The sequence below is a fragment of the Bifidobacterium commune genome (assembly GCF_900094885.1).
GTDB classification, from domain to species: domain Bacteria; phylum Actinomycetota; class Actinomycetes; order Actinomycetales; family Bifidobacteriaceae; genus Bifidobacterium; species Bifidobacterium commune.
In genome coordinates this window covers 1-57,671 of the sequence record NZ_FMBL01000003.1, presented here as the reverse complement: position 1 = coordinate 57,671, position 57,671 = coordinate 1, and the positions used below count along the sequence as shown (strand labels likewise).

Annotated in this window: 37 protein-coding genes, 1 tRNA gene and 3 rRNA genes (1 of these 41 running past the window's edge); 18 read left to right on the top strand and 23 right to left on the bottom strand. The window is 55.3% G+C overall.

From position 1 onward, the window contains the following. Positions 1-242, top strand: the final stretch of a protein-coding gene (locus GA0061077_RS05630) for a threonine/serine exporter family protein (protein ID WP_375773990.1). The gene continues 1,588 nt to the left of window position 1, outside the view; 242 of the gene's 1,830 nt are visible here — the last part of the coding sequence; its start codon lies off the left edge, out of view; the stop codon is at positions 240-242. Positions 243-422: 180 nt separating this feature from the next. Here GA0061077_RS05630 and trpS read toward each other — a convergent pair whose 3' ends face one another. Continuing rightward, positions 423-1,532: a tryptophan--tRNA ligase gene (trpS, locus tag GA0061077_RS05625; RefSeq protein WP_091847983.1), complete on the bottom strand. Its 1,110-nt coding sequence runs from the start codon at positions 1,530-1,532 to the stop codon at positions 423-425. Positions 1,533-1,675: 143 nt separating this feature from the next. Between trpS and GA0061077_RS05620 the strand changes: the two genes are divergently transcribed. After that, on the top strand, positions 1,676-2,083 hold the full coding sequence (locus GA0061077_RS05620; RefSeq protein WP_091847982.1) for a DUF3073 domain-containing protein: 408 nt from the start codon (positions 1,676-1,678) through the stop codon (positions 2,081-2,083). A gap of 40 nt (positions 2,084-2,123) precedes the next feature. Here the strand turns inward: GA0061077_RS05620 and GA0061077_RS05615 are convergent, their stop codons facing one another. Then, complete coding sequence (locus GA0061077_RS05615; protein WP_091847981.1) at positions 2,124-2,540, bottom strand: sterol carrier family protein; 417 nt, start codon at positions 2,538-2,540, stop codon at positions 2,124-2,126. A gap of 152 nt (positions 2,541-2,692) precedes the next feature. After that, complete coding sequence (locus GA0061077_RS05610; protein ID WP_091847980.1) at positions 2,693-2,908, bottom strand: hypothetical protein; 216 nt, start codon at positions 2,906-2,908, stop codon at positions 2,693-2,695. Between the two features lie 208 nt (positions 2,909-3,116). Here GA0061077_RS05610 and GA0061077_RS05605 point away from each other — a divergent pair, with 208 nt between their 5' ends. Beyond that, positions 3,117-3,854, top strand: coding sequence for a rhomboid family intramembrane serine protease (locus tag GA0061077_RS05605; protein WP_091847979.1), 738 nt, complete (start codon positions 3,117-3,119; stop codon positions 3,852-3,854). A gap of 167 nt (positions 3,855-4,021) precedes the next feature. Here the strand turns inward: GA0061077_RS05605 and GA0061077_RS05600 are convergent, their stop codons facing one another. The 6 genes from GA0061077_RS05600 to GA0061077_RS05575 all read right to left on the bottom strand — a co-directional run bounded on the left by GA0061077_RS05600 (position 4,022) and on the right by GA0061077_RS05575 (position 13,888). Then, positions 4,022-5,038, bottom strand: a complete 1,017-nt coding sequence (locus GA0061077_RS05600) for a D-alanine--D-alanine ligase family protein (protein ID WP_183193199.1) — start codon at positions 5,036-5,038, stop codon at positions 4,022-4,024. 31 nt (positions 5,039-5,069) lie between these two features. Next, positions 5,070-6,455 carry an aminotransferase-like domain-containing protein gene (locus tag GA0061077_RS05595; RefSeq protein WP_091847977.1) on the bottom strand — a complete coding sequence of 462 codons (1,386 nt, stop codon included), beginning with the start codon at positions 6,453-6,455 and terminating at the stop codon, positions 5,070-5,072. 209 nt (positions 6,456-6,664) lie between these two features. Next, positions 6,665-8,932, bottom strand: coding sequence for a protein kinase family protein (locus GA0061077_RS05590; RefSeq protein ID WP_091847976.1), 2,268 nt, complete (start codon positions 8,930-8,932; stop codon positions 6,665-6,667). A 164-nt stretch (positions 8,933-9,096) separates the two neighbouring features. Beyond that, on the bottom strand, positions 9,097-10,815 hold the full coding sequence (murJ, locus tag GA0061077_RS05585; protein ID WP_091847975.1) for a murein biosynthesis integral membrane protein MurJ: 1,719 nt from the start codon (positions 10,813-10,815) through the stop codon (positions 9,097-9,099). Continuing rightward, the gene (locus GA0061077_RS05580; protein WP_143249621.1) at positions 10,812-13,112 is read right to left on the bottom strand and encodes a DUF6049 family protein; all 2,301 of its coding nucleotides are present in this window, start codon (positions 13,110-13,112) and stop codon (positions 10,812-10,814) included. The genes murJ and GA0061077_RS05580 overlap by 4 nt, the downstream gene beginning before the upstream one ends. Positions 13,113-13,231: 119 nt before the next feature. Continuing rightward, positions 13,232-13,888, bottom strand: a complete 657-nt coding sequence (locus GA0061077_RS05575) for an NUDIX hydrolase (protein ID WP_091847973.1) — start codon at positions 13,886-13,888, stop codon at positions 13,232-13,234. Between the two features lie 181 nt (positions 13,889-14,069). On the opposite strand from GA0061077_RS05575, the gene GA0061077_RS05570 reads away from it, so the two are divergent. Further along, complete coding sequence (locus GA0061077_RS05570) at positions 14,070-15,497, top strand: CCA tRNA nucleotidyltransferase (RefSeq protein ID WP_091848150.1); 1,428 nt, start codon at positions 14,070-14,072, stop codon at positions 15,495-15,497. A gap of 131 nt (positions 15,498-15,628) precedes the next feature. Here GA0061077_RS05570 and GA0061077_RS05565 read toward each other — a convergent pair whose 3' ends face one another. From GA0061077_RS05565 to GA0061077_RS05540, 6 genes are all read right to left on the bottom strand, one after another. Continuing rightward, the gene (locus tag GA0061077_RS05565) at positions 15,629-16,258 is read right to left on the bottom strand and encodes a LytR C-terminal domain-containing protein (protein WP_091847972.1); all 630 of its coding nucleotides are present in this window, start codon (positions 16,256-16,258) and stop codon (positions 15,629-15,631) included. A gap of 139 nt (positions 16,259-16,397) precedes the next feature. Then, a complete protein-coding gene (gene rsmA / locus GA0061077_RS05560) occupies positions 16,398-17,399 on the bottom strand; it encodes a 16S rRNA (adenine(1518)-N(6)/adenine(1519)-N(6))-dimethyltransferase RsmA (protein ID WP_091848149.1) in 1,002 nt (333 codons plus the stop codon). 72 nt (positions 17,400-17,471) lie between these two features. Then, the gene (locus GA0061077_RS05555) at positions 17,472-18,947 is read right to left on the bottom strand and encodes an aggregation-promoting factor C-terminal-like domain-containing protein (RefSeq protein WP_091847971.1); all 1,476 of its coding nucleotides are present in this window, start codon (positions 18,945-18,947) and stop codon (positions 17,472-17,474) included. Positions 18,948-19,156: 209 nt separating this feature from the next. Further along, positions 19,157-19,233: transfer RNA gene (locus GA0061077_RS05550), tRNA-Thr, on the bottom strand. 159 nt (positions 19,234-19,392) lie between these two features. Then, entirely contained in the window at positions 19,393-20,364 is a 972-nt protein-coding gene (locus GA0061077_RS05545; RefSeq protein WP_091847970.1) for a DsbA family protein, read from the bottom strand. Positions 20,365-20,528: 164 nt separating this feature from the next. Then, entirely contained in the window at positions 20,529-22,829 is a 2,301-nt protein-coding gene (locus GA0061077_RS05540; protein WP_091848148.1) for a serine/threonine-protein kinase, read from the bottom strand. A gap of 300 nt (positions 22,830-23,129) precedes the next feature. Between GA0061077_RS05540 and GA0061077_RS05535 the strand changes: the two genes are divergently transcribed. The 3 genes from GA0061077_RS05535 (at position 23,130) to GA0061077_RS05525 (ending at position 29,507) form a co-directional block, all read left to right on the top strand. Next, entirely contained in the window at positions 23,130-26,126 is a 2,997-nt protein-coding gene (locus GA0061077_RS05535) for a beta-glucosidase (protein ID WP_091848147.1), read from the top strand. A 343-nt stretch (positions 26,127-26,469) separates the two neighbouring features. Continuing rightward, a complete protein-coding gene (locus tag GA0061077_RS05530) occupies positions 26,470-28,917 on the top strand; it encodes a glycoside hydrolase family 3 C-terminal domain-containing protein (RefSeq protein ID WP_091847969.1) in 2,448 nt (815 codons plus the stop codon). A 71-nt stretch (positions 28,918-28,988) separates the two neighbouring features. Next, positions 28,989-29,507, top strand: coding sequence for a GtrA family protein (locus GA0061077_RS05525; protein WP_091848146.1), 519 nt, complete (start codon positions 28,989-28,991; stop codon positions 29,505-29,507). A gap of 106 nt (positions 29,508-29,613) precedes the next feature. On the opposite strand, the gene GA0061077_RS05520 is transcribed toward GA0061077_RS05525, so the two are convergent. Next, positions 29,614-30,957, bottom strand: coding sequence for a sensor histidine kinase (locus GA0061077_RS05520; protein ID WP_091847968.1), 1,344 nt, complete (start codon positions 30,955-30,957; stop codon positions 29,614-29,616). Beyond that, positions 30,954-31,673 carry a LytR/AlgR family response regulator transcription factor gene (locus GA0061077_RS05515; RefSeq protein ID WP_091847967.1) on the bottom strand — a complete coding sequence of 240 codons (720 nt, stop codon included), beginning with the start codon at positions 31,671-31,673 and terminating at the stop codon, positions 30,954-30,956. Before GA0061077_RS05515 ends, GA0061077_RS05520 begins: the two co-directional genes overlap by 4 nt. Before the next feature lie 560 nt (positions 31,674-32,233). Here GA0061077_RS05515 and GA0061077_RS05505 point away from each other — a divergent pair. Continuing rightward, complete coding sequence (locus tag GA0061077_RS05505) at positions 32,234-33,691, top strand: amidohydrolase (protein ID WP_091847965.1); 1,458 nt, start codon at positions 32,234-32,236, stop codon at positions 33,689-33,691. Between the two features lie 114 nt (positions 33,692-33,805). Here GA0061077_RS05505 and GA0061077_RS05500 read toward each other — a convergent pair whose 3' ends face one another. Together GA0061077_RS05500 and GA0061077_RS05490 are read right to left on the bottom strand one after the other, a co-directional pair. Continuing rightward, positions 33,806-35,380 (bottom strand): dicarboxylate/amino acid:cation symporter, encoded by a 1,575-nt coding sequence (locus GA0061077_RS05500; RefSeq protein ID WP_091847964.1) that lies wholly within the window; start codon positions 35,378-35,380, stop codon positions 33,806-33,808. 723 nt (positions 35,381-36,103) lie between these two features. Further along, a complete protein-coding gene (locus GA0061077_RS05490; protein ID WP_091847962.1) occupies positions 36,104-36,451 on the bottom strand; it encodes a hypothetical protein in 348 nt (115 codons plus the stop codon). 694 nt (positions 36,452-37,145) lie between these two features. Between GA0061077_RS05490 and GA0061077_RS05485 the strand changes: the two genes are divergently transcribed. Both GA0061077_RS05485 and GA0061077_RS05480 read left to right on the top strand, forming a co-directional pair. Further along, positions 37,146-38,273: an ABC transporter ATP-binding protein gene (locus GA0061077_RS05485; protein ID WP_091847961.1), complete on the top strand. Its 1,128-nt coding sequence runs from the start codon at positions 37,146-37,148 to the stop codon at positions 38,271-38,273. A 185-nt stretch (positions 38,274-38,458) separates the two neighbouring features. After that, on the top strand, positions 38,459-40,123 hold the full coding sequence (locus GA0061077_RS05480) for a DUF4032 domain-containing protein (protein WP_407640891.1): 1,665 nt from the start codon (positions 38,459-38,461) through the stop codon (positions 40,121-40,123). A gap of 121 nt (positions 40,124-40,244) precedes the next feature. On the opposite strand, the gene rlmB is transcribed toward GA0061077_RS05480, so the two are convergent. Together rlmB and dcd are read right to left on the bottom strand one after the other, a co-directional pair. Then, the gene (gene rlmB, locus GA0061077_RS05475; protein WP_091847960.1) at positions 40,245-41,240 is read right to left on the bottom strand and encodes a 23S rRNA (guanosine(2251)-2'-O)-methyltransferase RlmB; all 996 of its coding nucleotides are present in this window, start codon (positions 41,238-41,240) and stop codon (positions 40,245-40,247) included. 62 nt (positions 41,241-41,302) lie between these two features. After that, on the bottom strand, positions 41,303-41,884 hold the full coding sequence (gene dcd, locus GA0061077_RS05470) for a dCTP deaminase (protein ID WP_091847959.1): 582 nt from the start codon (positions 41,882-41,884) through the stop codon (positions 41,303-41,305). Between the two features lie 630 nt (positions 41,885-42,514). Here dcd and GA0061077_RS05465 point away from each other — a divergent pair. After that, positions 42,515-43,306 carry an alpha/beta hydrolase gene (locus GA0061077_RS05465; protein ID WP_091848145.1) on the top strand — a complete coding sequence of 264 codons (792 nt, stop codon included), beginning with the start codon at positions 42,515-42,517 and terminating at the stop codon, positions 43,304-43,306. Between the two features lie 127 nt (positions 43,307-43,433). On the opposite strand, the gene GA0061077_RS05460 is transcribed toward GA0061077_RS05465, so the two are convergent. Continuing rightward, positions 43,434-45,512 carry a cation:proton antiporter gene (locus GA0061077_RS05460; RefSeq protein WP_091847958.1) on the bottom strand — a complete coding sequence of 693 codons (2,079 nt, stop codon included), beginning with the start codon at positions 45,510-45,512 and terminating at the stop codon, positions 43,434-43,436. Between the two features lie 142 nt (positions 45,513-45,654). On the opposite strand from GA0061077_RS05460, the gene GA0061077_RS05455 reads away from it, so the two are divergent. From GA0061077_RS05455 to ilvA, 3 genes are all read left to right on the top strand, one after another. After that, positions 45,655-46,119 (top strand): nucleoside deaminase, encoded by a 465-nt coding sequence (locus GA0061077_RS05455; RefSeq protein ID WP_234696537.1) that lies wholly within the window; start codon positions 45,655-45,657, stop codon positions 46,117-46,119. 212 nt (positions 46,120-46,331) lie between these two features. After that, entirely contained in the window at positions 46,332-48,914 is a 2,583-nt protein-coding gene (locus GA0061077_RS05450) for a bifunctional alpha,alpha-trehalose-phosphate synthase (UDP-forming)/trehalose-phosphatase (protein ID WP_159426923.1), read from the top strand. A 58-nt stretch (positions 48,915-48,972) separates the two neighbouring features. Then, positions 48,973-50,238 carry a threonine ammonia-lyase gene (gene ilvA / locus GA0061077_RS05445; protein WP_091847956.1) on the top strand — a complete coding sequence of 422 codons (1,266 nt, stop codon included), beginning with the start codon at positions 48,973-48,975 and terminating at the stop codon, positions 50,236-50,238. 481 nt (positions 50,239-50,719) lie between these two features. On the opposite strand, the gene GA0061077_RS05440 is transcribed toward ilvA, so the two are convergent. Then, on the bottom strand, positions 50,720-51,478 hold the full coding sequence (locus GA0061077_RS05440; protein ID WP_091847955.1) for an SIR2 family NAD-dependent protein deacylase: 759 nt from the start codon (positions 51,476-51,478) through the stop codon (positions 50,720-50,722). A 632-nt stretch (positions 51,479-52,110) separates the two neighbouring features. Between GA0061077_RS05440 and GA0061077_RS05435 the strand changes: the two genes are divergently transcribed. From GA0061077_RS05435 to rrf, 4 genes are all read left to right on the top strand, one after another. Continuing rightward, positions 52,111-53,633 (top strand): 16S ribosomal RNA (locus GA0061077_RS05435). Positions 53,634-53,656: 23 nt separating this feature from the next. After that, positions 53,657-53,821 (top strand): hypothetical protein, encoded by a 165-nt coding sequence (locus GA0061077_RS06895; protein ID WP_159426922.1) that lies wholly within the window; start codon positions 53,657-53,659, stop codon positions 53,819-53,821. A gap of 229 nt (positions 53,822-54,050) precedes the next feature. After that, positions 54,051-57,118: ribosomal RNA gene (locus GA0061077_RS05425) — 23S ribosomal RNA — on the top strand. Between the two features lie 166 nt (positions 57,119-57,284). Beyond that, a 5S ribosomal RNA gene (gene rrf, locus GA0061077_RS05420) occupies positions 57,285-57,401 on the top strand. Together the 16S, 23S and 5S rRNA genes form the textbook arrangement of a ribosomal RNA operon. Positions 57,402-57,671 lie beyond the last annotated feature (270 nt).

The window sequence follows — 57,671 nt, the reverse complement described above, 5'->3', positions numbered from 1 at the left end:
CCGTACAGCACGGTTTCTTGCCGCCTTATCTCGGTTACCCGCGCATCTGCTTGACTGTCCCGGCAATCGTCATCATGGTCCCTGGCTTGTATATGTACCGCGCGATGTTCTACCTCGGCCAGTTCGACACGCTCAATGCCCTCGACTGGGCCATCCGTGCTTTCATGGTCATACTCTGTCTGCCGATAGGCCTTGCCATGGCCCGCGTAATCACCGACAAATCCTGGCGCTACGACATTTGAGGCGTCATCACCGTATTTGTGGTTTTGTCATTTTTTGTGTGACAAGAAAAGAAAATCGGTAAATATACGAAGTTTACGGTTTGCCTTAATAACAAAGGTCGGCCGATGCGGGTTCGGGGAATGTTGTATTTTCAGCGTTTCTGACGCTGTATCGGCCGACCTTTTGGGGTGAAAAGGTGTTTAGTAGCGCATGCCCATAGCATCGCGTACCTGGTCGAGGGTTTCCTCGGCGATGGCGTTGGCGCGTTTGTTGCCGTCGTTGAGGATGTCACGAATCGAGTCCATGTCCTTTGCAAGCTCGGCACGACGCTCGCGGTGCGGGGCAAGGAATTCGTTGACGGATTCGATGACGTACTGCTTGAGTGCGCCTGCTCCCGAGTCACCGATCTCTTCGGCAATCTCTTTGGGATCGCGGTCCGTAACGAGTCCGGCAGTGGTCAGCAGCGCCGAAACTTGCGGACGGTTGCTCGGGTCGAAGGTGATACGGCGTTCGGAATCGGTCGGACTCTTCTTGATGAGTTTGGCGGTTTCCTCCGCGGTTGCGCTGAGCATGATGGAATTGCCATGGGACTTGCTCATCTTGCGGCCGTCGAGCCCTGGAATTTCGGGCGCTTCCGACAGAATTGCCGTCGGCTCGGGGAAGATTGGGTCCTTCTTCGCGTAACGTTCGTTGAAGCGACGTGCGATGGTGCGCGTGAGTTCGACGTGCGGCAGGTTATCCTTGCCGATCGGCACGACGTTTGCCTTGCAGAAGAGGATATCGCAGGCCTGATGAACCGGATAAGTCAGCAGCAAGCCGGTGAGTGCGTGTCCGCTTGCCTCGGCTTCGGCCTTCACGGTTGGATTGCGCAGCAGCTCTGCCTCGGTAACGAGTGAAAGGAAAGGCAGCATGAGCTGATTCTCGGCTGGAATCGCCGAATGTGCGAAAATCATAGTCCTGTTTGGATCGATGCCAGCAGCGAGATAATCAAGCACGAGGTTCAAGGTGTTGTCCTGAATATGCTCGGTGGTGTCGCGATCGGTGATGACCTGATAGTCGGCGATGAGCACGTTGGTGTGCACACCTTTGTTCTGCATCGCGACTCGTTCGCGAATCGAACCGAAATAGTGACCCAAATGCAGGCGTCCGGTCGGGCGATCGCCGCTGAGCATGGTGAACTTGTTTGGGTCTTTCTCAAGTTTTGCCGAGACTGCCTCCGAACGTTTTTTTGCAGCAGCGAAGCTGGCGCTTATCTCATTGCCAGCCGCCGTCATTTGTTCCGTGTTTGCGCCGTTTTGTGCGTCCGCCATGACCTGCCCTCAATTGCTGCTTGGATGCCTGAAAAATCTTGTTTTTATCGTAAAAGTCTGAGCCGACAATGAAAGATGGCGAATTGGGTGGTATCCTATCATATTGATGAATACATGCGACTGAGAATAATTCGGGGGGTCAAATGGGCCGGGGACGTCAAAAGGCTAAACAAAAGAAGATGGCCCGTAAGCTGAAGTATTTGACAACCAACACCAATTATGATGAGCTCGCCAAAGAGCTCGGCGCACAAGACTCGGGAAGCGAATCAACGGACTCGTTCGTTGAAGTTGAGCAGGAATATTCGTCCGATCACAATGAGACGGTTGCCGACGTGAGTACGAACACCGCAGACCGGCACCATGATTCGCCGGTCGTCGATGACGATTTGGACGATTACGCCAAGTGGGCCGCTGAAGCTGCAGCAAAGGCTTCCGGCGATGATAAGTCCAGTGCCAAGAAGGTTGCCATGCCCAAGCCGCGCAAGCCGATTCGCATGCCTGTTCCCAGCATTCTGCACAAGCCGAAATCCGAAGAAAGCGCTGAAGCATAAGTTTGTGCCGGTTACCGGCCGTTGTGGGCGGTAGGGCGTTTCACTCCAACGGCAGCAGTGCGGCCAGATTGTCGCGTTCACCGATTGCACTGATATGACCGGCGGCTTTTTCCTCATCCCACGTTGTTAGGCCGCAGCTCAACCTCAGCCACACATCCGGCTCCAATTCGATGACATCGGGCGGGGTCAGATTATGCGGATCCGAGTCCGGGCCTTCGAGAATTTTCACGGCTCCCCAAGGGGCCACGCGCACTTCGACACCTGGGCCCGGCGCTTTGTTTTCCAAGAGATAGAGCGAATATCGCACTGCCATGGCCCATGTGTTGCGCTGCAAGTCGTTCGGGCAAAACTCGAGCCGCTGTTCGGCTGGTTCACCCCGATGCCCGTCTGTTGCTTTGCGCCATTGGTTGAGTGCGGCCATGCCCTTTGAAATATCCTGTTCTCGTATTGCTGCCATGGCGCCATCGTCTCTCTTCTCATGGACGCAGGATCGATGCGGGTGATGTGCGTTCACATCGATATCGACGTTATTGGCAAAGGATGGAAAAGCAAAACCGCCGCACTGTCAAAAAGCGATGCGACGGTTTTGATACGTAAATGAACGACTGGTCAGGCGATGGAAGTGTCCGAGCCCTCACCGAGCTGCGGATCGTCTTCCCTCTCAAGACCCAAGTCGATCGGAGAAGAGCTGTTTTCCCAGGGCTCCTCCCACGGATCATAGTCGGGGTTCTGCTGCTTGTACAGGTACCAACCGGTGGCTGCGGCAAGCAGTCCGCCGAAGAGCAGCGCAAAGAACTTCCAACCGTTAGAAGACTTGTTCTCCATGACGGCTCCTTTCGTAAGTGCCGGCTTGTGTGCATCCAAGCCAACGTCACCCCCATCTTAGCCGATACTTTGTGACAATTGGGTGCAAAACCGTGAAAAATACAATGTTCAAGATTTCTTGATATCCAGATCTAGGTTTTCGCTCATTGTCCGAATTTCGGCATTATTTGGCAAATGACTTGTACTTGTTCGCGGATAAAATAAAGAAATGACTAATAAAGGCGGAACCATCGGGCAGTGGTATCAGCGACTGAGGTATCAGTGGAGGTCCGGCGGGCCCGTGATAACGGGTGCGATCGTCGTCATCTGTGTGGTGATGTGGTTGATCGAGATATTCTGCAAATATGCCGCTCCCATGAAGTTCGCTTTTCTTGTGTACAATGGGGCGTTTATGCCTGCGCTGGCTTTCGGTAAGCCGTGGACGTGGTTGACGTCGATGTTTTTGCATGATCCCAACGTGTTTCACGTCTTATTCAACATGCTTACGTTGATTGCCATCGGACCTTACCTTGAAAAATTGCTTGATCATTGGAATTTCCTGGCATTCTACCTGATTTGCGGGCTCGGAGGAGCCGAGGGGTTGTTGGTTTACAGTGCCGTTACCCACGATTGGGGTATTTCCGCGTACGGTGCTTCCGATGCGTTGTTCGGTCTTTTTGCGGCGTTACTGATGGTGTTCCGCACCACAAAGACGGATATCCGTGGAATGCTGATGTGCCTCGCCGTCAACTTTGCGATGCCTTTGTTTATGCCGGAAGTGGCCTGGCAGTCCCATCTCGGTGGATTCATTGTCGGGCTGGTGCTGACATGGCTGTTGCTTAAAGGCACCCGCGCTTTGCGTTATCGGCCGCTGTGGCAGCGGATGCTGGTCTATGATGCAATCGTGGTTGTGGTGCTAATTGTTCTTGCCGCGCTGCTGATGCCGGCGCAAATACCGTACAGCTGAGCGCAAGACCACTAATCTGGCCGCCTGTAAATGATGAGGCAAGGCCGTTAACCGCGCGTTCCCGATGGACCGTTAAAAGATGTGAAGCATCAGTGTGCTTCGTTGGTTCATCGGGAACGCGTGTTTTTGTCGTGTGCCGGTAGGGCTGTCGGGTCGGATGCTTCGGCTTACTTATCTGCGCGATGCTGGTGCAGAACCGACTCGACCAGTTGTGAATAAAGGTCGGGAAGGTTGTAACCGGCAGCGACGGCCGCCTGTGGCAACTGTGAGGTCGCGGTCATGCCGGGGGCTACGTTCGACTCGAGGAACTGTGGGGTGCCGCTCTCGTTGACAATAAAATCGGTGCGGGAGATGTCTCGCAGGCTCAGTGTGTTGTGTGCTACTAGTGCTGCGTCCTGAGCCGCTTTCAGCACGGTTTCAGGCAGACGTGCGGGGACATAGAAATCCGTGGGACCGGGAGTTATGCGGGCCTCGTAGTCGTAATCGCCATCGGGTGTGGCCACCTCAAGAGGCGGCAGAACCAGAGGCACACCGTCGATATCCAGTATGGAGACCGATATCTCGGTGCCGGTGACGGCCTGCTCAACCAGCGCGACATTGCCGTAGGCGAAGCTGTTGACCATCGCCTGAGGCAGTTCCTCTGCCTTGTCGACGCGTGTGCACCCCATTGCCGAACCGCCTTGTGTGGGCTTGACGAACAGCGGCAAGTTGAGTGAATCGACCAGTAGGTCCACCACTTTTCTTGCACCCAGCTCACGGAACATTGATTCGGGCAATGCGACCGAAATTGGTGTGGAAAGCCCTCCGAGCTTGCGAACCACGTTCTTGGCGATAGGTTTGCTCCATGCCGTGCGCGAGGCTTTTGCTCGCGATCCGATATACGGCAGCCCTTCCACCTCCAGAATGTCACGAATCGAGCCGTCCTCGCCATTGGCACCGTGCAACAGTGGCCAGACGATGTCGGGTCGAGTCTTCGGGTCACTCAGGTATGGCAGCAGATCGCTGTCCATATCGTGCATGGTCACGTTCCAGCCGGCTTTTTGAAGATAGCCGCTTACGCGGTGTCCGCTGGCCAGTGAAACGTCACGTTCGTGGCTGATGCCGCCACAGATGACGAGAACTGTGGTTGCTGGCCGATCGATGGGGGTGTGATTGTGGGAGTCAACCGGTGTGTTGATCTTCATGTGCTTTGCCATAATATGCTCTCTCGGTCTTTCATCTGTCCGAGACGGACTTTGTCGTGCCAAATAGTTCCGCCGTCTTAAGTTCGTTGTTCATTACGCCTGCTAGACGCTGGATGCCGAGCGCGATCTGGTCCGGTGTAGGATAGCAGAACGAAAGGCGCATGTGGTGCGTGCCGCTGCCGTCGAGATAGAAGCCGGTGCCGGCGACGTAGGCGACCTTTGCGGTGATGGCACGAGGCATCATTTCTTTGGAATTCAGACCTTCGGGAATCTTGAGCCAGATGTAGAAGCCGCCCTTGGGCTTGTTCCACGAGCAATACGGCAGGTATTCGTGCAGGGCTGCGTCCATTGCATCGCAGCGTTCCTTGTACATGACGCGGTACTGTGCGATCTGCTGTTTCCAGTCGAAGTTGTCGAGGTACGTGCTGATGGTCATCTGGCTCATGTTCGGCGGGCACAGAATCGAGGCCTCGTTGGCCAACACCAGCTTTTTACGGATTCCCGGAGGTGCCACGATCCATGCGATGCGCATGCCCGGCGCGATGATCTTGGAGAAGCTGGACAGATAAACCACGTTCTCCGCATCCATCGAACGCAGCGCGGGATAGGTCTGCCCGTCGAAACCGAGCAGGCCGTAAGGGTTGTCTTCGACCACAAGAACATGGTATTTACGGGCGATTTCAAGGATGCGCGGACGGCGCTCGACGCTCATCGTCACACCGGCGGGATTGTGGAAATTAGGGACGGTGTAAAGGAACTTGACCTTCTTGCCGGCACTGAGCTGGGCTTTGATGTTCTCCTCGAACGATTCTGGAATAAGCCCGTCCTCATCGGTTTGCGCGTTGACGACATCGACCTGGAAAGACTGGAAAACCCCCAGCGCACCGACGTAGTTCGGCTCTTCGGCAATCACTACATCGCCCGGATCGCACATGATACGAGTGATGAGGTCGATCGCGTTTTGGGAGCCGTTGGAAATAACCACATCATCGGGCTGTACGTCTTTGATGCCCTCAAGCGCCATGATCTGCAGCACATCCTCGCGTAGGTGCGGATCGCCCTGTGCCGAGCCATACTGCCAAGCTACATCGCCCTTGTCGACGAGCATTTTGCCGATCAGCTCCGAAAGCTCTCTGAAGGGCATGTATTCGAGGTACGGCATTCCGCCTGCCAACGAGACGACGTCGGGGCGCGAGGCGACGGAGAAGAGGGCACGAATCTCGGAGGCACGCATGTTGTCGGCGCGCGCCGCGTATGAGTCGTACCATGGATCGCTGCTGATGACCTTCGATTCCGTGGCTGCCCGTTGCTCTGTGGCCTTTGAATCTGGCCGATGGTGTTCAGAAATCTCGGTGTTGACGGCACCAGAAGCAGTCAAACCACCTTGTAGTTCGGAAACGTTATTGGATTCAGACATCGATGCCATGCCTTTCTTCGATTGGTGCTTCCGGCAGGCCGGGAGCTGTACCAATCAGTTACTTCGCGCGATTAGGAACGTAAAAGAAAATTCTAGCCATCACACTGTTATATATGCAATTGCTGTTTTGGAACGCGCACGCCACCCACACGCTTCCCTGGTTTGATAACTCGTCTGTTCGCGCCGCCACCGAAGAACATCCGAGCAACTTAGTAGAGCTGAACCTGCTCGATATAGAGGGAGCGATTAGGCAGTGAATCCATCGGTACCCAGAGCAGGAAGTCCTGTGATTGCGTGGGTTTCTCGAGTTTGACGTCAGTGGTACCGCTCTGGTCGAAGGTGAATTGTGCCACCTGCTGACCCGCATTCGGGTCCTGGGATGTGTTGGCGAGCAGATAGCCGGTTCCGCCCGATGTGCGGATGCGCACCACGAAGCGCGTGACGTTCGCAGGAGCGCTCAGATGCATGTAATATGCGAGGCCCTGCTGTCCTGTAGGGCTGTGATAGAACTCCTGCTTGTCGATGGTCAGCGGTGTGTTGTTTACCGGAATTGAGGGTGCAGGAACGGCATTGGCGATCTTGTTGTCTTTGTTCGTCTTCGTGGAATCATTCTTTTCGGAAGCGTCGTTCCCCTGCTTGTTTGAGCTGTTTTCGTTTCCGTCGGTGGCCTCGGCGCCGAATGGCACTTTATTGAGATTCATTTCGGGCCAAGGATCGGCTCTGGATTGCTGGTAAGAGCCGCCGTTTTTGCTGCCGTGGCCAATCAGCTTGTATGCAGCGATGCCTGCAGCCGCAATAATCAGCACAACGACAGTGACGATGGCGACCACTTTGGTGGTCAGTCTGCCCAACAGTGGGGTGTTGGCGATGTCGTCGCCGGTGGCATCTGTTTGGTGCACTTTCTGCTGCGGTGTGAAGCTGGGCGGAAGAATGACGGGATTGGCCTCAGCGATTGCTTCCTGTTCCTCTTGAAGGGCTCGTGCGGATTCATGTCCAGGTGCGACATAATTTCCCTCGGCGTCAAGCACTGGAATGCGGTCGGTCGCTTCGGTCCGGCTGCCGGGATTTTCGTCAGGCATGTCAACGGAATCACTTTCAACCGCAAAGTCAAACTGCACCGTCGGGTTGCTGGTTCGTGCTGCGTGCTGATTGAATTCAGGGAAGATGGAATCGTCGGCTGTTGAATCGAACGATTTGAAAGCGTCGGCCATTTCTGCGGCGGTCAGGTCATGCAGATCCATACGCGGTGCGGAATCGTTGGAATCGAAGATGGAGTCAAAGTCGTTGCGCCCACGGCGATTCCGGTTGCGCTGATGCCACAGTTTCGAAGATTTGCCCTGCTGCCCGTCCTGCTTGTCCGATTGGGGCTTGGATGCCGATTCGGAAGCAGAGGTTGTGTCTGCCTTTTGGTTGGACGCAGTAGATGAAGGCTTGGATGACTTCGACGCAGCGTCTGTGCCAGTGGTTTTGCTGCCTGATTTCTTGCTGGCAGAAGGAGTGCCGGCAGTGGAAGCAGCCGTGGCCAATACCGGCGCATCGACCTTTGGCAGCGCTGCCTTCCCGGCCTTCGATTCAGACGTGCTGTTTCCGGCAGCCTGTTTGGCTCGGAATTCCAACTGGCTGCTAAAAAGATTTTCGGGGAAGTCAATCAGTCCCCTACGACGTGCACGACGAAGCGGAAGCCTTGAAATGGAGGCTTCGCCGTCGGAAGTCGGCAGTTTTATTTCGCTGTTCGGAAGGGTGGCAAGTGGTTTCCATTCGCCCAGCAGACCCACAAGCTCGCCCAGCGAAACCATCGGAAGAGTCGATTGCTCGTCTATGTCCTGAATCTTCAGGCCGCGTTCGCAAATGACACGAAACTCTTCGGGCGTGTCCTTCGGAAGCTTGGAAAGATCGAAGTCCTTGATTTCCGAAGTTTGTTTGCCTGTGAGCATGGCATAAAGCAAGGTAGCAAGCGCATGGACCGTCAGCATTTCCGGCGCCATACGAGGTACTGGCAACACGTTGTTGAACATAGCTGCCAACGGCGCATCGGCAATCTGGACTCCGTGAGAGGTAATGCGAACGGCGTTCGTGTTCAGTGACCGCAGGTACAGATCGTCGTGAAGCAAGGTGTCCAGGCCGTCGGCTGCTTCGCCGATGATGGAGCGCATGGCCTCATAACCCAGTTTCCGAGCACCGTGGCCCAAGTAATTGTTGAGTGACATGCCTTCATCAAGGTTGGTGATCAGCACAGGAATCTTATTGACATGCTGTATCTGGATGATCGGCGTGAAATGGGGGTCGCGCGAAAGTGTAAGTGTGGATGCGATGGCCTCGAAGCTGGGGATAATCGCCTTGTCGGCGACAATGAGGAGCTGACAATCGCGCGTGAGGACCCGGTCGTTGGCCTTCCATGCCTCGAGGCCGGGCATACTACGCAGCAGCGATACCAGCGTATATCTGCTGATGACGATATCTCCCAGCTGTGGCTTCATAAATACCCTCGACCCTAAATGCAAAACCTAAACGAACTTTTGACTATACAATGACTCTTTTATTCTATCGGTGGAGGTAGTCGGATAACGTGATTTTTGACAAGGTTTTGTGTTGGTTTATGTCGATTTGCGGGTCTGTGGCGAAATGCCGACCTCGCTGACAATTAGGATATACCGTGACGCGGTGTGCTCGATTGAGCATCTTTGCTGTTGTGAGCGGAGATTTTGATGCCGAATCTGCCGGCCAGACGGCGTGCGATTGGCATCAGCTCGTATGTGCGCAACAGCCACAACATACCGAGATAAAGCACCAGAACAACGATGGCGAGTATGCAACAGACTCCCACCGCTTGGAACCAGTTCATATGTCCTCCCTTTCCGGCTTTGACGGTTGCGCCGAGGATCCCATAGGTCGGTTGGATCAGCAGATAACCGCCGGCGATGGCAACCAGCGAGGCGACGATCGCTTTGGTAAAGCTCGCGGTAACCCGTCTGCCGTCGATGTTGCCGTTGAAGCGTTTGCGAATCATGACCAGCAGCAGCGGGAAAGCGAGTATGTAGCTGATCGAATTTGAGAACGCCATCAACGAGGCCCAGTTTGCTGGCTGAATGAGCAGAGTTCCGGCAAACGCGATGATTATTTGCAGCACATTTTGCAAAACGACGAACAGGAAGGGGTGGTATCCGTCCTCGAAAGCGTAGAACGTGCGTTGAATGAGCAAATACGACGAGGAGATCGGCAGGCTTAGCGCAAGCAAGCTCATGGGACCGGAAATCAGTATCGCTTCTTTGATGCTGATGCTCGGCAGCAGGGCCAGTGCGATGGGTGTGGGCATCACGACGAAGACGACTGTGAAGAAGCACATCAGCAGCCATACGTTGCGCAAGGACTGGCTTAAATCGGCGCGCGCACTGTCGATGTTGTGGTCAGCCACTGCCTGAGCGATTTTCGGGAAAACGGCCGTGGCCACCGACACCGCGATAAGTGAATAAGGCAGAATATAGATCGTGTAAGCATTCTGGTACGATGCGTTGCCGGCGATGTCGAACTGGCTGAGATGCTGCACTGCGGCGGCTTTTTCCGGTGCGCTGGTGAGAATACGGGTGTTGACAATATTGGATGCCTGCCCCATGAGTACGATGCCCAGGCTCCAGCCCGCCACGGATCCCATTGAACGCAGGCCGATGCCGCGTATCCCCCAGCTTGGGCGGTAATGGATGCCGATGCGAAACAGCGGCACGAAGAGAATCAAGGCTTGGAAGGCGACGCCGAGCGTCCATGTGCCGGCGGTGAGGGCCATTTTGTCGGCAGTCCAGTAGCCCAGTGGTCGCTCGTTGGCACGGCCGAACAGCGCGATGAAAGCGGCGAAGCCGATGCAGCTGATGACATTGGCTCCGACCGAGCTCCATGCGTATGTGCCGAAGTGGTCCTTGGCTGCAAGAATCTGCCCGATAACCGTGTAAAGGCCATAGAAAAAAATCTGTGGGACGCACCAGAACGTGAATGACGTGGAAAGTGCCATCATATCCGGACCCGCGTGGACGTAAAGCCTGACCAGCAGTGGGGTGAGCAGAGTGACCAAGGCTGTCACTCCTGCCAACAGCACGATGGCGAAAGTGATGAGCTTGTTGAGCCGGTCTTCGGCATCCTTGGCCTTCATGGTTCGCACGATTTGCGGGACGAGTACGGCGTTGAAGATACCGCCTGAAACGAGGGTGAAAATAACCTGTGGAATGGTGGAACCGGCTTGGTAGGCGTTTGCCGCAAGGCCGGTTGTGCCCAAAGCCGCTGCCAGAAGGATGGTGCGAATCTGCCCGGTGACTCGGCTTGCAGCGGTGCCTGCCGCCATGACCAAAGAGTTATGGCCTACTGAAGAGCTCATTCGTCCGGATCCTTTTTGCGATTGAATTGACGCCAAATGCCGAGCATTCCAAGTATTATTGCGGCCACAATGAAGATGAGGCCGCTCATGTCGCTGATGCGCAGGGTGCTGGCAATGCGTGTTGATTCCTGCTTCGAGAAGGCGTCACCTTTGCGGTCGGTGAGCGTTAAATGCGCTGTGGCCGTTCCGCTGGTTGCCACACGCACATCGAAAGTGGTCTGCGCCTCGCTGCGTGCGGGTACGGAAAGGGTTTCGAACCGTGTGGTCACGATTTCCATCGAATCGGTAAGCGAGGAAACCTTGATGTTTACGGGATACGGGTGGTCGTTTTTGACGGTGACTGGCATTTTTGCGGTTTCGCTGAGCACGGTGATGGATTCCGAGGGTGTGATGCTGACACCGTTCATCAGCTGGGAAGCGATATCCTGGCTGCCGGCGCTCATTCGCTTGGATACAGCGTTGCTGGACGAAAGCGCATGCAACGCCGCGGATCTTTGCAAATCAGCAATGGTAAGGAGCCAGTCATGGCCGTTTTTGGACCGTTTGGCCGTAATATTTGCATCTTGGCGAGCCAATGCCTGGGCGTCGCCTGTGTCGGTTTTGTGGTTGTTGTCGGCGTCGTTTTGCGGACTTGAGGGGGATGCGTTGTTGGGTTTGCCGGGATTGGACGAATCGGCCGATGACTCCGATTTTGTATCGGAATTCGGTGATGATCCCATGGAAGATTTATTTTGGTCCGGTTGTGTCGCCGATGTCCCACTTTTCGCCGGTGCCTTGGTGGATGATTCGTCAAGGATGGAAGTGCTGAACCGATCGATGTCGTTTTTGTTGCTCGCAAGCGTGGCGAGGCTCTGACGTATCTGCGCGATTGTGGAATCGTGGATATTCGCCGAATCCGGCATTATGTTTGCGGCCTTTTCCCCGGAAAGATAGGCCTTTGACTGATTCAACTCATCCAGATTGCTCAACTTGAGCCAGGGGGCTTGCTCCACGGCAGTCATAAGAGCATCAGCGTCTTTGACGGAACCGTCGGAATTGACGGCATCGGTATCGAAGCAAATGAGGAGATTGCGCGTGGCATAGGGGCTTTCCATCTGATAGAAGGCGCTTTGTGCCATGAAACGTGCAAGTCTGCCGGCTGCGCTTGATTCGCCGTCTACCAGTTTGTCGGTGGGCTTGCCTTGTGCAAGTCGGCTCAGCTCGCCCTGGGCCATCAGCATCGTAACTTCGCCCGCGTCCGTATGGATGGTGTATTTACCCGTGCGGACGGTGGAACTGGCGTTGTTGCTACCCATGCCGGCGATGTCCGGGGCGATGACGGTGGTGTACCCCTGTCTTCTTGCTGTTTCCAATGAACTCATTGTCCACTGTCCTCGGCCGGGCCAGGCGTAAGTGGTTGGAGCGGCTTTAGTGTCACCGACCGCTGAACGGAATTGTTGCATACTGGTTTCAGCATTCCATGTTTTGGCAGAAACACCGGCCTTTTCGTATGCGGACTCGTTGTTCACTGCGGAATAAGCAGTGATGTCGAACGCACCTGGCTGCATGATTGCGCTTGACTTGGGAGGTATGGCGAGATTCTGCGCGAGTGTGGGGTCGGTGATGACCTGTAGTCCGTCGTGTTTGCTGATGAGTTGGTCCGCGGCCTGAGGAAGTTTGCCCGCGTTGACGATTTTGCTGCCGTCGCCCTCCCCCGTTGTCATCAGCTGTCCGAGTTTGTTGTCGTCGATCTGCCAGCCTTCGCTTGCCAGCGGGATGACCATGGTGATGTTCATCGGCGGTGTACTGGCGTTGTTGAGACCATCGCTGGAGCGGGTCAGGAATGTGTGAACGGTAATGGTGGTCGACGTTCGGGAGGATGCGGCGTTCGCGTTGCCGTTTGATGCGTTCACAGGGAATGCATAGGTGATGCGTACCGGTTTTGCCCCCCACGAAATGATGTTTTTCAAGCTTGGCTGATCCGGATTCGCATCGATGGCGACGGTGATCTTGCCGCCTTTGTCGATTTGCGGAACCGCCACCTGCCCCAACTGGTTCGGTACCTGAATGCGGGAACTGCCTTGGGCCCACTGTTGCATGTCGGCACGTGAACCGAACGTGTAGTAATCGTTGACCGCCACGCTCAGCGTTCCCTCGGGGATGGAGTCGTTGCCTGTGTTCTCTAGTGTTGCGCTCAGGTGATAGCCCGAAGTCGAGGTAACCACGGCGGTTGAGCTGTCAATTGTGACTTTGGCGGTTTGCGCATCGCTGTCGTTCGAAGATTGGGTTGCTTCCGGTGCATCAAGTGCCAGAGCCATGTGCGCGGGCAGAACCAGGGCGAAGGCGCATAATGCGACGATCACCGAGGTCACAACTGCCGATATCTCTATTGGCTTGGGCACGCGCTTCAAGCGCGAGTTGCAGGGGTGCCAGTGTCTCAACCTTCTGCCTGCCTATTCAGTTTCTTGGCGTAGAGCCATGCGATTTTACGTTCGTTAGGATAGCTCAGCACGTTGTCAAGGTCATCGAAATTGACCCAGATTGCATCCTCGGCCTCGTGATCCGGATCGCCTTCTACACTCAGCGTGCCGCCAATCTGTCGCAACACGAAATGGTGGACGAGTTTGTGGATGCGTTCGGACTGGCCGGTGAACCAGTAGTCGATGGTTGCGATGGAATCGACAACCTCGCCCAAAATGCCGGTTTCTTCATGAACCTCGCGAACCGCGGTTTGCTCCGGGGTTTCACCTTTTTCGATATGACCTTTCGGCAGGCACCACTCAAGGTGGCCGCTGCGGGAATGCCGTGCGATAAGTGCGACATGATTGTGGTCATCGAAAATCAAGCCGCCTGCTGAGTATTCGCGTGTGACCGGCAGCTCCTGAGTTTCGAGCGTGGCGAATTTGGTGGGACCGCTGCTGTTGCGATGATGCGGCATCATCCTCGGCGTCGGTCCCCCGTCCGTTTCAATGAAGCGTACAACCTGCTCTTCGGACTGCGAAGTATAGAGTGGCTGGTCCGGTTTCGGGCGGTTTTGGGCATGCTCACCTGAGGCGTTGGCTACCATGCGAGCCAGGTCTGCGGGCGTTATCATACAACCCAGCTTACTCAGAAGGATGTGCAGGTAGGGTGACGGTGAACAGAAGTAACCGATATATCTGCTATTTTGCGAGGTTTTAAGGCATGAAAACGATATCCGTTTGGAGACTTGTCGGCGGGGGCAACGGTGAAGGTATGCTGGTAATCGCGTGAAATTTGAACCGTGGAGGCAAATCGTGGAGTTTGAGGTGTGGCCTGAGGCCATCGAGCTGGGGCACATGTTCGCTGAGCAGGGATACGAGCTTTCGCTGGTGGGCGGGCCCGTGCGTGATTTGCTGCTCCACAGAAAAAGTCATGACCTTGATTTTTGCACTTCCGCCAGGCCGGAGGAATTCGAACCCATTCTTAAGCGGTTCGGGCGTGACGGCTTTTGGGATATGGGCCGCAAGTTCGGGACCTTGGGAGCGATGCGGCGCCGCAAAGACGGCACTGAAGTTCAGGTTGAGGTAACGACTTACCGATCCGACAGATACGATTCGGATTCACGTAAGCCTGAAGTTAGCTATGGAGATTCGCTTGAAGGTGACCTTTCACGGCGTGATTTCACGGTTAACGCGATGGCTTTGCGAGTTCCCGACCTTGAGTTCGTTGATCCGTTCGGAGGTGCAAACGATTTGTCGAAGGGCATTTTGCGCACTCCGGTGGACCCGCGTCAATCCTTTGAGGACGACCCGCTTCGTATGATGCGTGCGGTTCGGTTCGTTGCTCAGCTCGGGTTTCACATTGAGCCGGACACCGCCGAAGCCATTAGCGATATGGTCGATCGCATCTCCATCGTCTCGGCCGAGCGTGTGCGCGATGAAGTCACTAAGCTTCTGCTTTCCGACCGTCCCCATGAAGGCATTGAGGCTCTTGTTGATTCAGGCCTGGCCGATATCGTACTGCCTGAAATTCCTGCGTTGAAGCTGGAAATTGACGAATATCACCGGCACAAGGACGTTTTTGAGCACACGTTGATGGTGCTTGACCGTGCGATTGCGCTTGAAACCGGACCGGATGGGCCGGTGCCCGCTCCCGATCTGACATTGCGTCTCGCCTCACTTCTGCACGACATCGGCAAGCCAGGCACCCGTCGTTTCGAGCCTCACGGCAAGGTGAGCTTCCATCATCATGATGCTGTGGGTGCAAAACTCGTGCGCAAGCGACTCAAAGCGCTGCGGTTCGACCATCACGTCATTTCCGATGTCAGCGAGCTGGTGAATCTGCATCTACGTTTTCATGGCTATATCGACGAGCCCTGGACCGATTCTGCGGTTCGCCGGTATGTCAAGGATTCCGGTCATCTGTATGAACGACTCAACCGGTTGACTCGTGCTGACGCCACCACACAGAACAAGCGTAAGGCCCTTATGTTCTCCGAGGCGATGGATGAGCTGGAAGATCGCGTCCGGGAACTCAAGAGGCAAGAGGACTTTGATGCGATTCGGCCGGATGTTAACGGCAATGAAATCATTGAGGTTTTGGGCATCAAGCCCGGTCCGGAAGTGGGGCGTGCCTACAAGCACATGCTTGATTATCGTTTGGATCACGGCCCTGCCGACCATGACACGGCTTTGGCCGAACTTAAGCGGTGGGCTGCTGATGAAGGGCTAATTGCCGAATAGAGTCGAAAGCACGATTCTGGGTGTTGGCATTACCGGCCAATGGTCGGATTATGTAACGTTGTGTCGAACTGAGTTTGTCCGGGCTCTTCCGGTATCCGTTCTCCGGTTTGCTAAGCACGAGTTTGCGAGCGTCAGGCGGCGTTCTGCTCGAATGTGGCGGGAAGTTTCTTGGTGTCGACCTTGCTGGGTGGGGTGCACCCTTCGACGCTCTTGATCAGCGAACCCGGTGCCGGCACCGACTCCTTGTTTGCCAGATTATTGAAAGTCGAACCCAGCACCACACTGACAACCTGCCCCTGACGGTTGTCCATCACCAGTTTCGCATCGGTGAAATTGGCGTAGACCGTGTACGCCTGTGCGATGTTGTTCATCCCGTAATAAATGGCGGTTCGCTCCACTTTGCGGGAGCTAAAATTGCTGACGCTGACCACGGAGAAATGGCGGTTCTGCAACGCACTGCCAACCGCCTTGGCGAAACCAACCGACTTGGTGCCGTTGTATACACTGACCTGAACGTTTCCGTTTTGCTCATAGAGGGGCTGATTCTTGTTCTGATCTTCGGACGGGCAGATCACAGATGCCCCGAAATTCGTTTGTGTCTGTGCTTCTTTGGCATTGCCGCGGCTGATGCTGTAGAAGAACGTGAAGAGTGAAACAATCAGAACAACGGCCATAACCGCCGCAAGTACTGAGAAAATACGCATCTGACGGTGATGTACGTACTGCCTGCGTGCTTGGCGTTCATCCGTATATTGTTGCATCGTTCGTTCCTGTCAACCCGTGCCTGTTCCTGCAAACGCGTGAGATTAGTCGGGCGCGAGGAAATTCGGCGAAATATCGACGATATTACTTTACCGTGAGAGTGTGACGCACGGCGGCCAAGCCCCCCCGCGCACGTATCTATGCTTGCAGAGCGCCGGCAAGCGCGGCAAATTCGCTGATGGTCAGTGTCTCCCCGCGTCTGGTTGGGTCGATGCCGGCAGATTTGAAGGCTTCCTCAGGCACTAGTTTTTTCAATGCTGCGTGCAGAGTCTTGCGGCGCTGGCCGAAGGCTGTGTCGATAAGCTGGAACACTTGTTCCCTATCGACTTCAACGTTGATGGGCGAAATCGGTCGGGCGGTGCCGGTTGTATACGGTAAGCCTGCGGCATCCGATCCGTTGGTGTCTTTCTTCGCTTCGTTTGTGTTCTCGGCGTTGGCGTAGCGGACGAAGGAAACAAGTGCGGAGTCAACGTTTGGAATGGGCCAAAAGACGTTGCGTCCCACCAGCCCGACTCGCTCGGCCCGACCATACCATGCCAGCTTCACACTTGGTGTGCCGTAGATTTTCGAACCCGGTTTGGCTGCGAGCCGGTCTGCCACTTCCTTCTGCACCATGACAAGGAAACGATCAAGATTGTCGAAGCGCTCGAGCAACGTGAGCAGTATCGGTGTCGCAACGTTGTACGGCAGATTGGAAACCAGCATGAAACTATCGTCCGATTGCGAACCGGTGGGTGCATATTCCGGCAGTGTTTCGGGGCTCAGGTTCAGCGCGTCTCCCCTGATGACCGTGAAATGGTCAACAGTGTCGGGCATGAACTGTGCAACGGTTTCTGGCAGGCGCTGCGCCAGCGAGGGATCGATTTCCACCGCTGTGACATGCGCGCCCGTTTCCAAGAGCGCCAGCGTAAGCGAACCGAGTCCTGGGCCCACCTCAAGCACGCGGGAATGCGCAGTCACGCCGGCCTCCCGTACGATCCGTCGCACAGTTCCCGGGTCGATAACAAAATTCTGCCCGAATTTCTTGGTCGGGCTGATGTCGGATTCACCTGCGATTCGTCGCACGTCTGCGGCTCCCAGTAGCTGGCTTTCGCCAGCGGTGCGCTCATCTTGGTTTGCCTGATTCGTGTGCTCTGTCATCTCTTCATCCATACTTCTCAAGATACTCTCTACTCATGAACCAATCTGAGGGTATGTGTGGGAACAGTTGATTTAATACCATCCGCCATGTCCTGAATATGGTGGCTTGCATCGTGAAAGCCACTTTTGCCAAGCGTTCGAAGGATTCCCATAGGTGATCTTGATATAATTTAGGCCCCAATCAATCTGTGTTGCGGCATTGTCTCTCCAGTCGTCCCCGTATTTAGCCATTTTGTTGCCGGGAAGGGCTTGTGGAATGCCATATGCGCCTGATGTTTGGTTTCCCGCGCCCCATCGCCAATTGGATTCGTGGTCCCACAATACGATCAGATCTTGGAATTGTTGGCCTGTCCAACCGTATTGAGCGGCCGCTCCGGCAGCATAGGCCTGTGCCTGTGCTGGGCTCGCGTGCCAGTAGGCGCCTCCACCTGAGCTGGGAGGTGTGGAGGGTGCCGGCGCAGGGGCTGGTGCGGGTGCAGGTGCTGGAGTGGGTGGTGACGGCTTGGATGGTTGAGGCTGCTGTGAGGGTGCCGATGGTGTGCCCGGCTTGCTGGGGTTTGACGGGCTGGAATTAGGGGTGGACGGCGTTTGCTTGTTGCTTGAATCGTTCTCTTTCTTCGATTTGTCGTCTTTCGGCTTGTCGTCCTTGTTCGTTCCGCTGTCCTTGCCGGTCGAAGGTTCCGGTTCTGCCGGTGCGGCGGGACCTACGGCTACGACCTGGTCTATTGCCGCCTGTGTGACGGTTTCGGACTTCAATGTCGAGCTTTCGGCCTGACCATCGACATAGGTGACGTCGTAGACCTGCTCTTTGTTGCCGTTCTTTCCGACTTGGCGAATCTCGGTCTGTCCCGGCTGCAGACTGGGGTCGACCACGGTGCGTGTGGAGAAAAGTACGGGAGTGTCCTTTGTCTCTTGGCCGTGTGTGACTCGCTGGACTCGCAGGATGGTCTGTCCGTTCTCCTCGCTTACATTGACGCGGTCTTCCTTACCGATGGTGATGTTTTTGGAGTCAAGAATTGAAGCGGCCGTAAGCCTGCCGTTGGGGGCTATGGAGGTTTTGCCGTCGGCTATCACCGTGACCGGGCCCTCTTTGTTGATAACAAACCCGCCGGTAAGCTGGTTGTAGATATTTCCGACGTTGACCGAGATTTTCGTTGCGTTCTGGTCGTTGGTGTTGAAGAAGCCCAGTAGCTGGTCGGCGCTTGTGGCATAGGTCCAGAAGGGCACTTCCTGTCCGTCGATGTTGATGGTGGTCTGGTAGGCACTGCGTACTGTGACCACGTCGTGGTCGCTTAAGCCGTTATTTTCGTTCGTGGAATCGATGAAATCATGGGTTTTGATCTTGACTCCCTGCTCTTGAAGCAGACGAGGCACACTTGTTGCATAAGTTGTAACGCTCTTTGTCTCACCGTTGACCGTCAATGCCACCGTCTTGCGTGCGGTGACGGCGAACATTCCTATGCTGGCAAGCGTTACCGCAGCCGCACAAATGGCCACGCGTATCCTGCGTAGCGTCACAAAACGTCGTGGAGTCCATCGACGTGCCATTCAAGCCCCCTGAAGAAAATCGGACATGCCTCGCATGCCTAGTCCCAATTGTCGGATTCCAGTCTAACGGTATAACCTTAAAGGTTGCAATATTGGTGAAATCATGCGGGTAAAACCCGCAAACGACAGTCCGTTCGGATTCTCTGCACGCAAAATCGCCGCGATGAGTGGCGTGGAGACAAGAAAAGGCGCGCCCCTCCCCCTGTTGTTGGAGCCTTCTGTCGGGATCGAACCGACGACCTGCCGCTTACAAGGCGGCTGCTCTGGCCATCTGAGCTAAGAAGGCATTGCTTTCGACTGTAACGCAAAGCAAACAGAATGCATTCTAACAGAACGGCTCGATTATTGCACTTCCCGAAAATAACGGACTGGCTGACGAATCGTTGTGCAAATTCGTCAGCCAGTCGTTGTGGTACGGTTTTGACGGCAGGTGCCTGCTTTGTGATTATTGCAGGGGCTTGGGGGCTTTCGTTCCGCCGATTTTCGGCATCACGCCTTCCTTGCCGACTTCTGATTCTTTGATGTCGAGCGACGTGAGCAATGCCTCCTTCTGAGGGATGTGCAAGTCGGAGATTTCGCTCTGCTCAATGAGCTTGCCATTGATCAGAACCGTCGGGGTGCTCATCTTGCCCTTGTTATTACCGTAGTTGCTCTCCAAATCTTTGCGGCTGACCGCGTAGTCGTAGGAAGCTTCAAGCCATTTGTTGTATTGTCCGCCGAACGCCTTGTCCATCACGGCCTCTGGGACACCGGCCTTGAGGCCTTGCTCCTTGATTTTGGCGTTGTCGGTTGGGACGTAGTCGGAACCCTCTTCCGGCTGGAAGTCCGTGTCGTAGAGGTTGCTGATGAACTTCATTAGGTGCTGGGTGTCTGGATCGTTGCTGGCAACATAGAGCACGGCGCCGGCGGTACGGGTGGAGTACTGGTCCGTTGAATTTCCGTCCAGGAAGTTCATGAGGTGGTAGACCAGATTGATCTGTCCGGCATTGACGAGCCTGACCAGGTCATCGTCGATTTGGCGGTGCAGGGAGCCACAGCCGGGGCACATCGGATCCATGTAGATGTCAACCGTGGGGGCGTTTTTGATTTTCTTGCCGTAGCCGTCCTTCGAAATCAGGATGCCGCCCTTTTTGTCGACTGCGGAGGGCTTTGTTTTCACCTTTTGCAGGGCTTCGTAAGCGCTGCTAGTCGAGACCGGCTTCGGCTCCTCCTTCTTATCGAAAGGGTGGAACGTCGCGATGGCGATGATGGCTACAAGCGCAACAACGACCGCAACGACGATACCTCCGATGATGGTCTGCTGTTTGCGTTCCTTGGCGGCGATTTCAGCTTGCTCCCGTCGTAACGCCTCTTGTTCAGCCTGGCGTCTGGCACGCGCTTTGCGTTTCTGTGCCTTTCTGTTGCCTTGTTCTGCCATGGGTCCTTCTTCATGTCGTTGGTGACTTAGCTGCCGATTGCCTTAAAAATCAACGTCTGTGGCGCTCTGACAGCTGCACAACGGGTGTGCTCAAGTATGTCCTTTAATTGTGCACGAATGGGTGGATGAATTGTTCAAAGAAGGGTCACATAATGGTCGGTCAGCTATAACGACGGGTTTGGCAGCGGAATCCAATCGATTTGACCATTCGTCAGCACCAGTACGGCCGCTGCCACCGTTGCAACGGCCCATAGTATTAGCATTATTGAGCCTCGATTGAGCCAATGTGAGCCGTGGGGCTCGTTGACGTTTTCACCGACGCCGGAAAGGTCGTCGTCGACGTAACCGTCAGCATACCCGTCGTCCTGCGGTTCGAAGATTTCTCGCGTCTCGCCAGCTGTGCCATTGATGGCAGTCGACCGATGTCGGCTTTTGCCCAAGCATCCCGCCCCAAGACGTAGCGTTGCCTTTCGTGGTCCGAAAACCGTGATCAGCCAGGCTGCGGCCATGAATATTGCGAGTGATGCGCTCGAATATGAGAAGGAGATGTCGGCCGCCAGCAGCAAAGGGATATGCAACGAGCCGATAGTCATACTGACTGTTTTGGTGGGCAGTCCGGATACCAGATTCACCACAATCGGCGAAAGATCGGCAATCAGAACCATCGCCACTATTCGTGGAATGGATGAAAGAAGAGCCTTGATTGCGTGCCAGGGGAGGCTCGCCAAGCGCAAAGCTGTGTCGCCGCGTTTGCGGATGCCATCACGTCGAGCTTCGCGTTCAAGCTGCGACGTTTCGCCGTAACCGAGCGTTAGCAGCAGCCATAGCAGGACCGCTGCGCAGCACAGCGAGACAGCAGGCATCGCTGCGGCGAGCAGTGCGAGAGGGACCATGGCAAGCCACAGCACTAACGTCGAACGCGATATTAACGCGTCTCGCCTGATGTCGGCGGGATTGACCGTTTGCTCGGGCAGCGGAGCTGGAGGCATCGGTATGTTCGCTGGGCTGTATGGGTACGACGCATAAACAGAGGGTTGTGTTTGCGGGGCCATTGACGGTTGTGCTTGCGGCAATAGATTCATGGCAAGGGGCATGGTGCCGGTTTCCATCGGTTGCGCTGGTTGTATGTTCGATGTCGGCAGCACGGACGTCTGATCCATGTTCGTTGAACCGTTCGAACCAACTGGAACGGGGGCGGTTTCACTGCCTTCCGGCTGCGCCATGAGTCGTGTTGAGTCACGCGGTTGTCGTTGTGCGGGTTCGAGTTGACGTGTAATCAAATCCGTGGGATTGTCGGTCCACATCGATCTCGGGTTATCCTGAATCGGGCTTCCGGAATCTGAATCAGTTCGAGGGCTTATGCCAAAAGGGGGCATCACCTCTTGTGTTTTATAGGTTTCCGTATTGGCGTTATTTGCGGCGGCACCGTTATTTTTCAATGGCCACGGCATGGTGTCATTGCTCTCGTCGTTGCTTAGCTCGCCGTTTTCGAACGGGTTGAGTGTGTCGAGTGTGATGCCCTGAAGCAAATCTTGTGGACTGCAACGTTTCGATGGGTCGGGGTTAAGTGCACTGCGCAAGGCCGCAAGTGTGTTGGGCGCAAGGCCGGCAAGATTGGCGTTACCGCTTGCCTCACGTTCGAGCACCGCCATCATGGGCTTGCTGCCAAAAACCGGGTGGCCGGTGGCGGCGAAGGCGATCACACTCGCAAGCGACCACCAGTCCGTGGCCTCGTTGCTTTCCGCTCCGTCAATGATTTCGGGAGCGATAAAACCGGGTGTACCCATCACCAGACCGGTGCGTGTGACATGGCTTTCGCCTTCGGTCATCGCAATGCCGAAATCAACCAAAACCGGTCCGGAAGCCGAAATCATGACGTTTGTGGGTTTGATGTCACGGTGGATGATGCCTTGTGCGTGCACCGCCTGCACGGCATCAATCAGTTTGGCGGCTAGACGCTGCAGGTCGTCGCCTACATACCGTCCATTCGCGGCCACATCGTCCTGCAGGTTCTTGCCCTCGATCAGCTCGGTGACGATGAATGCGAGGGAATCATCGAGTTCCATGTCAACGATGGCGCAAACGCCGGGATGATTAATCTTGCGCATTGCCACGGCCTCACGGCGCATGCGCTCGCGGGCGGTTACATGGACCTCATGGCTGTGATGATGAGAGTGTACGCTTCCGGTCTCATTGCCGTTGTTCTGATCGGCGTTCGAATCGTTTCCGATACCTTCGGCGACATTCGCGTGCGGTCCTTCTGAAGGTGTGCCATCGCTGCCGGCTTCATTGCCGTCTCGGAGCGAATCGCGCAAGATTTTCATTGCATACATCTCTCCGCCACCGTCGCGTACGCGCCAGACCGAACCCATGGCACCGCCGCCCAGTCGCGAGATCAGTGTGTATCCGCCGACGATGTCCCCAGCTTGTAAGTCCAACGCGTTCAAGTCGCTCATGTCCCCCATGATACTGGGGCGGGCGGAGGGTGCTGTGCCAGTGGTCTTAACGGCGGCAGGCGGGCGCGAGTGCAAGCGGTTGTATAATTGATATCACATCGTTGTTTGTGCACAGAACATGCTGGCAAAATGACAGGCTAAGTGGAAAAGTTACGTCGTTTTGACTAACAGTGCACAATGAAATTGTATGAATGTTGCATCGTCGCATTGGCTTTGTTCAAAGTTGAGCGAGTATGTACGGTTGCGATACTGTGATTCAGGCGCAATCGATTCATTCACGATATGCAGGTAAATAAGAGAGGACTTCTCATGTTGCAGATCAACATGGCTGATGTCGTCAACGTCATTAAGTCATTGGTGCCCTATCTGGTGGCGATTGGTGTCTTTATGGTTTTGGCCGTTATCATCAGCATCGCCGTCAACAAGAAGACGGTAAAAAACGTCGGAACCCGCAAGTTCGTGCGCAGCGAGACGTGGCTTGTGGCCATGGTGGCCATAGTTGCCGCCGTCTCCATGATGCTCACCGGCCCGATGGCCACGCTGCTCAACAATGTGTCTGCTAAGAAATATGAGCTTTCACAGAGCACTGTGGACAAGGGTAATAAACTCGCTGAGGATATTCAGAGCGAAGCGGTGACCCTTCTGAAGAATGATGGCAACAACTTGCCACTTTCCAGCAAGAAGGTCAACGTATTCGGCTGGGGCTCCACCAACCCGGTTTATGGTGGAACGGGTTCTGGTTCGATGTCGAAGCAGTATCCCACCGTTTCCCTGCTTCAGGGTATGAAGAATGCCGGCCTCGAACCCAACGACAAGCTTTCCAAGCTTTATACGGATTACCGTAAGGATCGTCCGGAAGTTGGTATGTTTGCCCAGGATTGGACCCTACCCGAAGTGCCAGCGGACCGGTATTCGCAGAGCCTCATCGATCAGGCGAAGTCATACTCCGACCAGGCAGTTGTGGTTATTAGCCGTGTAGGCGGCGAGGGCGCCGATCTTCCGACCAATATGAAAGCCAAGGATATTACCTACACCAACAACTCGAAGAATTATGAGGACTTCCAAGAAGGCGAATCCATCCTGCAGCTCGATCAGACCGAGAAGAACATGCTCGATCTCGTCGCCAAGAACTTCCAGAACGTGACGGTTGTTTACAACGGTGCAAACACGTTCCAGTTCGACTTCCTTGATCAATATCCTCAGGTCAAGTCTCTCGTGTGGTGTCCGCCGGCTGGTCAGACCGGCTTCACATCTCTCGGTCGTGTGCTCGCGGGCGACATCAACCCGTCCGGTCGCACTGCAGATACCTTCCTGAAGGATTTGAAGAAGTCCGTCACCTACAACAACTCTGGTGATTTCAAGTACAACAACGTTGATGAATTCGCGCAGAGCTTTGCCGGCTTCACCGGTAAGACCGAGACTGTCAAGCCGACTTTCATCAATTACACCGAGGGTATTTATGTCGGCTACCGCTTCTACGAGACTGCTGCCAAGGAAGGTCTGATCGACTATAACAGCATGGTTCGCTATCCATTCGGTTACGGCCTGAGCTACACCAAGTTCAGCGAAAAGATGGGTTCGATCAACCACAGCAACGGCAAGGTCAGCTTTGATGTCACCGTGAAGAACGATGGGTCCAAGGCTGGCAAGGACGTCGTTCAGGTCTACTACAACCCTCCGTACACCGAAGGTGGCATCGAGAAGGCGAGCACCAATCTTGTTGCGTTCGCCAAGACCGATGTTCTCAAGCCTGGCGCTTCGCAGACCGTGAAGATCGAGTTCAACGATTCCGACATGGCTTCGTACGATTCGAAGGGTGCTCGTGCATACGTGCTTGAGCAGGGGCAGTATGAGATTTCGGTGCAGTCCGATTCCCACACCGTGATCGATACCAAGACGGTTACCGTCGACTCCACGACCACGTACAACGCCAAGGGCAAGGCCCATAACGGAGACAAGACACCGGCGACGAACATCTTCGACAAGGCCAGGGGCGAGAACGTCACGTATCTCTCCCGTGCCGGACACTTCGCGAACTTCGCTGCTGCAAATTCGGTTCCCACCGATTTCAAGATGAGCGACAAAGTGAAGTCTGAGTTCGTCAACAACGGCAACTACAAGGCGGCCGACCATAACCAGGCCGACGACAAGATGCCTACGACAGGTGCGAAGAACAACGTTCGCCTGGCGTCGCTGCGTGGAAAGTCTTTTGACGATCCTGAATGGGACAAGCTGCTCGACCAGTTGACGTTCAAGGAGATGGATGAGCTCATCGCCAATGGTGGATACGGCACCGCTGCGATTGATTCCATCGGCAAGGCGCGTGTCACTGACGCTGATGGCCCTGCTTCCTTGAACAACAACTTCACCAAGGCCGGTTCTATCGGCTTCCCGGCTTCCACCGCCGTCGCTGCGACCTTCAACAAAGATCTCGCCAAGCGCTTCGGTGAGCTCATCGGTGAAATGGGTCACGACATGCACGTTGCCGGCTGGTACGCACCTGCAATGAACGTGCATCGCGATGTGTTCGGCGGCCGCAACTTCGAGTACTTCTCCGAGGATCCGCTGGTAGCCGGCACAATGGCCTCCAATCAGGCTGCTGGTGCCCAGTCCAAGGGCGTCTACGCATTCATCAAGCACTTCGCGATGAATGAGCAGGAAAGCAACCGTACCAACATGCTTTGCACCTGGGCTGACGAGCAGGCGATGCGTGAGGTGTACCTGAAGCCGTTCGAGATGAGCGTGAAGACCGGTGGCGCACGGGCTGTGATGAGCTCCTTCAACTATATCGGACCCACTTATGCAGGTGCGAATCCGGCGTTGCTTCAGTCGCTGCTGCGCGACGAGTGGGGCTTTAAGGGCTTCGTTGTTACGGATTACTATGCAGGTTACGGCTTCCAGAACGCCGATCAGATCATTCGCAACGGCGGTGACACCATGTTGGCGACCACCAAGGTGACCAATCACATCACCGACAAGTCCGCGACTTCCGTGATTGCCATGCGTAGGGCTACCAAGAACGTGCTCTACACCGTGGTGAACAGCTGGGAGTACGAGAAGGGTGAGCCGAAGGCTGAGACCCCGATCTGGCGTACGGCTATGTATGCTGCTTGGGTTGTCTTCGGACTGCTCTTCATCGGTCTTGAAGTTGTGGCCATCCGCCGCTTCCGCAGCCGTCGTGAGGCGGCCAAGGTGACTGAAGCTCTTCAGTCCGTTGAGACTCCGGAGCAGGCAGTTTCCGACGAAATGGCCGAGTCTGTCACTCCCGATGGAACTGCAGAGCAGGTCACTTCCGAAGAGGAGTGAGCATAAGGTGAAAGGCCTTGATTCCGGTGTTCGTTGATAGTGCTTTGATGGTTCACCGGGCAAAGGTTTGAACTAATACGCAAAGCCCCCATCTGCTACGTTCGGTGGGGGCTTTGCCATATCTTCACGGCTTCGCACCGTTCATGCCAACGAATCGACAGCTTAGGCTGTAACGGCTCCCGGTCGTTGATTTTGTTGCTTAAATAAAATTGCTATTGGTGGATTGTATGCGATGTGGCACAGCCTTGTGCGGCGTTGCATATATCTGCACACTAATGCATGTCGGGTTTCAGCTACGGTGACGATAGCTGTATGGCGACAACAAAATTACTGAAGGAGAACCATGGAACTCGAAGAGCTTTCGGTGACCGAGAAAGCCGCGATGCTTTCCGGCGGATCCGAGTGGGATTCGCGGGGCAATGAGCGTGCCGGCATCCCCAGCTTTGTGATGAGCGATGGCCCCCACGGCGTACGTCGACAGCTTGGCGCAGGCGATCATCTCGGTCTCGGCGCATCCAAGCCTGCAACCTGCTTCCCCACCGCCGGTACGGTGGCCAATTCTTGGGATCCCGATCTCGCTGAGGAAATGGGAAAGGCATTGGGACGTGAGGCGCATGACCTTGACGTGAATGTGCTGCTCGGTCCGGGCATGAACATCAAGCGCAACCCGCTGTGCGGCCGCAACTTCGAGTATTATTCCGAAGACCCGCAGGTCGCCGGACGCTTGGCCACTGGCCTCGTCAAGGGTATTCAGAGCAATGGTGTCTCTTCCTGTCCGAAGCATTTTGCCGTCAACAGTCAGGAGCTGCGCCGTCAGGCGTCCAATTCGGTTATCGACGAGCGCACATTGCGTGAGCTGTATCTGACCGGTTTTGAAATCATGATTCGTGAGGCCAGCCCTTGGGCCATCATGACTTCCTACAATCAGGTCAACGGCACATATGCCCACGAAAACAAGCACCTGCTGACCGAAATTCTTCGTCAGGAATGGGGGTTCGACGGCACCGTCATCTCCGACTGGGGTGGTTCGAATTCCGCGGTTGCCGCAGTGAAAGCAGGCGGCTCGCTTGAGATGCCGTCGCCGGGATACACCTCCGTGCGTGAGCTGGTGGGGGCGGTGAAGGCCGGTACTTTGGCCGAGGCTGATATCAACGTTCGTGCCCGCGAGGTTGCCACACTTGCCGAACGGACGCGTTTTGAGGGTGTGGGACGCGATGACCTCCTTAGTGATGATGTTATTAAGACGCATCATGAAATCGCTCGTCATGTGGCTGAAAACACGGCTGTGTTGCTTAGGAACGGCAGTGCAGACGGCACTGTCGCTCCGGCGCTCCCCCTCAAGCCGGGTACCCGTGTGGCGGTTATCGGCGATATGGCCGAAACGGCGCGTTACCAAGGATCCGGATCTTCGAAGGTCAACGCGACTGGTGAGGAGAACCTGCTCGATGAGCTCAAGAAGATGGGCGGCATCGATGTTGTCGGTTATCAGCAGGGCTACGAGCGCCACGGTGGCAAGAACAGTGTGCTGGTTGAAGATGCCGTTGCACTGGCGGCGGCCGATACCACCGATGTGGTCGTCGCTGTCGTTGGTCTTGATGAACGCAGTGAGTCCGAAGGTCTCGACCGTTCCACCATGGCCATCGCTGAAGGTCAGAATGAACTGGTCAAAGCACTGTCCGCCACCGGAAAGCCCGTGGTTGTCGTGCTTGTTGCAGGCTCTCCCGTCGAACTGCCTTGGTTTGACGATATCGCTTCGCTTCTGTACATCGGTCTTTCCGGTCAGGCCGGAGCTTCGGCGACCGCGCGTGTGCTTGTAGGCGAAGTCAATCCATCCGGTCATCTTGCCGAGACTTGGCCGCTCAAGTACACGGATTGCCCCAGCTCTGGCTGGTACCCGGCCATCGGTCGCGACGCGATTTATCGTGAAGGGCCCTTCGTCGGCTACCGTTATTACCAGACCGCGGGCGTGCCTGTTCGCTTCCCGTTCGGTTACGGCCTGAGCTACAGCACGTTTACGTATTCCGATCTGAGCAGCGACGAAAATGGCATCACATTTAGTGTGACCAATGATTCCGACATCCCCGGTGCCACTGTCGCGCAGATGTATGTGCGCGGTCCGCAGGGCGGTGCGATGCGTCCAGATCGAGAGCTCAAGGGCTTCAAGAAGGTCTTTCTCGGCGCTCATGAAACCAAGAAAGTCACCATCGCGTTTGACCGCTATACGTTCCGTCATTACGACGTGGTGCCAGGCACTTGGAAAACGGAGACGGGCGAACGTGAAATTCTCGTCGGCGACTCCGTCGTGAACCTACCGCTTTCCGTTCGTGAGTCGATTCAAGGCGATATTGATCTGTGCCCGCCGAACCCGGTGCTCGGCAACTACCTCAAGGGTAGGGTCAAGGATGTCACCGACAACGAGATGACCGCCTTGTTCGGTCACGGTGTCATCGCTCCCGGCAAGACCACCGTCTTCGGGGAGAACGACCCGATTTCCTCGTGGGTCGATTCACGTGGCTTTGTAGCGCGCACGATTGCAAAGACGCTGACCAAACGTGAGGAATCTGTCCGTCGGAAAACCGGCCAGCCTGACCTCAATACCCTCTTCATCCTCAACATGCCGCCACGTGCGATGTGCAAGATGACGCAAGGCATGATCGACGCGGCGATGGTGCAGGCCATCGTCAAGATTGCGAACGGCCATACCTTCCGGGGTATCGGTTCGTTCGTCGCCGGTTATTTCCGCAATATTTCCGCCAATAAGCGTGTAGAAAAGGAGCTTGAAAACAAATGAACGAGTCCGCACATCAGTCAGTAGACAATCAGAATCCGGGACCTGGCAACGATCCTGAAGGCAGGGGATTCATGGCCGCTTGCAGGCGTCTGATTGACAAATATCCGAACCTTTGGGAATTCATCAAGTTCAACGTGCTCTCGAACATCTCGACCATCACGCGTTTCGTGGCTGTATGGGGCCTGACCGCGCTGTTTGTGCACGCGATGAACCTGACTCAACCGTTCAGTTTCCTTATTTTCAACTATTCGAAACCAAGCTCCAACGGTTTGGGCGGATTCCTCACTTTCCTGATTGCGGAAATACTGGCTCAGGCAGTCAATTTTGTGGTCCAGATGAAGTGGGTTTTCAAGTCTGACGCAAGCTTCAAGTCCGCTGCATGGAAGTATGCGATTCTGGCTGTCATCATCGTCATTGTCGGTCTGCTGTTGCCAGGTTACATCACCACAATCTGCAAGGGCTTCGGTTGGAATGACGCCATTTCCTCGACTTTGGCTTCCGTGGTCAATACGATTCTGGCCGTCGTCATCAGCTATCCGCTGCTCAAGTGGTGGATAGCCCCCGCTGAGAAGGGCGAAAAATCCGAATAGTAGCCAATTTTGAATTGGCTGTAGTGATTAACGGTAACAGTGTCCGTAGAAACGTGTAAACCACACGATTCTACGGACACTGTGCGTTTGTGGGGGTATTGGTTGTTTAGTGCGGCAGCAATACGGTCAGGGTGAACCAGTGATCGTGGGTTTTGATGCTGACGTTGCCGTTGTATAGCTTGGCGATATGCTGGATTGATTTCACACCGTAGCCGTGGGCGCGATCGTCCGATTTAGTGGTGCGCAAATCGCCTTGGTTGTCCCGTTGCAGTGCGGATTCGTAATAGTTTTCGACGCGTATGACCGTGAACCGACCGTGTGTGTGAAGTGCGAGTTTGATGAGGCGGCGTTCCGGCTTTGTGACTTTCGATGCTGCTTCTATGGCATTGTCCAGTGCGTTGCCGAAGAGCGTGGCAATGTCCATCGAGCTCATGTTGGACAGTAATTTACCGTCGGCGACGGTGGTTAGGGTGATGCCGTGCTGCGCGCACGTCTTGACTTTGGAAGTGAGAATAACATCAAGCACCGAATTGCCGGTGTGCTCTTGGGCGCTGTACTCTTTGACCGACGCCTCAAGTTGTTCGAAGCCGGCGGCTGCGTGCTCGGGGTCGACCTCGGCTCTCAGTGCAGCGATCTGATGCTTCAAATCATGTGCGATGCGTCCGAGTGATTCGATGTTTTCCTTGGACTGCAGATATTCCTGGTGCTCGCTTTGCAGTTTTGCGTCGATGGACGTGAGTTCGACATTGGCTCGGGTCACGCGCGCCTGCTCCTGTTGCGCTTTCAGAATGGCGTAGCCGCACAAATCAACGAGCGTGCGGATGTAGAAGATTTCCTGCCCAACCGATCCGGAAAATGGCGTGTTGGTCGAAATGAAGCTCAGATTGCTCATGGCGAAGGTAACGATGGTGATGATGACGGAACCCATCACCACCGTGCGGCTGGGATCCATCGGGCGTTCGCGTTCGAAATTGCGGCGCTCGATAATCCATGCCATACCGAACCCGACAAAATAAATAATCGTGGCAAGGCAGACTGTCGGCAGTTCAAGTCCGGCAAGGGGTGCGTGCCTGCGCAGATTTGTGTGGTCGTTGAACCCGATAAATGTGGCGATCTGCCAGTGCAATGACGCTATAAGTTCTGCGAGTACGAAAGCACGTGTGGTGATATACAAGCATTCTCGCATCGTGGTTTGCGCGCCAAAAAAGATGACTGCATACATTCCGGCTACTGCAAGCAGCATTCCGAAGATCCAAAAATCAATGTCCATCGCCCCGTCGAAATACTGGATGCCGATGATCGCGGGAAGGCCGACGGCCGCCGCGGTTATACTGCGCCATTTCGGTGCGCGCCGGTACATGACCAGCAGGTAGATCACACAGGATAGCCATTCGCAGATGCCGGTATACAGTCGCGGGATGTTGGGCAGCGCGTTCGTGATGGTGGTCATTGCGACCCGCCGTTTATATAGCTGGCAAGTGCGGAGACAAAGCCTTTTTTGCGCGGCCGGCTGACGCGTAGGCGTTCCCCATTGCTCATGATGCAATCCTGGTCCTCGATGCCGGTGACATGGCGCAGGTTGACCAGATAGCAGGAATTTGATCGAAAGAAATCATGCTCGGTAAGCTGCGCCTCGAGCTCCTTCAATGTCGATGTGACCGAAAGCTTGCCATCAAGCGTGTGAATGATGATGGTGTGTCGGATTGATTCGATGTAGACGATGGACTTGAGTTCAACGCGGGCGCGCTGCGAACCAATTTCGAAAAGCATCGATTCGTCGGCCTGGCGCCGCACGGTCAGGATGCAGCGTTGCAGTTCTTGGCAGAACGCAAAGTAGGGGACTGGCTTGAGCAAATATGAGAGTGCCTGCACCTCATATCCGTTGATGGCGTACTGCGAAGCGTTGGTGATGAAGACGATAACCACGCTGTTGTCGATTTTGCGGATGCGTCGCGCCGCCTCCATGCCATCCATTTCCTTCATTTCGATATCAAGCAGCAGGATGTCGTAGATGGGCCGGTAGTTTTCAACGATTTTGGCACCGTCGTCAAATACGGAAACCGTGAAGTTTTCGTTGTTTTCGTTTTGGTAATGGTCCAGATATTCAAGCACTTGCTGGCATGCAGCGGGTTCATCTTCCACCACGCCAATCCTTATGCCGCGCATAGTGCCGCCTTTCCTTGAGAGTTCAAGCCCTATCATACTGGCAGATGGCATTATTTGAGGTGTTGCCAATCGTGATTTATTTGGTTGTACTGCCGATTTCGTATGGAGCTAAATTGTTGGCATTGATTATAAATGGGTAAACGTATTTGATATGCCTATATTGTAAGTATTCGGTAGGATAAATTCCTGTCTCGTTATTTTGACGGCAAGTGGTTCGATGGTGGTGTGATGACGCAACGTGATGTCGATGTTTCCGCTGGTCTTCTCCGTTTGTGCCCAACGGCTTGTAGGCTGCCAAGAAAAAGGCCACCTTGGGCACAGACCGGCGTTTTGATTTTGATCGTCTCTGGCGTTATGGTGCTGTTTGCCGCTATTGCTGCTGCATTCAAGTTCGGTAGCCGCAAGCGCGTTTGACCTTGCCCGCCGTTATAGCGGCAGACGACTTGATAGAATCGGTCGCGAGAGGCTGAGTTGATTATGTGGCCAACGCGGTGTCTGCCAGCCCATTTTATGTTATCCGGGAACATGGAGAAGGCTTACATCCTGAAAGGAAATGCCTTATGCAAGTTGCAAACATCAATGATGACAAGCGCCGAATCATGGATATCGTCGATGAAAAGAAAGACGAGTTCATAGAGGCTTCGGATCGTATCTGGGAGACGCCCGAGACACGGTTCACAGTGCCGAATTCCGTTGAGCAACATTATAAAGTGCTTGAAAAAGAGGGCTTCGATGTTCAAAAAGGCGTGGCGGGCATGGAGTACGCTTACATCGCCACCTACGGTTCCGGCAGTCCTGTGATCGGCATCACCGCGGAATATGACGCGCTTGATAATCTGAGTCAGGAAGCCGGCAATCCCGATCGTAAGCCGTTGGTGGCGGGAGCTCCGGGGCAGGGCTGCGGCCACAACGTGCTCGGCACAGGTGCCCTGGGTGCGGCCGTTGCGCTGAAGACGCTGATGGAGGAAAAACAGCTCAAGGGTACGCTGAAACTGTTCGGCTGCCCGGCCGAGGAAAGCGGTTACGGCAAGGCGTTCATGGCTCGTGACGGTGTCTTCGATGACGTTGATGCGGCCTTCACCTGGCATCCATCAGATGTTACCTCTGTCGCTGGTGGCGGCGGACTTGCGGTGATACAGGCCAACTTCAGCTTCAAGGGTGTTGCGGCTCATGCGGCTGCGGCTCCGGAGCAGGGACGTGACGCACTCGATGCAGCAACGCTGATGACGGTGGGAGTGCAGTTCCTTCGTGAGCACATCATCGATGAAGCCCGCATTCACTACGCGTACCTGGATGATGGCGGCAAGTCGGCGAACGTCGTGCATCCCACCGCAACGCTGTACTTCTTCGTGCGTGCCCCGTTCCTTGAGCAGGCCAAGCCAATCTACGACCGTGTCGTCAAGATCGCTAAGGGCGCTGCCATGATGACGGATACCGAGCTATCCATCGACTTCGATTCCGCTTGCGCCAACTATGTGCCGAACCACCCGCTGAGTGAGGCGATGGACAAGAACCTCGATCTGGTCGGCCCGCTTGAGCTCACCGATGAGGAGATGGAATTCGAACGCAAGATTCAGTCAAACAACCCCGAAGGCTATGTTGGCCCGCTAACCGAACGCCTCAAGGCGGCGAACCCTGAACTGAGCGATGAAGAAGCGAGCGAAATCGCCAATTCTAGTATGGCGCTGCCCAAATTCCCGCTCATCTATACGACCAGCACCAAGGGCCAGGCATCCACCGATGTCGGTGATGTGAGTTGGTGCACCCCCACTGCACAGTTCATGGCCGGCTTCGAACCTTTGGGTACCCCGCCTCATTCTTGGCAGTGGGTGGCCAACGGGCAATCGAGCGTGGCTCACAAGGGCCTAGTGATGGCTGCGAAGACCATAGCGCTGACCGCTTACGATGCCTTGACCGATCAGAAGCTGTTGCAGGAGGCCAAGGAAAGCTATGCCGAGCAGTTCAAGGGCAAGCCTTACCGGTCCGTGATTCCGGCGGAAACTCAGCCACACGGCTGAGTGCCGCCGCTGATTCCGCTTCGATGACGTGAAAAGCGCATCGTCCCCGAGATAACCTCGTCGGACGATGCGCTTTTTCCTGCTGTGTGATTCTCAGCAGTTTTCGGCGATGCGTTATTTCTCGTCGTGCTTATCGAAAGAACGCAGGCCGCACATGTCGTTGTCCTGACTGTCAAGGGCAGCGCTTGGCGAGAAATTGAGCAGATTCTCGGTAGAGGCAAGGTTCAGTGAAGGAGTTGGCGAATTTGTCGCCGATGCCTGAACCGATTCTGTGGTTGCCGCTTCACGCTCACCTGCGTTTTCTGCCGAGCTGGTGCTTGCTGCAAGTATGTCGGCTTCCTTGTGAGAATTCAGCGAATCTTGCTTGTCGTCAGTGAGTTCCTCGCGGCCTTCGTAAAGGTTCGGGTTGAGCTGGTGCTCGGTGGCAGCGACAATCACCGCGGTATTGGAAGCTCCGGCCACATTAAGCGCGGTTCGTCCCATGTCCGCGATTTGCGAGATCGGTTGGGCGATGCCGATGAAGGCAATCGGCAGGCCGGTGGCGGCGAACAGGGAGGTTGCGGTGATGGTGGCGGTTCCGGGCACTCCGACAGTGCCGATGGAAATCAGCAGGGTCAGTGCCACAAGAAGCAGATATTGCAGGGGAGAGTAGTGCATATCCAATGAGTTGATGGCAAACACTGCAAGCAGTGTGGGCCATACACCAGCGCATCCCGGCATGCCCAGATTTGCACCCAGTGAGGCGACGAACGAGGCGATGTCTTCAGGAACTCCGCCCTTGCGCAACTGCCGTACGGTCACGGGAATGGTACCGATGCTGCTTTCGGAGGTGAATGCGACAACTCCTGCCGGCCAGAAGAATTTGAAGAAATGCAGCGGATTGATTCGCGCGGTCACGCCGAGAATGAAGGGCTGGATGGCGAACATCTGCACTGCCATGGCGATGTAAGCCACGACCAACACAAGCAGCAGCGGCAGCAGCGCCACGAGGTTGCTGTTGGAGATGGCTGCGGCGATGAGTGCAAGTACGGCGTATGGAGTGAATCCAACGACGATCTGCGTGGCTTTGGAAAGGACGACGTTGCCTGCATCTACGAATGTTTTGAACGGTTTGACAACCGTTTCGCCTTTGGCTGTTGAGGCTGCTGAGTTGTAGGCCAGACCCACGAGGACAGCGAAAATGACGACCGGCACCACCTGGTTCGCCGACCAACTGGATATGAGGTTGGAGGGGAAGAGCCCGACGATGGTATCAAGCACCGCGGGCACCTGTTTGGCTTGATAATGCTGTGGCATGGCGACATTGAAGCCCTTGCCCACGCCGAACGCCAGCGCAAGCCCGAGCGTGATGAGCGAAGCGGTCAACGTATTGAGCAGTAGGAAGACCACGGTTTTCGCGCCGATGTTCTTCAGGCGCAGCGACGAACCGAGATTGGTGATGCTTGCGATGACGCTGAACAGCAGCAGCGGCACGACGATGGCGCCGATGGCGTTCGACCAGATTTCGCCGAACGCCGCGATGAAGGTGGTGTGCTCCTTGAACACCACCCCCATGATGATGCCGAGCAAGGTGGCGATAATTACGCGGGCGCTGAAGCCGGCTTTTTTCTTGATGCTTAGCAGCGCCAATCCGGCGAACAACAGGGTGGTAACGCTTAAAGCCAGCCAGTTCCATAAGGTGTCTGTCATGATGTTCCTCTCAATTACTGTTGTGTGAAAATAGGTAAAGCTTTGTTGATGAATGGCATACGATTATGGTGATGCGAATATGCTATGACAATGCTGAAAACGTTCGTATTTCAGTATTTTTGGAGTGGGTGAAGGGGCAATAATTGCCAGAGAGGCTGTTTGCAAATCCTGTTTCGAATTTGAAACGCCGAATTATGTCCGTTCTGCTGCGAACATCAATGGGAATCGTTAATCCTGTAGTAAGACCAAGAGCAAGTAGATGTCTAAGGTGAACTACATCACAGCATGCGCAGGAACTTCAGCGTCAGAGCAGCCGATCTGTTTCAGTGACAACAAGAAATCGTCATACAGGACATCATTGTGCTGGGACGAGAAATGCAGCTCATGGCCGAACGGTTGAAGCCGGCCTGAATGTTGCTGTCCACAAAAGAAAATGATGATGTCATATCTGTGACGATAACGCATGAAAGGAATGCACGCAAGATTTTAATCAAAAATTGATGATTGTGTGCCTGGCGAAGAGTGTTGAAGTGAATTCAGTGCAACGTTAACAGCTTGTTAGAAGGTCTCGTTGATTCAAAGTGCCGGATGGATATTAAGAACTCCTCGGGACGGATAGTTGACGGCAATGCGCTAAGAACGTGCGAAATGCATAAACCTGCCAGCTCGAAGCGCCAGGCTCATCTGTTCCCGAGGAGACCTGGCAGCTGAGGAGTCGGCGGTTCAGTCTCGTCTGTTACTGGGGGTGTACTCGCTTTTTTTGTTGTCACGCCGGATGATTTCCCGAGCTATTGACTCGATGTTGCACAAACGCAAAGCGTCGTCTCCGCGCACTCCCGTGGCCTCTTCCTCAGAAATGACCCCCGTCTGCACCAAGGCCTCTACCGGGTTGATGCCGTAGCTGTGCGCAATGGTGATAATTTCGTCGGTTGCCAGCTCGTTTGATTTGAATCGTTTGTACAAAGTGGCGTACGGGATTCCTGTCAGCTGTGATATCTTGTTAATCGAATCGTCATGGGTGATTTCTCGCAGCCATTGGATCTGATTACCGGAAGTTAAATAAATATTCATATTATAGTCTTCTGATGGGTTTATCGGTTATTGCGACATAAAAATTATATTTAAATCCGTGACAACGAAACAAAAATGGGTGCAGTTTTCGTCATATTTTCAATCGGATGTGTGGATGGTTGCGCAAAACGAACACCGCTCATGATAGCCGCAGCGCTTGGGGTACGAGATTTATTGCTTGTGGCAAACATCCTCTGATTGTTGCGAAATCTGGGTTTTGAGGTCTTGAAAACGAAGAAGTAAAGCGTTTTGCCATGCTTCTGTGAACTCGACAAGTGTTCTTGAAAAATAAAATTCCGTCTTCAGCTTAATTTGTCGGCTCAGGATTCAACAAACAGTCTTACTGTGTTAAAAACGCATAAGTGTTTAATTTAATGTGCAACAGGAATTACTTTATATTGATGTGAATATTCTCTCATTATGGTGATTGAAGTATACATCTCACTTCATTCTGAATGCCCTGCAGACGAATATTCATCGAAATTCGTCATTTACTGGGTATATGTTGCGGTTGCCGGCATCGCCAGAGTATAGTTAAGGCTGAGCCGAAGGGGACGGTCCCTTCACAAGACCCCACTCAGAATGGAATGAAAGTGCGGAAATTCGTTTCTCGATGTTGTCCTACGGATTGATGCAAAACCCCTTCACAGCGGATCGTTCGGCACGTACCTGCCGATGAAAGGACTAATTTATTATGGCAAAAGTTGTATTCGACCATGTTTCACGTATCTATCCAGGCAATACCGAGGCCTCGGTATCCGATCTTTCACTCGATATTAAAGACGGTGAATTCCTTGTGCTCGTAGGGCCTTCCGGCTGTGGCAAGTCAACGACGCTGCGTATGCTCGCTGGCCTTGAGGAAGTCAACAAAGGCAAGATTTTCATCGGCGATAAAGACGTCACGACGATGCAGCCGAAGGACCGCGACATCGCCATGGTCTTCCAGAACTACGCTCTGTATCCTCACATGACTGTGGCCGACAACATGGGCTTCGCACTGAAGATCGCAGGCGTCCCGAAGGAAGAGATCCGTCAGCGCGTTGAGGAGGCCGCAAAGGTCCTCGATTTGACCGAGTTCCTTGACCGTAAGCCAAAGGCACTTTCCGGTGGTCAGCGTCAGCGTGTGGCCATGGGCCGCGCCATCGTCCGTAAGCCGCAGGTCTTCCTCATGGATGAGCCGCTTTCCAATTTGGATGCAAAGCTCCGTGTGCAGACCCGTACCCAGATTGCCGCCTTGCAGCGCCAGCTCGGCGTCACCACCCTCTACGTCACCCACGATCAGACCGAGGCTCTGACGATGGGCGACCGCATCGCCGTCATCAAGCTTGGTGTTCTGCAGCAGGTTGGCGCCCCCACCGATCTATATGATAAGCCGCAAAATGTCTTTGTCGCCGGCTTCATTGGCTCGCCTTCCATGAACATCAACACCCACCCGGTTGTTGATGGTAAGGCAAAGATCGGCAGCGATACCGTCGAGCTTGACAAGGCTGCTGTTGACAAGCTCACTCCGGAGGATGAAGGCCAGATTGTTGTCGGCTTCCGTCCTGAAGATGCCAGCCTGGCAGATCCTGAAGAGGCCAACGCCTTCTCGCTGAGGGTTCAGAATGTTGAAGATCTGGGAAGCGATGGTTACATCTATGGTGATATCGTCACCGACGGTTTTGCCTCGCAGGCCGCTGCAACGATGTCCGATCAGAACAAGTTAACCACGATTCGCGTCAACCCGCGTCGGCTTCCGAAGATCGGCGACATTGTCAAGATCAAGATTGATCTGTCCAAGATGCACCTTTTCTCCCCGGCTTCCGAGCTGCGTCTGAACTAATCGCATTTATGCGTTGAAAGGCCTGCACGTCCGCGTGTGGGCCTTTTCGTATTGCTTGAGGATTGACGGTCCGCCATGCCTGTTTTATGACTGGGAAAGAAGGTGTGCGAGACGAATTGGGAACTATCCTGTTCGGGCGCTAGATTTGAGGTATGGAACTGACCGGTGGAATGCAAGGAATGCAAATGGATCCGAGGGCTCTGAAGGCCACGTCGGTGACCGCCCCCGACATCGAAGAGGCCGAGGTGGCCGAGCCGTCAGCGTTAAAGATTACCGCTGCCAGTTCCAACCCGAAAATGTTCACGTTGCCTTGGGGGAAGCCGTTGGCGAGCTGGCCCAAGGAACTGCTGGCCAATCTGCCGCGCGGTATTTCGCGACACGTCGTACGATTCGTGCATGTCGGCGATGAAATCTATGCCATGAAGGAAATTACCAGCCGTGTGGCTGCCCGCGAATACGAGCTGTTGCGCCGTCTGCAAAAACTAGAGCTGCCGACGGTCACCCCTATTGCGGTCGTGACCGGGCGGCACACGCGCGATGGTGAGCCGTTGGAATCGATTTTGGTGTCCAAACAGCTCAAGTTTTCACTGCCGTACCGTGCCTTGTTCGCCGGGAATCTGCGCCCGGACACCACCGATCGATTGATCGATGCGCTTGCGGTGTTGATGGTGCGTCTGCATCTTTCCGGTTTCTATTGGGGGGATGTCTCGCTTTCGAATGTCCTCTTCCTGCGTGATGCCGATGCGTTCTCGGCCTTCTTGGTAGACGCGGAAACCGGTGTTCTTCACACCTCGTTGACGGTCGGGCAACGTGAATATGACATGGATTTGGCCCGTACCAACATCATCGGCGAGCTTATGGACTTGGGTTCCGGCAAGCTGCTGCCTGACGAGGTTGACGAAGTGGCGGTGGGCGACCGATTGCTTGAACGTTACCATTCGCTGTGGGGTGCGCTAACCGATCAGGATGACTTCGGTCCTGATGAGATGTGGAAAATCGAGAAGCGCATCAACAAGCTCAATGATTTGGGCTTCGACGTCGACGAGCTTGAAGTCAAGACCGCCGATGACGGCAAGCGTGTGCTTGTCAGACCACGCGTGGTTGATGCCGGATACGCATCTCGCAAGCTCTTGCGTCTCACCGGCTTGGATGTGCAGGAGAACCAGGCTCGTAGGCTCTTGAACGACCTTGATGCTTATCGTGCTTCCACCTGGCGCGATGGAGAGGAACTGGAAATCGTGGCCACGGACTGGATGCGCGAAGTCTTCGAGCCGGTCGTGCGAATGATTCCCCGTGGATACCGTTCCAAAATCGAGCCTGCGCAGTTCTTCCATGAAGTGCTGCAAAATCGTTGGTATATGGCCGAAAAAGTAGGGCATGACATACCCACCGCCGTTGCCGCAAGCGATTATATCAAGAATAACCTGCCCAAGTACAACATCGACTCGAAGACGCTCGCGGAAATCAACGCTGATGCGGATTCAGGCGTAGTTGACGACACGGCCGCTTACAGTGGCTCATCCGATGGGGCAGCGTCTGCCGAAGCTGAGGAAGATGGCGATATCGTTGGGGCGGATAACGAGAACGTGGACAGCATCGGGCGTGACGGCTATGCCAATTTGCTTGGCGGTTTAGGGGATATTGGGTCCGCGAGCGCAACTGATGGACTTGATCTTGATGTCAATTCGGATGTATTCGAGGGCATGTGGCCCACGCATGCTGATTCGTTCGGTCAGCATTCCGTGGCTGATGAGGAAGGTACGGGCTCTGGTGCCGCTTCCGTTGCCGACGATGACGATGATTACGATCCGGACGAATATGATCAGGATGCTGCCGTGTGGATCCATTGAATCGCGAGAGTGCAACGTATAGCGAGAGGGTCCCAGTGAAGTTCGTCTGGGACCCTCTCGCTAAGGTCGCTCATGTTGTCGTCATGCCGGTTGTGGTTGCAACGTTGACGGCGCTATTCCACTATTTCGTCTCGGTCGCGGCTTTGCTGCGGGCACGCGAGACTGCATAAAGACTGATGCCGGCTGCAACGGACGCATTAAGCGATTCGATTTCGCTGGAAATCGGAATTCCCGCGATGGAATCGCAAGCATCTCGCACCAGGCGGCTCAGGCCCTTGCCTTCGGAACCGAGCACGACGACCAGCGGGTCGGATTCAAAGCCGCTTTCTCCGACAACTGCGTCGCCGCCGCCGTCGAGCCCGACCACGTAGTAGCCGCGCTCCTTGAGTGCTTCGATGGCTTTGGTTAGGTTTACGACGCGAGCCACAGGCAGGTGTGCTGCGGCGCCGGCGGACACCTTCCATGCTGCCGCGTTGACCGATGCCGAGCGTCTTTCCGGCAAAATGACGCCATTCGCGCCGAAGGCCGCCGCTGAACGAATCACTGCGCCAAGATTCTGCGGGTCGGTAACCCCGTCCAGTGCAATGAACAGTGGCCGTGCGTTGATGCGGGCGGTCAACGAATCGGCCTCCTGCATGGCACGCGACTTCTTGTCGGCTTTGTCTGCCAGTTCGGCCAGCGTGTGATACTGATACGGTTGCACCTTCAGAATGATGCCCTGATGATTGCGTGAATGGGCGATGCGATCCATTTCCAGCCGGTCGGCCTCAAGTAGGTTGAGTCCCTGCATACCGGCGAGCTTCACGATTTCTCGTGTGCGATCGTCGTGCTCGATGCGGTTGGCGATATACAGTTGCGAGCTGGGAACCCCTACACGCAGCGCCTCAAGCACGGCGTTGCGGCCGACAACCAGATCATCGGAATCGGAAGCGTACTTGGCGGCCCGGCGACGTGCAGCCAATCGTGGATCGGCAAAACGACGTGCCTCATTGCGCTGCTTGGCCTTGTATGCCTTGTGATAGACGCGGTCCTCGGCCTTGGGTGTCGGCCCGTGACCCTTCAATGCGTTGCGATGTTTTCCACCCGAACCCTTGGTCGGGCCTTTTTTATTAGCCATGCGTCCAATTGTCCCAGCACCCCGAGCCAAGCTTGATGGCGCGGGGTGCTGTCAGACCGTTCTCAGTCCTCGATTTCGGCCTTGTAGAAGTTGGCATATGAGCGTGACGGGGTCGGGCCGCGCTGGCCTTGATAATGCGATCCGATGCCATCCGATCCGTATGGGTGCGCAGCGGGCGAACTGAGTTGAAGGAAGCACAGCTGGCCGATTTTCATTCCGGGCCAAAGCTTCACAGGCAGCGTGCTCACATTCGACAGTTCCAAAGTGATGTGTCCCTCGAAACCGGGGTCGATGAAACCTGCGGTTGAGTGGGTGAGAATGCCCAGTCTGCCCAGCGAACTTTTGCCTTCCAGCCGAGCCGCGATGGTCTCATCGAGTTTGACGTATTCCCAAGTGGAGGCTAGCGCGAATTCGCCCGGATGCATGATCCACGGTTCATTGGGTCCGACTTCGAACTGCTCGGTCAGGTTGCCTTGGTTCTCGGCCGGGTCAACGTAGGTGTAGGCGTGGTTGTTGAACAGTCTAAAATACCGGTCGAGCCGAACATCGATGGAAGCGGGCTGAACCATTTCGGGTGACCAAGGATCCAGCGAGATGTGGCCGGCGGCCTGCGCCGCAAGGATATCGTGATCGGAAAGCAGCATGTTTCCTCCAAGTTCGGTGCACCTGCGGTCGGCTGAGGCGGCGGACGATGTCGCGGCCCGGCCGGGCTGGAGCCTTTCTGTTCGTTTTCGTTGTCTGCAAGTGTAGACGTTGCCGAGGATGCCGGCGGCGTCGGATCCTGCGGACGTTGGCGCCGAGGTCGATCTTTGCAATGGCGCAAGGTGCGCATGTGCGCAGTTCCCGGGTTGGAAGGTGCGTTTCCGATTTTGCCCTGTGTACGCTGCAATACCAGCTGAAATGGCAAATCTGACCAGTTTTAATTATTCAAAATTAGACAAAAAGTAGTAATTAATGTACGAAACATCACAAAATTACCAGATAACATTCAGGTAATCTAATTCTTTCATCAAGGATTGTGGAGTTACATAATACCTGTCAGCAAGAGTTGACCGGTTATCTTGAGGTTTGGATGCCGATAATTGAACCCTTTCTTCTTCTCTCTTCTCTTCCCCGGTGCGTTCAGCACCGGGGTTTCTCTTTTGTGTACCGACTTCTTATATAGTCTCTTCCGTACGGTGTTATGACCGCGGATATCCCGAGCGCCGCTCTGTGGTATCAAATCGTACGCGAACGCAATGTCGCTGTTGCCCTTGGTGTTTATGATGGTCAGTATGAGCAACGAAGCAGTAAACAGCGGCCGAACCGGTGAACGGCCCGAGGAAAACGGTCTTATCGGTCGCGAATCCGAAGTCGTGCCGGGCCGTTTCGGTGAGCCCCAAGAGATTTCCCGCGCAATTTATTCGCAAGGTGGTGGAAAGGCCTGTCCGACCCGCCCCATGTTCCTGTGTTTGCACGGCTGGGGTTCGAATGAGCAGGATTTGGCGCAGATGATGAGCTATGTGGCACCCGGCAACGATTATGTTTCGTTGCGTGCGCCGTTGGTTCTACAGGCCGAGGGGCCCGGTGAATTCGGCAGCGGTTCCGGTGCGTTCAGCTGGTACCACGACAGTCTGCCGACGGGAGAAGATCTTGACCGAGATATATTCGCTGCCGCCACTGCCGTTGACAATTGGGTGACTCGCCATATCGAGACGGGTCGAGAACTGGTGCCAATTGGCTTTTCACAGGGTGCGGCGTTGGCGATTCACTTGCTGCGTGTTGATCCCGAACGTTACCGGGCCGCCATAGCGCTTTCCGGATTCGTGGCTCCCGGCCAAGTACCGGGCACCGCTCCCGCCGACGAACGACTTTCCAGTATGGAAAGGCCGGTTTTTTATGGGTACGGCGATATGGACTCCGTGATACCGAAATATGAAATCCATGCTGCGGCTGCCTGGCTTGAAGAACACACTTGGCTGACGATGAAGCATTACCGGCAGCTTGACCACGCCGTGAGCCTGCCTGAATTCAGCGACTTGCGTCACTGGCTTTTGCTGAACAACATCTCTTCTGGGGTGATGTGAGCAACCGTTCCTGAGCGATAGCGCCGTCCTTGCCATGGCTCCGGTTGCGCAACGTGAACGCCTTGAAATATGACAGTTGCGCCTGCCCCGTGTTGCGAAACAAAGGGCAGGCGCAACTGAATGATTCTTAGAGCTCGGCCTCCGCATCAACCTGCATCACATACACGTTGCTTCGCAGCTGTTTGGCTTGGCTTCGGCTGATTTCGCCCGATTCGAGCATCTCCTGAATGATGCTCAGCTCGATGGAATAGCTCTCATGCTTGACTTCCGAGATTTGCGGTGCAATTTTTGCCGCAGTCTTGATGTCATTGCGACTCGCCAGTTCTGCGCGGGCACGTTGGTAATCCCGCAACAGCAGAGCGCAGTACTCATGCTTGTATGTATCGCCTTGCATCTCTTGGTACAAACGAGTAATCACACTATCGAGCGCGCTGATTTGCGTCGACCGCAGGTAATAGTAAATCTCGTTCTCGTTCAGCGCCGAATCGGAATTCCTGAACTTGCTGTGCGCTCGTCTAACAGCCATAATCAGCTGATGTCGCAATCCGTGAACGCGACCGCGAATCTGTGAAACTGCGCGATAGTGGGTCTTCTTATTCGAAGCGTGGCGAAGGGCGTTCATGATCTGATCCAGCATCCGCTCGCAGGCTTCGATTTGCAGTTCCCTGTGGTGTTTGTCCATCTGCGTGTCGGCGCGAGCTTCATCAAGCCGCTTGTGCACATATTCCTTTTCCCAGTGCAGCGCATCGATTCGCAACGTCTCGAATTCCTGGGAGTCGAACATACTGATTCGCTGGCGAAGGCGGGCGATTCGGTTGTTGTATGAGTCGATGACGGGCAAAATCGCGTGGCGATTATCGTCGTTGACGCGATTCGTGAGTTCCTGCACCGTACGGGTGAGCTCTTCGATGGTGATTTCCGTTAGCTTGCCAAATTCCTTGTCAGTGTCTTCTGCGGGCGCAATCAACGGTAGCATGAAATTCGCAAGCAGTAGCGTCAGCACGATGACACCAGCGGCGATGAAGATGAGTTCGTCGCGCATGGGGAAGGCAGCACCCGACGCGACGGTATAAGGAATGGTGAACATCAACGAAAGGGTGATGGTTCCTTTGGGGCCGCCGAAGGTCATTACCATGGCATCGCGCAGAGAGCGCGGCTTAAGTAGCGCGCGCTTGCCGCTTTCCGGATCGCGCGTCGGTGCCGCAATGAGCCAGACCCACAGGAAACGAATGGCGATAACCACAAGCGTGACCAGCAGGATGATGCCCACCAGCTCAACGTTGCGGACATTATGGTTGAGCCAGCTCGCTCGCATGGCGTCCGGCAATTGCAGTCCTAGCAGGATAAACACGGTACCGTTCAAGGCAAAGGAAAGAACAGTCCAGACGCTGTTTGAAACGATATTTGTGCGGGCGACGTTGGGGCCGCCGATGCCGTTGAGGTCGAAATGGACCGTCAGGCCGAAAGCCACCACTGCAAGGATGCCTGAAATGTGGAAGCCCTCTGCGCCAAGGAAGACAAGGAACGGCAGGAACAATTCCATGAGGATGCGTGTAGTCATCGTTTCCCAGCCCAGTCGCCGGACGAGAGTAAAGACGCCATTGGCGATTACGCCAGCCACAATGCCGAGGGCCACACCACCAAAGAAGGAAATAACGAAATCTTTTGTGGCGTTCGCCATGGAGAATGATCCGGTTACGGCCGCCAAAATCGAGAACTGGAAGCCGATAACGCCGGAAGCGTCGTTGAAGAGCGATTCGCCGGTCAATATTCCGGACTGTTGCTTTGTGAATGAGGCTTCGCTCGAAAGCGAGGAAACCGCGACCGCGTCGGTGGGTCCAAGCGCTGCACCAAGTGCAAAAGCCGCCGCCAGCGGAATCACGGGCCACACCGCATGCAGCATAAGCCCCACGACGGCCATGGTGCCGAAAGCCAAGCCGATGGCCATAGGCAACGAGAATTTCAGGGTCTTGAACAGCATCCGCTTGTCGATTTCATGGGCCTCAAGGTAGAGCAGCGGCGCGATGAACAGCACCATGAATAGTTCAGGGTCAAGTTTGATGTGAGGAAAAGTCGGTAGGAAGGCAAGGACGACACCCAGCGCAATCTGAACGAGAGGGGTGGATATCTTTGGAATGAATCGGCTGATGAACGATGAGAGCACGACGGCTCCGAGGATGCAGAGGATCAGCTCAAATATTGGCACGGATTATCGATTCCTTTCAATGGCGCTCGCAATCTGATTTCGTTGAAGCTTCCAGCATTCGGACACTACAATTCCACTATATCGGACATTTGTCTCGGCTTTACGCCCCGAGCTTCGCAAACCTTCCTTTAAACTGGGATGCATGGAAAAAACGACCATGCGAAGCGTGATGGGGGAGGCCTTGCGCTTGGCGCAAGAAGCGGCCGACGCGGGCGAGGTCCCCGTAGGTGCGGTGATGCTTGATGGGCAGGGTGCCGTCATTGGTCGGGGTCGCAATCGGCGTCAGTGCGATGGCGACCCGTTGGCGCATGCCGAAATCGTGGCGATGCAAGAAGCTGCGAAACGTAATGGTAAGAATGCTTGGAATTTCGCGGATTGCACCCTTGTGGTCACGCTCGAGCCGTGTCCGATGTGCGCCGGAGCGGCGCTGCAAACGCACGTTGGCCGTATTATTTTCGGTGCCTGGGACGCGAAACTTGGTGCCTGCGGTTCGGTTTGGGACATCCCGCGCGACCCTCATATCGGCGCCTGCCCGGAAACCGTTGGAAGCGTGCGTGAGCCTGAATGTGCGCAATTGCTTGCAGCTTTCTTCGCCCAAAGGCGGTAGCGGAACCAACGGAACGTCGCTTCTGTGCGCCGTTAGCAAAGTGCGGTTTTGAATAAATATCCGCAACGATATTCGAGGGCATTCGGATATAACAATTCGCTGCCCCTTCGGTTCGGTGTATTTTCGCTTATACTGGTCCATATGCGTACGTGCGGCCGTTGATGTCCGACTGGCCGCGCATATGTCCATCAAAGATGAGTGAAGGAGCGGTTATGGCTCGGTTGATTATTGTTTCCAACAGGCTTCCTATGTCTTTGCACAGCAGACCGGACGGTACGTACGTATTGACTCAGAATATCGGCGGACTCTCCACTGCCATCGGGCCATATCATAAGTCCCACAAGGATTGCCTCTGGGTCGGTTGGAGCGGTATCGACCCGACAACTCGCACCGAAGATGAAATCAACGCCATCAGTGACGAGTTCACACGCCATCGCTGCATCCCCATCTTCCTCGATAGCAAACAAATCAACGGTTACTATGCCGGATATTCCAACGATACCCTCTGGCCGCTGTTCCATGATTTCGCGCATGAGGCCAAGTTCGATTCCTTGACTTGGAAGGCTTATGAAGAGGTCAATGAGAAATTCGCTGACACCATCGCCGCGTTGGCCAATCCTGACGACACCGTGTGGGTTCAGGACTACCATCTCATGCTTCTGCCCGCGCTGCTGCGCGCCCGGCAGCCGAAGCTCAAAATTGGCTGGTTCCTTCACATCCCGTTCCCGAGTCCCGAAATATTCCACCAGTTACCCAACGGCAAGGAGCTTCTGGAGGGCTTGATGGGGGCAGACTTGCTCGGCTTCCACACCGAGGATTTCTGCGCCAATTTCCTGGCGTCGGTCAAGTCGATGCTCAACCTCGGCATCGATAAAGGCGGTCGTATATCGGTTCAGGAAGATGGAAGGCAGCGTTTCGTGACGGTTGACGCATTCCCTATCGGCATGGACTACGGCCTGTATCGCCGCAACGCGCGTTCCAGCCTTGCACAGGCCATGCGACACGGAATCGAGGCGTTCAGCGGTAAACGCACACGTCGTGTGAGCACCTCACTTTCTGCGGAATCCCGCGCAGCAGCCGAAGCGGAAGAGAGTTGGAGCGCTTACACTGAAGACGACTTGTCCGAGGTCAAGCTGGCCCAGTCTGCAGCGGCCAAACGCGGCACCAGAGACAACAAGGTCATCGTTTCCGTCGATCGACTTGATTACACAAAGGGTCTTCCGGAGCGTCTGCGCGCTTTTGCCCTCATGCTGAGCCGTTATCCCGAATGGGTTGGACACGTCACCTATTATCTCCTGGCCACGCCTTCACGTGAGGGTGTTGAAAGCTATCGCCAGCTTAAGGAACATGTCGATCAATTGGTAGGCGAAATCAACGGTAAGTATTCGCTGCTTTCATGGACTCCCATTCATTACATCACTCGTTCGCTGCCTATCAAGCCCGTCTGCGGCATCTACTCCGCAGGTGACGTGGCCTTGGTGACCCCGCTTCGCGACGGTATGAATCTAGTGGCTAAGGAATACCTGGCTTCGCGTGATGGGCGCGACGGCGCACTCGTTCTTTCCGACCAATGCGGTGCTGCCAGCGAACTGACGGACGCATACATCGTCAATCCATACGACACCGAAGCGGTATGTGAGGCGCTGCATTCGGCTTTGGAGATCAGCTCGGCCGAAGCCAAGCGTCGCAACGCAGTTATGCAGGCCCGTCTCAAATACCGCACCGCAAGTCTGTGGAGCACGGAGTTTCTCAGTGCGCTGCGTCAGGTCAGTGATCCACGCTGGGCTGATCGCCGCCTGCGAAGCATCCAGCGCGATCGCTTGGTTCATGAATGGGGTCAATCCGGCCGCAAACTGTTGTTGTGCGATTACGATGGCACACTCACTCAGCTGACGCGTACTCCGGGGCGGGCCAAGCCGACGCGCCGCCTACTTGCCTTGCTGCGTGAGGTTGGATCCATTCCCGATGTCGACCTGTATCTTGTCTCCGGACGCACACAGGAAACCATGGAAGAGTGGTTCGGGGATTTGCCCGTTGGCCTCATTGCTGAACACGGCGCTTGGCGCAGTGAACCTGTCATTTCGGACAAGGCCGCCTCCAAACGCATCTGGATACGCGCGGACGGAATGCCCGACCCTGAGGAGTGGCGTCCGATCATCGAAATCATCATGGACAAGGCCGTCGCACGCGTCCCGAAGTCTTTCATCGAGCATAAATCCACGGATTTGGCATGGCATTATCGTTTGAGCGACCAAAAACTGGCAAAGGAACAACGCGAACGTCTCGTAGCTGAACTTGAAAAGATTTGCCCTCAATACGATCTATTGGTGATGCGCAACTCCAAGGTCATCGAGGTATGCCCCACAAATGTAAGCAAGGGCCAGGCTGTCGAACCTTTGCTGCGCTGCGGTCGTTATGATTTCGTGCTGGCTCTTGGCGATGACACCACCGATGAAACAATGTTCGAGGCTGTTGTCAACGCAGCGGGCGCTCACATCGAGCCTCACAGTGAGATCGATGTGGAGTCGGCATTGTCTTCGGCGGATGCAGAAAGCGACATCGAGTCAAATGACTCAACGTTGACCGGTTGGACCATCAAAGTCGGCGCAGGGGACACTCAAGCTCACTCCCGCATCGCCAGCCCAGCTGATACGGAACGCCTTCTCGGCTATTTGGTATCCGAATCCCAAGCTGTCGCCGCGGGCTCCCTCCCTGAGCTTGAAGGTCGGCCCAAGGATGAAATCGAAGCGAAAAATAATGCAAAGCCGAAGGGTGTGCCTAAAGCAAAGAAATAGTATCTGTATTTTGGAACAGCAGCCAAGCTGAAGTGCTGTGCGGCCATACAATTCTGGTATGAAACAGGATGACGTCGTCAAAGCGCTTCAACGCGATCATGCAGCCGAACTAAAACTTGCTGCCAGCAGACTCGACGGTACTGCACGACACACCCGTATCATGCCTTCGCCGACCCTTTCCGAAGCCACCGGCTACAAGATTCTCCTGAAGCCGGAAAATCTTCAGGTCACTGGGTCGTTCAAGATTCGCGGCGCGTACAACAAGATTGCATCCCTCAGTGATGAAGAGCTGGCCCGCGGCATCATCACGGCCTCAGCAGGCAATCATGCGCAGGGTGTTGCCTATGCCTCCCGAGAGCGCGGGGCCAAGGCAACCATCGTGATGCCAGAGAGTACCCCGCCACTTAAAGTGGATGCCACGAAATCCTACGGCGCGAACGTGGTTTTGCACGGAAGCTTGTTCGACGAAGCCGCAGCTTACGCTTCCGAACTTTCCCAGCGCGACGGGATGATTTACGTTCCTCCGTTTGACGATTACGAGGTGCTTTGCGGCCAAGGCACCATTGGACTCGAAATTCTTGAAGACGTTCCCGACGTCACCGATGTCGTGGTTCCGCTCGGTGGAGGTGGGCTGGGCGCAGGTGTGGCGCTCGCCATCAAAACCTTCAAGCCTGAGGTCAAGGTCATTGGCGCGGTTCCGGAAGGTTCCCCCGCATTTAAGGATTCGTTCGCGGCAGGATCACTGGTTCCGGCTGATAAAGTGGTCACCTCGGCCGAAGGCGTGGCGGTCGCCCACCCCGGAGATCTCACTTTTGCAATCCTGAACGAATACCTTGATGATTTTGTCACTGTCTCAGAGCGTGACATCAACGAGATGATTCTGCTGATGCTCGAAAAGCATAAATTGGTCGTCGAGGCAGCCGGTGCTGTTTCTTTGGCCGCGCTTGAGCATCTGACCCTGCGCTCGCGAGTGTCTGCGGAGGCCAAGGGCAAGCATGTCATTGCCCCTATCATTTCCGGCGGCAATATCGACACGGTCACCATCAGCGCGGTTATTCAAAAGGGCATGATTGCCCGCGGCCGCATCATGAACTTTGAAGTCGAACTTCCCGATACCCCCGGTCAGCTGGTAAAAGTTGCGCAAGTACTCGCAGCCGCTCGTGCAAATGTCATCCAGCTCGATCACGACCAATTCAAGGCATCGAGTCACTACACCGATTTGGTCTCGCTGGAAGTCACTGTGGAAACCAACGGCCCCGACCACATCGACCAGGTTCTAACCGCCCTAAAAGAAGCCGGTTTCAACCCTAAACGTATCTACTAAAAGCACCTCGCACCACAGCCCCCTTGTCGCAAAATACGACACCCGCGACAAGGGGGTTGTCGCAACCTTCGTTCTCGCGCGCCCCGTTCTCTACACGCCATAAAACGGGTCAGTCGTCGCCACGCTTCCGGCCATCTCCCCACATACTCTCGCCCCTACATCCCATAAAAACTCCGCAGCATTCCTATTACGTTGTTTGCTGGCTTCTCCATTTCATCGATTGCAGCGTTTCTGTTGTGTTGATTGCTGCCTTTTATTGTGCGTGCTGTCACGTTCTGTTGTGTAAACCGGGGTGTTCTTTGTTTTATGCGGACTGTTCCCATTTTGTTTTGCTGATGTTGTGTGAGCTGTAGTATTTCCCGTTGTATGAACCGCGGCGTTCCTATTGCTGAACCGGTGCAGCCCCGTTGTTCGAAGCTGTGTTACCTGCTGTATGACGCCGTTTCTTTATCGACAGGCAGATTTCCCTCCGTCGATGCCCCTATTCTCCGGCGTCGGTAATCGTCTGCTCGACCAGCTGTGGCAAGGCTTCGGCAATATCGGCATGTACAAGCCGAGTAGCAAGGCCGTCATATTGCGTCCGCCCCATATTCATAATCGTCATCGGCACCCCACTCTGCACCGCAGTCGGGGCAAGCGATGCAGCAGGAAAAACCTCAAGTGTCGACCCAATCACCCAGAACTCGTCAGCCGCGGCCACATGTTTCATTGATTTTTCCATCGCTCCGTCGGGCAGCATCTCCCCAAAGTAGACAACGTCCGTTTTAATCAGCCCATTACAGGTCATATTGCCGTTATACGGCAGCCTACGATGACAACGCGGGTCCGGTTCGTCGTCGAGTCTCCCCATAATGTCGGCCGTCTTGTATTGTGCACGGCATTTCATGCAGTGCGAAGTACCTATCGTGCCATGCAGGTTGACAATAACATCGTTAGAATTTCCGGCCTTTTCATGCAGTGCATCAAAATTCTGCGTGGCCAAAAGCGTCAGCATTCCCGCCTTCTCCAGCCTGACCAGGGCTTTATGCGCATTCCCAGGCTGTGCATTCCACACTGGCGACGCCTTCTGCCAAGCCCATGAATGCTCACGTGCCTTCGTATCGCCAACAAATGCCCCAATGTCATAGACGCTCATCTGATCAGGATGTTTGGTCCACACCCCATCTGGTCCCCGAAAATCGGGAATCCCCACCGACGTAGATATCCCCGCTCCGGTCAACACCGCAATCTTCTTAGTCATACCCCGATTGTAATCATCCTCAAGAGTGCAACCCAGTCTCTATCTCGATTCCTATCTGGATTCCAACTTTAATCTCAATACCAGCTTCAATACCAGCTTCTCTCTCCCCCCCCCGCATCCTTACTCCCGATAGTGTTTCAGGATTGCCACAACCCCATGCTGTCTAAATACAATAGGTCATAAATATGTCAAAATTTGATAATTAAACTTGCTTCTTGTAATGTTCTGCCTAGAATAACAAGTACTGTCGCGATTATTTCAATAGTGACACGCCGAAAGAACCGTTTAATTGCAACGGTTCTATGGTCTTTTATGCCCTATTGATTTGCATACTATTGGAGATTCGCGTATATTTATCTCTTGCTACTCAACACGACAGCCCCTCACAAAAGGTTGAGGTTGTTTGTTGGTGTGGTGGTGGTTTGAGAACTCAAGAGTGTGTCTGTACTACTTTTTTGTAAAGTTTAATTGTTTTTTGATTGCCAGTTCGGTGTCGGCCCTGTTTGGGGTGCCCTAGGGGGCTTGAATGATGCCGAGGTTTTTGTGTGGACCGTTCCCCCTTATGGAACGGTTCCGTCGATTTTCTTATTTAGGAATATTTTGAGAGTCGTTGAACGGCTTTTCTGCATTTTTTTGTGGAGGGTTCGATTCTGGCTCAGGATGAACGCTGGCGGCGTGCTTAACACATGCAAGTCGAACGGGATCCATGGTGCTTGCACCGTGGTGAGAGTGGCGAACGGGAGAGTAATGCGTGACCAACCTGCCCCATGTTCCGGAATAGCTCCTGGAAACGGGTGGTAATGCCGGATGTTCCGCGTGATCGCATGTGATCGCGGGAAAGGGTTACCGACATGGGATGGGGTCGCGTCCTATCAGCTAGTTGGCGGGGTAGTGGCCCACCAAGGCTTTGACGGGTAGCCGGCCTGAGAGGGCGACCGGCCTCATTGGGACTGAGATACGGCCCAGACTCCTACGGGAGGCAGCAGTGGGGAATATTGCACAATGGGGGGAACCCTGATGCAGCGACGCCGCGTGCGGGATGAAGGCCTTCGGGTTGTAAACCGCTTTTGTTGGGGAGCAAGCGAGAGTGAGTGTACCCTTCGAATAAGCGCCGGCTAACTACGTGCCAGCAGCCGCGGTAATACGTAGGGCGCAAGCGTTATCCGGATTTATTGGGCGTAAAGAGCTCGTAGGCGGTTCGTCGCGTCTGGTGTGAAAGCCCATCGCTTAACGATGGGTCTGCGCCGGATACGGGCGGGCTTGAGTGCAGTAGGGGAGACTGGAATTCCCGGTGTAACGGTGGAATGTGTAGATATCGGGAAGAACACCAATGGCGAAGGCAGGTCTCTGGGCTGTTACTGACGCTGAGGAGCGAAAGCGTGGGGAGCGAACAGGATTAGATACCCTGGTAGTCCACGCCGTAAACGGTGGATGCTGGATGTGGGGCCCATTCCACGGGTTCCGCGTCGGAGCTAACGCGTTAAGCATCCCGCCTGGGGAGTACGGCCGCAAGGCTAAAACTCAAAGAAATTGACGGGGGCCCGCACAAGCGGCGGAGCATGCGGATTAATTCGATGCAACGCGAAGAACCTTACCTGGGCTTGACATGTTCCTGACCGCCCCAGAGATGGGGTTTCCCTTCGGGGCAGGTTCACAGGTGGTGCATGGTCGTCGTCAGCTCGTGTCGTGAGATGTTGGGTTAAGTCCCGCAACGAGCGCAACCCTCGCCTTGTGTTGCCAGCACGTTATGGTGGGAACTCACAAGGGACCGCCGGGGTCAACTCGGAGGAAGGTGGGGATGACGTCAGATCATCATGCCCCTTACGTCCAGGGCTTCACGCATGCTACAATGGCCGGTACAACGGGATGCGACATGGCGACATGGAGCGGATCCCTTAAAACCGGTCTCAGTTCGGATTGGAGTCTGCAACCCGACTCCATGAAGGCGGAGTCGCTAGTAATCGCGGATCAGCAACGCCGCGGTGAATGCGTTCCCGGGCCTTGTACACACCGCCCGTCAAGTCATGAAAGTGGGCAGCACCCGAAGCCGGTGTCCGAACCCTTGTGGACGGAGCCGTCTAAGGTGAGGCTCGTGATTGGGACTAAGTCGTAACAAGGTAGCCGTACCGGAAGGTGCGGCTGGATCACCTCCTTTCTACGGAGAATTCAGGACGCTGTTTGGCGTCCGGTGTCGGGCCTGCCGGGGATGTTCCCTGGTTCGGTCCTGCTGGTGTGGAAAAGATCGATGACGATTGCTTTGCTTTTCAGGGTGGTGCAGGCATGCTTTTGGGCTCCCGGATCGCCACCCCCGCGTTTGCGGGTGCGATTCGTGCCTTCCGTTGATTTCCTGTTGTTGCGGGTCTGATGCGGTCGTGCGTGGTGGCTTGAGAACTGGATAGTGGACGCGAGCAAGATTTTGTCTTGCTTTGTTAGATGCAATTTTTTAAGACCGGTCTCCGATTCTTTCGGATTGGGGATTTGGTCGATCGTTTTGTGATCATTTTTAGTGTGATGATGTGTTGTCCAGAGTTTTTTCGCAAGGGTCCTTGCGGCATGCATTCCTGTATGGGTGTGTGTTGCTGGTAAGGGCGTATGGTGGATGCCTTGGCAGACAGTACCGATGAAGGACGTGTGGGGCCGCGATAGGCCTCGGGGAGCCGCCGACAGGGCTTTGATCCGAGGATTTCCGAATGGGGGGACCCGCCGGTCGTATGGGCCGGCACCGCATTCGTGCGGGGGGTACGCAGGGAAGTGAAACATCTCAGTACCTGCAGGAAAGGATATTCCGTGAGTAGTGGCGAGCGAAAGCGGATCAGGCCAAACCGGCCGCGTGTGATAGCCTCCAGGCGTTGCGCGGCGGGTGTTGTGGGGTCTGGTGCCCGGATGCTGGAGCGTCCGGCGGAAGTCATAAAGCGGCGTGCTAGGCGAACGGGATTGAATTCCCGGCCGTAGAGGGTGATGGCCCCGTAGCCGGTCGCGCGCTGCCTTCCGATCCAGGTTCCCAAGTAGCACGGGACTCGAGGAATCCCGTGTGAATCAGCCCCGACCGTGGGGTAAGCCTAGATATACCTGTCTGACCGATAGTGAACGAGTACCGTGAGGGAAAGGTGAAAAGCACCCCGGGAGGGGAGTGAAATAGTTTCTGAAACCGTGCGCCTACAAACCGTCGGAGCCTCCTTGAGGGGTGACGGCGTGCCTATCGAAAAATGAGTCTGCGAGTCAGTGGCAAGTGGCGAGGCTAACCCGTCGTGGGGGAGCCGTAGCGAAGGCGAGTCTTAAAAGGCGTTTGAGTCGCTTGTCCTGGACCCGAAGCGGGATGATCTAGCCCTGAGCAGGTTGAAGCGCGGGTAAGACCGCGTGGAGGACCGGACCCACCTAGGTTGAAAACTGGGGGGATGACTTGGGGTTAGGGGTGAAAGGCCAATCAAATTCCGTGATAGCTGGTTCTCTCCGAAATGCATTTAGGTGCAGCGTCGTGTGGTTCACCCGGGGGGTAGAGCTACTGGATGCCTGAGGGCGCGTATCGCGTACCGAGGGCAACCAAACTCCGAATACCCGTGGTGTTTAGCGCGGCAGTGAGTCGGCGGGGGATAAGCTCCGTCGTCGAAAGGGAAACAGCCCAGATCGTCGTCTAAGGTCCCGAAGCGCGTGCTAAGTGGGAAAGGATGTGGAGTCGCATAGACAGCCAGGAGGTTGGCTCAGAAGCAGCCACCCTTGAAAGAGTGCGTAACAGCTCACTGGTCTAGTGGTTCCGCGCCGACAATGTAGCGGGGCTCAAGCACGCCACCGAAGACGCGGCAGCGACTTTGTCGCTGGGTAGGAGAGCGTCCCGTATGGGGTGAAGCGGCCGTGTAAACGAGCCGTGGACCGTGCGGGAGTGAGAATGCAGACATGAGTAGCGAAAGACGGGTGAGGATCCCGTCCGCTGGATGACCAAGGGTTCCGGGGCCACGTTCATCGTCCCCGGGTGAGTCGGGTCCTAAGGCGAGGCCGACAGGCGTAGTCGAATGGATGAACGGGTTGATATTCCCGTACCGGCGCAGGACCGACAGGACCGAAAGTGGGGTACTAACCTCCCTTCCCGTCGATGGTTCCCTTCGGGGTTCCTGAGGCGGGGTGGTTGGGACAGACCTTCCGGTAGGTCAGCGCAGGAGTGACGCAGAGTGGTAGCCGGCTGCGGAGGTGGTTTTCCGTGGTTAAGCGCGCAGCACGTACCGTAGGCAAATCCGCGGTGCAACAGTGCGAGGCGTGATGATGGGGTCCGTATGGGCCGATATCCGGTGATCCATGCTGCCGAGAAAAGCTTCGGCGTGAGGGCCTGCGGCGCCCGTACCGCAAACCGACACAGGTGGTCAGGTAGAGAATACCAAAGCGATCGAGCGAATCCTGGTCAAGGAACTCGGCAAATTACTCCCGTGCCTTCGGTATAAGGGAGACCCCTTGGGGTGAAGGGCCTCGCGCCCGGAGCCTTGGGGGGTGGCACAGACCAGGGGGTAGCGACTGTTTACCAAAAACACAGGTGCATGCGAAGGCGCAAGCCGCTGTATATGCACTGACGCCTGCCCGGTGCCGGAAGGTTAAGAGGATCCGTCATCCCTCCTTGTGAGGGGGCAGCGGTGAATTCAAGCCCCGGTAAACGGCGGTGGTAACTATAACCATCCTAAGGTAGCGAAATTCCTTGTCGGGTAAGTTCCGACCTGCACGAATGGCGTAACGACTTCCCCACTGTCTCGACCAGGAGCTCGGCGAAATTGCAGTACGAGTAAAGATGCTCGTTAAGCGCAGAAGGACGAAAAGACCCCGGGACCTTTACTATACCTTGGTATTGTCATTAGGTGAGGATTGTGTAGCATAGGCGGGAGGCTTCGAAGCGGCGGCGCCAGCTGTCGTGGAGCCGAAAGGTGAAATACCGCTCTGTTCTCATTTGATGTCTAACCTCGACACGTCATCCGTGTCAGGGACAGTGCCTGGCGGGTAGTTTAACTGGGGCGGTTGCCTCCCAAAGGATAACGGAGGCGCTCAAAGGTCCGCTCAGCCCGGTTGGCAATCGGGTGTTGAGTGCAATCGCACAAGCGGGCTTGACTGTGAGACTGACGGGTCGAGCAGGGACGAAAGTCGGAGATAGTGATCCGGTGCCGGCGTACGGACGCGGCATCGCTCAACGGATAAAAGGTACCCCGGGGATAACAGGCTGATCATTCCCAAGAGTCCATATCGACGGGATGGTTTGGCACCTCGATGTCGGCTCGTCGCATCCTGGGGCTGTAGCAGGTCCCAAGGGTTCGGCTGTTCGCCGATTAAAGCGGCACGCGAGCTGGGTTCAGAACGTCGTGAGACAGTTTGGTCTCTATCCTCTGCGCTCGTTGGAATATTGAGGAGACCTGCCCATAGTACGAGAGGACCTGGGTGGACGAACCTCTGGTATGCCGGTTGTCGCGCCAGCGGCACGGCCGGTTGGCTACGTTCGGAAGGGATAACCGCTGAAAGCATCTAAGCGGGAAGCCTGCTCCGAGATTAATATTCCTTGGGACCTCGAGTCCCTGTAGGCCCCAGGTCAGAACACCTGGTTGATAGGCCGGACGTGGAAGCCCCGCGAGGGGTGGAGCAGACCGGTACTAACGGCCGAAAGGCAATCACACTACCCGACGTACGTCGGGTGCGTGGGGCATCCTCTGCGAATTACATCAGGCAGCACGGAGCGCTTGGTGACCACGACTCGATACACATTGCTTCTTTCACGCGTCCGCTTTCCGGTTCCCGAGCCGCCACTTCCCGCAACCCGGTGGGTTGCGTACAATATAAGATTTGCGGCGGTCACAGCCCAGGGGAGACGCCCGGTCCCATTCCGAACCCGGAAGCTAAGGCCTGGCACGGCGATGGTACTGCACCCGATAGGGTGTGGGAGAGTAGCTCGCCGCCGCATCACACTTCACGGGGAGGCCCTTTCGGGCCTCCCTTTTTTCATGCCCGCGGGAGGGGCCGCGGGGACCCGGTGACGGGGCCACGCCCCCGCCGGACTTTGACGGGTCGGCGGCCGAGCCCTCCCCCGGGCGGTGACTGACCGCACCGCCCGGTGCGCCGGACGGCCGGACGGCGATGCCGTTGCCGGGGACCCGACACCGCGCACGGACGCGGGAGAAAGCCCCTCGCGTCTCATCGTTCCTGTTGGCGGGGACGGCCGAGGTGAGTCCCG

Bases quoted from the DNA above. Each gene is read 5' to 3' on its own strand.
- trpS (WP_091847983.1), bottom strand. From the start codon at position 1,532: ATGGCGGACGCACAAAACGGCGCAAACACGGAACAAATGACGGCGGCT.
- GA0061077_RS05620 (WP_091847982.1), top strand. From the start codon at position 1,676: ATGGGCCGGGGACGTCAAAAGGCTAAACAAAAGAAGATGGCCCGTAAG.
- GA0061077_RS05615 (WP_091847981.1), bottom strand. From the start codon at position 2,540: ATGGCAGCAATACGAGAACAGGATATTTCAAAGGGCATGGCCGCACTC.
- GA0061077_RS05610 (WP_091847980.1), bottom strand. From the start codon at position 2,908: ATGGAGAACAAGTCTTCTAACGGTTGGAAGTTCTTTGCGCTGCTCTTC.
- GA0061077_RS05605 (WP_091847979.1), top strand. From the start codon at position 3,117: ATGACTAATAAAGGCGGAACCATCGGGCAGTGGTATCAGCGACTGAGG.
- GA0061077_RS05600 (WP_183193199.1), bottom strand. From the start codon at position 5,038: ATGAAGATCAACACACCGGTTGACTCCCACAATCACACCCCCATCGAT.
- GA0061077_RS05595 (WP_091847977.1), bottom strand. From the start codon at position 6,455: ATGTCTGAATCCAATAACGTTTCCGAACTACAAGGTGGTTTGACTGCT.
- GA0061077_RS05590 (WP_091847976.1), bottom strand. From the start codon at position 8,932: ATGAAGCCACAGCTGGGAGATATCGTCATCAGCAGATATACGCTGGTA.
- murJ (WP_091847975.1), bottom strand. From the start codon at position 10,815: ATGAGCTCTTCAGTAGGCCATAACTCTTTGGTCATGGCGGCAGGCACC.
- GA0061077_RS05580 (WP_143249621.1), bottom strand. From the start codon at position 13,112: ATGGCTCTGGCACTTGATGCACCGGAAGCAACCCAATCTTCGAACGAC.
- GA0061077_RS05575 (WP_091847973.1), bottom strand. From the start codon at position 13,888: ATGATAACGCCCGCAGACCTGGCTCGCATGGTAGCCAACGCCTCAGGT.
- GA0061077_RS05565 (WP_091847972.1), bottom strand. From the start codon at position 16,258: ATGCAACAATATACGGATGAACGCCAAGCACGCAGGCAGTACGTACAT.
- rsmA (WP_091848149.1), bottom strand. From the start codon at position 17,399: ATGACAGAGCACACGAATCAGGCAAACCAAGATGAGCGCACCGCTGGC.
- GA0061077_RS05555 (WP_091847971.1), bottom strand. From the start codon at position 18,947: ATGGCACGTCGATGGACTCCACGACGTTTTGTGACGCTACGCAGGATA.
- GA0061077_RS05545 (WP_091847970.1), bottom strand. From the start codon at position 20,364: ATGGCAGAACAAGGCAACAGAAAGGCACAGAAACGCAAAGCGCGTGCC.
- GA0061077_RS05540 (WP_091848148.1), bottom strand. From the start codon at position 22,829: ATGGGGGACATGAGCGACTTGAACGCGTTGGACTTACAAGCTGGGGAC.
- GA0061077_RS05535 (WP_091848147.1), top strand. From the start codon at position 23,130: ATGTTGCAGATCAACATGGCTGATGTCGTCAACGTCATTAAGTCATTG.
- GA0061077_RS05530 (WP_091847969.1), top strand. From the start codon at position 26,470: ATGGAACTCGAAGAGCTTTCGGTGACCGAGAAAGCCGCGATGCTTTCC.
- GA0061077_RS05525 (WP_091848146.1), top strand. From the start codon at position 28,989: ATGGCCGCTTGCAGGCGTCTGATTGACAAATATCCGAACCTTTGGGAA.
- GA0061077_RS05520 (WP_091847968.1), bottom strand. From the start codon at position 30,957: ATGACCACCATCACGAACGCGCTGCCCAACATCCCGCGACTGTATACC.
- GA0061077_RS05515 (WP_091847967.1), bottom strand. From the start codon at position 31,673: ATGCGCGGCATAAGGATTGGCGTGGTGGAAGATGAACCCGCTGCATGC.
- GA0061077_RS05505 (WP_091847965.1), top strand. From the start codon at position 32,234: ATGCAAGTTGCAAACATCAATGATGACAAGCGCCGAATCATGGATATC.
- GA0061077_RS05500 (WP_091847964.1), bottom strand. From the start codon at position 35,380: ATGACAGACACCTTATGGAACTGGCTGGCTTTAAGCGTTACCACCCTG.
- GA0061077_RS05490 (WP_091847962.1), bottom strand. From the start codon at position 36,451: ATGAATATTTATTTAACTTCCGGTAATCAGATCCAATGGCTGCGAGAA.
- GA0061077_RS05485 (WP_091847961.1), top strand. From the start codon at position 37,146: ATGGCAAAAGTTGTATTCGACCATGTTTCACGTATCTATCCAGGCAAT.
- GA0061077_RS05480 (WP_407640891.1), top strand. From the start codon at position 38,459: ATGGATCCGAGGGCTCTGAAGGCCACGTCGGTGACCGCCCCCGACATC.
- rlmB (WP_091847960.1), bottom strand. From the start codon at position 41,240: ATGGCTAATAAAAAAGGCCCGACCAAGGGTTCGGGTGGAAAACATCGC.
- dcd (WP_091847959.1), bottom strand. From the start codon at position 41,884: ATGCTGCTTTCCGATCACGATATCCTTGCGGCGCAGGCCGCCGGCCAC.
- GA0061077_RS05465 (WP_091848145.1), top strand. From the start codon at position 42,515: ATGAGCAACGAAGCAGTAAACAGCGGCCGAACCGGTGAACGGCCCGAG.
- GA0061077_RS05455 (WP_234696537.1), top strand. From the start codon at position 45,655: ATGGAAAAAACGACCATGCGAAGCGTGATGGGGGAGGCCTTGCGCTTG.
- GA0061077_RS05450 (WP_159426923.1), top strand. From the start codon at position 46,332: ATGGCTCGGTTGATTATTGTTTCCAACAGGCTTCCTATGTCTTTGCAC.
- ilvA (WP_091847956.1), top strand. From the start codon at position 48,973: ATGAAACAGGATGACGTCGTCAAAGCGCTTCAACGCGATCATGCAGCC.
- GA0061077_RS05440 (WP_091847955.1), bottom strand. From the start codon at position 51,478: ATGACTAAGAAGATTGCGGTGTTGACCGGAGCGGGGATATCTACGTCG.